The organism is Haliscomenobacter sp., from assembly GCF_965225875.1.
Lineage (GTDB): Bacteria > Bacteroidota > Bacteroidia > Chitinophagales > Saprospiraceae > Haliscomenobacter.
Genome location: NZ_CBDDBS010000002.1, coordinates 4,476,443 through 4,534,113, shown reverse-complemented (window position 1 = coordinate 4,534,113; position 57,671 = coordinate 4,476,443). Strand labels below are relative to the sequence as shown.

Annotated in this window: 57 protein-coding genes and 1 pseudogene (2 of these 58 running past the window's edge); 47 read left to right on the top strand and 11 right to left on the bottom strand. The window is 43.5% G+C overall.

What is annotated here, in order from left to right:
• From ACO08K_RS20470 to ACO08K_RS20425, 10 genes are all read left to right on the top strand, one after another.
• Positions 1-162, top strand: partial view of a glycoside hydrolase family 43 protein gene (locus ACO08K_RS20470; protein WP_421798276.1) — the final stretch only. It extends 1,506 nt beyond the left edge of the window; only the last 162 of its 1,668 coding nucleotides appear in the window; the start codon falls outside the window, past its left edge; its stop codon occupies positions 160-162.
• Between the two features lie 7 nt (positions 163-169).
• Entirely contained in the window at positions 170-2,551 is a 2,382-nt protein-coding gene (locus ACO08K_RS20465) for a beta-L-arabinofuranosidase domain-containing protein (RefSeq protein WP_421798275.1), read from the top strand.
• Positions 2,552-2,910: 359 nt separating this feature from the next.
• Positions 2,911-4,470 (top strand): glycoside hydrolase 43 family protein, encoded by a 1,560-nt coding sequence (locus ACO08K_RS20460; protein ID WP_421798274.1) that lies wholly within the window; start codon positions 2,911-2,913, stop codon positions 4,468-4,470.
• 57 nt (positions 4,471-4,527) lie between these two features.
• Positions 4,528-5,679: an alpha/beta hydrolase-fold protein gene (locus tag ACO08K_RS20455; protein WP_421798273.1), complete on the top strand. Its 1,152-nt coding sequence runs from the start codon at positions 4,528-4,530 to the stop codon at positions 5,677-5,679.
• A gap of 14 nt (positions 5,680-5,693) precedes the next feature.
• The gene (locus tag ACO08K_RS20450) at positions 5,694-6,773 is read left to right on the top strand and encodes an alpha/beta hydrolase (protein WP_421798272.1); all 1,080 of its coding nucleotides are present in this window, start codon (positions 5,694-5,696) and stop codon (positions 6,771-6,773) included.
• A gap of 634 nt (positions 6,774-7,407) precedes the next feature.
• Positions 7,408-9,333, top strand: coding sequence for an alpha/beta hydrolase-fold protein (locus ACO08K_RS20445; protein WP_421798271.1), 1,926 nt, complete (start codon positions 7,408-7,410; stop codon positions 9,331-9,333).
• 508 nt (positions 9,334-9,841) lie between these two features.
• The gene (locus ACO08K_RS20440; RefSeq protein WP_421798270.1) at positions 9,842-11,599 is read left to right on the top strand and encodes an AIPR family protein; all 1,758 of its coding nucleotides are present in this window, start codon (positions 9,842-9,844) and stop codon (positions 11,597-11,599) included.
• A gap of 180 nt (positions 11,600-11,779) precedes the next feature.
• Positions 11,780-12,049, top strand: a complete 270-nt coding sequence (locus tag ACO08K_RS20435; protein WP_421798269.1) for a hypothetical protein — start codon at positions 11,780-11,782, stop codon at positions 12,047-12,049.
• Positions 12,050-12,543: 494 nt separating this feature from the next.
• Positions 12,544-15,297 (top strand): TIR domain-containing protein, encoded by a 2,754-nt coding sequence (locus tag ACO08K_RS20430; protein WP_421798268.1) that lies wholly within the window; start codon positions 12,544-12,546, stop codon positions 15,295-15,297.
• Positions 15,298-16,020: 723 nt separating this feature from the next.
• Positions 16,021-17,175, top strand: a complete 1,155-nt coding sequence (locus ACO08K_RS20425; protein WP_421798267.1) for a toll/interleukin-1 receptor domain-containing protein — start codon at positions 16,021-16,023, stop codon at positions 17,173-17,175.
• A gap of 21 nt (positions 17,176-17,196) precedes the next feature.
• Here ACO08K_RS20425 and ACO08K_RS20420 read toward each other — a convergent pair whose 3' ends face one another.
• Positions 17,197-17,355: a hypothetical protein gene (locus ACO08K_RS20420; RefSeq protein ID WP_421798333.1), complete on the bottom strand. Its 159-nt coding sequence runs from the start codon at positions 17,353-17,355 to the stop codon at positions 17,197-17,199.
• 288 nt (positions 17,356-17,643) lie between these two features.
• Between ACO08K_RS20420 and ACO08K_RS20415 the strand changes: the two genes are divergently transcribed.
• The 8 genes from ACO08K_RS20415 (at position 17,644) to ACO08K_RS20380 (ending at position 22,905) form a co-directional block, all read left to right on the top strand.
• Positions 17,644-18,180 carry a hypothetical protein gene (locus tag ACO08K_RS20415; RefSeq protein WP_421798266.1) on the top strand — a complete coding sequence of 179 codons (537 nt, stop codon included), beginning with the start codon at positions 17,644-17,646 and terminating at the stop codon, positions 18,178-18,180.
• Position 18,181: 1 nt separating this feature from the next.
• Positions 18,182-18,409, top strand: a complete 228-nt coding sequence (locus ACO08K_RS20410; RefSeq protein ID WP_421798265.1) for a hypothetical protein — start codon at positions 18,182-18,184, stop codon at positions 18,407-18,409.
• A gap of 16 nt (positions 18,410-18,425) precedes the next feature.
• On the top strand, positions 18,426-18,752 hold the full coding sequence (locus ACO08K_RS20405; RefSeq protein ID WP_421798329.1) for a LytR/AlgR family response regulator transcription factor: 327 nt from the start codon (positions 18,426-18,428) through the stop codon (positions 18,750-18,752).
• A 126-nt stretch (positions 18,753-18,878) separates the two neighbouring features.
• On the top strand, positions 18,879-19,253 hold the full coding sequence (locus ACO08K_RS20400; protein ID WP_421798264.1) for a DUF2255 family protein: 375 nt from the start codon (positions 18,879-18,881) through the stop codon (positions 19,251-19,253).
• A gap of 32 nt (positions 19,254-19,285) precedes the next feature.
• Positions 19,286-20,197: a metallophosphoesterase gene (locus tag ACO08K_RS20395; protein ID WP_421798263.1), complete on the top strand. Its 912-nt coding sequence runs from the start codon at positions 19,286-19,288 to the stop codon at positions 20,195-20,197.
• A 279-nt stretch (positions 20,198-20,476) separates the two neighbouring features.
• Positions 20,477-21,559, top strand: coding sequence for a ligand-binding sensor domain-containing protein (locus ACO08K_RS20390; protein WP_421798261.1), 1,083 nt, complete (start codon positions 20,477-20,479; stop codon positions 21,557-21,559).
• A 56-nt stretch (positions 21,560-21,615) separates the two neighbouring features.
• Entirely contained in the window at positions 21,616-22,194 is a 579-nt protein-coding gene (locus tag ACO08K_RS20385) for a Crp/Fnr family transcriptional regulator (RefSeq protein WP_421798260.1), read from the top strand.
• An 84-nt stretch (positions 22,195-22,278) separates the two neighbouring features.
• Complete coding sequence (locus ACO08K_RS20380) at positions 22,279-22,905, top strand: hypothetical protein (RefSeq protein WP_421798259.1); 627 nt, start codon at positions 22,279-22,281, stop codon at positions 22,903-22,905.
• On the opposite strand, the gene ACO08K_RS20375 is transcribed toward ACO08K_RS20380, so the two are convergent.
• The gene (locus tag ACO08K_RS20375) at positions 22,902-23,792 is read right to left on the bottom strand and encodes a winged helix-turn-helix domain-containing protein (protein WP_421798328.1); all 891 of its coding nucleotides are present in this window, start codon (positions 23,790-23,792) and stop codon (positions 22,902-22,904) included. The two genes, ACO08K_RS20380 and ACO08K_RS20375, sit on opposite strands and share 4 nt — an antisense overlap.
• A 109-nt stretch (positions 23,793-23,901) precedes the next feature.
• Here ACO08K_RS20375 and ACO08K_RS20370 point away from each other — a divergent pair, with 109 nt between their 5' ends.
• The 3 genes from ACO08K_RS20370 (at position 23,902) to ACO08K_RS20360 (ending at position 27,457) form a co-directional block, all read left to right on the top strand.
• Complete coding sequence (locus ACO08K_RS20370) at positions 23,902-25,677, top strand: serine hydrolase (RefSeq protein WP_421798258.1); 1,776 nt, start codon at positions 23,902-23,904, stop codon at positions 25,675-25,677.
• Positions 25,601-26,788 carry a ligand-binding sensor domain-containing protein gene (locus tag ACO08K_RS20365; RefSeq protein ID WP_421798257.1) on the top strand — a complete coding sequence of 396 codons (1,188 nt, stop codon included), beginning with the start codon at positions 25,601-25,603 and terminating at the stop codon, positions 26,786-26,788. Before ACO08K_RS20370 ends, ACO08K_RS20365 begins: the two co-directional genes overlap by 77 nt.
• 204 nt (positions 26,789-26,992) lie before the next feature.
• Complete coding sequence (locus tag ACO08K_RS20360; RefSeq protein ID WP_421798256.1) at positions 26,993-27,457, top strand: helix-hairpin-helix domain-containing protein; 465 nt, start codon at positions 26,993-26,995, stop codon at positions 27,455-27,457.
• A 124-nt stretch (positions 27,458-27,581) separates the two neighbouring features.
• Here ACO08K_RS20360 and ACO08K_RS20355 read toward each other — a convergent pair whose 3' ends face one another.
• Positions 27,582-27,962 carry a winged helix-turn-helix transcriptional regulator gene (locus tag ACO08K_RS20355; protein ID WP_421798255.1) on the bottom strand — a complete coding sequence of 127 codons (381 nt, stop codon included), beginning with the start codon at positions 27,960-27,962 and terminating at the stop codon, positions 27,582-27,584.
• Between the two features lie 84 nt (positions 27,963-28,046).
• Here ACO08K_RS20355 and ACO08K_RS20350 point away from each other — a divergent pair.
• The 6 genes and pseudogenes from ACO08K_RS20350 to ACO08K_RS20325 form a co-directional block, all read left to right on the top strand.
• Positions 28,047-28,160 (top strand): annotated as a pseudogene (locus ACO08K_RS20350) (SDR family NAD(P)-dependent oxidoreductase); the annotation flags it as partial.
• Positions 28,161-28,197: 37 nt separating this feature from the next.
• Complete coding sequence (locus ACO08K_RS20345; protein ID WP_421798327.1) at positions 28,198-28,617, top strand: organic hydroperoxide resistance protein; 420 nt, start codon at positions 28,198-28,200, stop codon at positions 28,615-28,617.
• A 212-nt stretch (positions 28,618-28,829) separates the two neighbouring features.
• Positions 28,830-29,195: a VOC family protein gene (locus ACO08K_RS20340; RefSeq protein ID WP_421798254.1), complete on the top strand. Its 366-nt coding sequence runs from the start codon at positions 28,830-28,832 to the stop codon at positions 29,193-29,195.
• A gap of 719 nt (positions 29,196-29,914) precedes the next feature.
• A complete protein-coding gene (gene mmuM / locus ACO08K_RS20335) occupies positions 29,915-30,820 on the top strand; it encodes a homocysteine S-methyltransferase (protein WP_421798253.1) in 906 nt (301 codons plus the stop codon).
• Between the two features lie 233 nt (positions 30,821-31,053).
• Positions 31,054-33,861 carry a glycosyl hydrolase gene (locus tag ACO08K_RS20330; RefSeq protein WP_421798252.1) on the top strand — a complete coding sequence of 936 codons (2,808 nt, stop codon included), beginning with the start codon at positions 31,054-31,056 and terminating at the stop codon, positions 33,859-33,861.
• Between the two features lie 125 nt (positions 33,862-33,986).
• Positions 33,987-34,172 carry a hypothetical protein gene (locus tag ACO08K_RS20325; RefSeq protein ID WP_421798251.1) on the top strand — a complete coding sequence of 62 codons (186 nt, stop codon included), beginning with the start codon at positions 33,987-33,989 and terminating at the stop codon, positions 34,170-34,172.
• Positions 34,173-34,273: 101 nt separating this feature from the next.
• Here the strand turns inward: ACO08K_RS20325 and ACO08K_RS20320 are convergent, their stop codons facing one another.
• Both ACO08K_RS20320 and ACO08K_RS20315 read right to left on the bottom strand, forming a co-directional pair.
• Positions 34,274-35,194 (bottom strand): sugar phosphate isomerase/epimerase family protein, encoded by a 921-nt coding sequence (locus ACO08K_RS20320; protein WP_421798326.1) that lies wholly within the window; start codon positions 35,192-35,194, stop codon positions 34,274-34,276.
• A gap of 193 nt (positions 35,195-35,387) precedes the next feature.
• Positions 35,388-36,893, bottom strand: a complete 1,506-nt coding sequence (locus ACO08K_RS20315; RefSeq protein ID WP_421798250.1) for a reprolysin-like metallopeptidase — start codon at positions 36,891-36,893, stop codon at positions 35,388-35,390.
• A gap of 243 nt (positions 36,894-37,136) precedes the next feature.
• Here ACO08K_RS20315 and ACO08K_RS20310 point away from each other — a divergent pair, with 243 nt between their 5' ends.
• The 7 genes from ACO08K_RS20310 (at position 37,137) to ACO08K_RS20280 (ending at position 43,734) form a co-directional block, all read left to right on the top strand.
• The gene (locus ACO08K_RS20310; protein WP_421798249.1) at positions 37,137-39,551 is read left to right on the top strand and encodes a tetratricopeptide repeat-containing sensor histidine kinase; all 2,415 of its coding nucleotides are present in this window, start codon (positions 37,137-37,139) and stop codon (positions 39,549-39,551) included.
• The gene (locus ACO08K_RS20305) at positions 39,548-40,267 is read left to right on the top strand and encodes a LytR/AlgR family response regulator transcription factor (protein WP_421798248.1); all 720 of its coding nucleotides are present in this window, start codon (positions 39,548-39,550) and stop codon (positions 40,265-40,267) included. The genes ACO08K_RS20310 and ACO08K_RS20305 overlap by 4 nt, the downstream gene beginning before the upstream one ends.
• A 161-nt stretch (positions 40,268-40,428) precedes the next feature.
• Positions 40,429-40,749: an ArsR/SmtB family transcription factor gene (locus ACO08K_RS20300; RefSeq protein WP_421798247.1), complete on the top strand. Its 321-nt coding sequence runs from the start codon at positions 40,429-40,431 to the stop codon at positions 40,747-40,749.
• Positions 40,746-41,252 carry an SRPBCC family protein gene (locus tag ACO08K_RS20295; protein WP_421798246.1) on the top strand — a complete coding sequence of 169 codons (507 nt, stop codon included), beginning with the start codon at positions 40,746-40,748 and terminating at the stop codon, positions 41,250-41,252. The genes ACO08K_RS20300 and ACO08K_RS20295 overlap by 4 nt, the downstream gene beginning before the upstream one ends.
• Positions 41,239-41,802 (top strand): VOC family protein, encoded by a 564-nt coding sequence (locus ACO08K_RS20290; protein WP_421798245.1) that lies wholly within the window; start codon positions 41,239-41,241, stop codon positions 41,800-41,802. The genes ACO08K_RS20295 and ACO08K_RS20290 overlap by 14 nt, the downstream gene beginning before the upstream one ends.
• Positions 41,803-41,862: 60 nt before the next feature.
• Positions 41,863-42,492 (top strand): MSMEG_1061 family FMN-dependent PPOX-type flavoprotein, encoded by a 630-nt coding sequence (locus ACO08K_RS20285; RefSeq protein WP_421798244.1) that lies wholly within the window; start codon positions 41,863-41,865, stop codon positions 42,490-42,492.
• 144 nt (positions 42,493-42,636) lie between these two features.
• Positions 42,637-43,734 carry a ligand-binding sensor domain-containing protein gene (locus tag ACO08K_RS20280; RefSeq protein ID WP_421798243.1) on the top strand — a complete coding sequence of 366 codons (1,098 nt, stop codon included), beginning with the start codon at positions 42,637-42,639 and terminating at the stop codon, positions 43,732-43,734.
• A gap of 15 nt (positions 43,735-43,749) precedes the next feature.
• On the opposite strand, the gene ACO08K_RS20275 is transcribed toward ACO08K_RS20280, so the two are convergent.
• The gene (locus tag ACO08K_RS20275) at positions 43,750-44,658 is read right to left on the bottom strand and encodes a helix-turn-helix domain-containing protein (RefSeq protein ID WP_421798242.1); all 909 of its coding nucleotides are present in this window, start codon (positions 44,656-44,658) and stop codon (positions 43,750-43,752) included.
• A gap of 5 nt (positions 44,659-44,663) precedes the next feature.
• Positions 44,664-45,476 carry an oxidoreductase gene (locus ACO08K_RS20270; protein WP_421798241.1) on the bottom strand — a complete coding sequence of 271 codons (813 nt, stop codon included), beginning with the start codon at positions 45,474-45,476 and terminating at the stop codon, positions 44,664-44,666.
• A 198-nt stretch (positions 45,477-45,674) separates the two neighbouring features.
• Between ACO08K_RS20270 and ACO08K_RS20265 the strand changes: the two genes are divergently transcribed.
• From ACO08K_RS20265 to ACO08K_RS20240, 6 genes are all read left to right on the top strand, one after another.
• A complete protein-coding gene (locus tag ACO08K_RS20265; RefSeq protein WP_421798240.1) occupies positions 45,675-46,208 on the top strand; it encodes a hypothetical protein in 534 nt (177 codons plus the stop codon).
• A gap of 51 nt (positions 46,209-46,259) precedes the next feature.
• Complete coding sequence (locus ACO08K_RS20260) at positions 46,260-46,853, top strand: hypothetical protein (RefSeq protein WP_421798239.1); 594 nt, start codon at positions 46,260-46,262, stop codon at positions 46,851-46,853.
• A gap of 86 nt (positions 46,854-46,939) precedes the next feature.
• Positions 46,940-47,524, top strand: a complete 585-nt coding sequence (locus ACO08K_RS20255; protein WP_421798238.1) for a hypothetical protein — start codon at positions 46,940-46,942, stop codon at positions 47,522-47,524.
• Between the two features lie 355 nt (positions 47,525-47,879).
• Positions 47,880-48,059 (top strand): hypothetical protein, encoded by a 180-nt coding sequence (locus ACO08K_RS20250; protein ID WP_320031645.1) that lies wholly within the window; start codon positions 47,880-47,882, stop codon positions 48,057-48,059.
• A 51-nt stretch (positions 48,060-48,110) separates the two neighbouring features.
• Positions 48,111-48,896: a HipA family kinase gene (locus ACO08K_RS20245; RefSeq protein WP_421798237.1), complete on the top strand. Its 786-nt coding sequence runs from the start codon at positions 48,111-48,113 to the stop codon at positions 48,894-48,896.
• A complete protein-coding gene (locus ACO08K_RS20240; RefSeq protein ID WP_421798236.1) occupies positions 48,874-49,257 on the top strand; it encodes a DUF3037 domain-containing protein in 384 nt (127 codons plus the stop codon). The genes ACO08K_RS20245 and ACO08K_RS20240 overlap by 23 nt, the downstream gene beginning before the upstream one ends.
• A gap of 54 nt (positions 49,258-49,311) precedes the next feature.
• Here ACO08K_RS20240 and ACO08K_RS20235 read toward each other — a convergent pair whose 3' ends face one another.
• On the bottom strand, positions 49,312-49,623 hold the full coding sequence (locus ACO08K_RS20235) for a hypothetical protein (protein WP_421798235.1): 312 nt from the start codon (positions 49,621-49,623) through the stop codon (positions 49,312-49,314).
• 259 nt (positions 49,624-49,882) lie between these two features.
• Here ACO08K_RS20235 and ACO08K_RS20230 point away from each other — a divergent pair, with 259 nt between their 5' ends.
• Entirely contained in the window at positions 49,883-51,532 is a 1,650-nt protein-coding gene (locus ACO08K_RS20230) for a hypothetical protein (RefSeq protein ID WP_421798234.1), read from the top strand.
• Positions 51,533-51,537: 5 nt separating this feature from the next.
• On the opposite strand, the gene ACO08K_RS20225 is transcribed toward ACO08K_RS20230, so the two are convergent.
• A complete protein-coding gene (locus ACO08K_RS20225; protein ID WP_421798233.1) occupies positions 51,538-52,722 on the bottom strand; it encodes an MFS transporter in 1,185 nt (394 codons plus the stop codon).
• 242 nt (positions 52,723-52,964) lie between these two features.
• Here ACO08K_RS20225 and ACO08K_RS20220 point away from each other — a divergent pair, with 242 nt between their 5' ends.
• Positions 52,965-53,525: a helix-turn-helix domain-containing protein gene (locus tag ACO08K_RS20220; RefSeq protein ID WP_421798232.1), complete on the top strand. Its 561-nt coding sequence runs from the start codon at positions 52,965-52,967 to the stop codon at positions 53,523-53,525.
• 25 nt (positions 53,526-53,550) lie between these two features.
• On the opposite strand, the gene ACO08K_RS20215 is transcribed toward ACO08K_RS20220, so the two are convergent.
• Positions 53,551-53,886 (bottom strand): helix-turn-helix domain-containing protein, encoded by a 336-nt coding sequence (locus ACO08K_RS20215; RefSeq protein WP_421798231.1) that lies wholly within the window; start codon positions 53,884-53,886, stop codon positions 53,551-53,553.
• Positions 53,887-54,038: 152 nt separating this feature from the next.
• On the opposite strand from ACO08K_RS20215, the gene ACO08K_RS20210 reads away from it, so the two are divergent.
• From ACO08K_RS20210 to ACO08K_RS20200, 3 genes are all read left to right on the top strand, one after another.
• Positions 54,039-54,383: a hypothetical protein gene (locus ACO08K_RS20210; RefSeq protein WP_421798230.1), complete on the top strand. Its 345-nt coding sequence runs from the start codon at positions 54,039-54,041 to the stop codon at positions 54,381-54,383.
• A 4-nt stretch (positions 54,384-54,387) separates the two neighbouring features.
• Complete coding sequence (locus ACO08K_RS20205; RefSeq protein WP_421798229.1) at positions 54,388-54,828, top strand: hypothetical protein; 441 nt, start codon at positions 54,388-54,390, stop codon at positions 54,826-54,828.
• A 75-nt stretch (positions 54,829-54,903) separates the two neighbouring features.
• A complete protein-coding gene (locus ACO08K_RS20200) occupies positions 54,904-55,659 on the top strand; it encodes a DUF6348 family protein (protein WP_421798228.1) in 756 nt (251 codons plus the stop codon).
• A gap of 29 nt (positions 55,660-55,688) precedes the next feature.
• Here ACO08K_RS20200 and ACO08K_RS20195 read toward each other — a convergent pair whose 3' ends face one another.
• Entirely contained in the window at positions 55,689-55,964 is a 276-nt protein-coding gene (locus tag ACO08K_RS20195; protein ID WP_421798227.1) for an SWIM zinc finger family protein, read from the bottom strand.
• A gap of 62 nt (positions 55,965-56,026) precedes the next feature.
• On the opposite strand from ACO08K_RS20195, the gene ACO08K_RS20190 reads away from it, so the two are divergent.
• Both ACO08K_RS20190 and ACO08K_RS20185 read left to right on the top strand, forming a co-directional pair.
• Positions 56,027-56,920 (top strand): hypothetical protein, encoded by an 894-nt coding sequence (locus ACO08K_RS20190; RefSeq protein ID WP_421798226.1) that lies wholly within the window; start codon positions 56,027-56,029, stop codon positions 56,918-56,920.
• Between the two features lie 78 nt (positions 56,921-56,998).
• On the top strand, positions 56,999-57,671 hold the 5' portion of the coding sequence (locus ACO08K_RS20185) for a methionine synthase (protein WP_421798225.1). The gene runs 356 nt beyond the window's last position; only the first 673 of its 1,029 coding nucleotides appear in the window; it begins with the start codon at positions 56,999-57,001; the stop codon falls past the right edge of the window.

Genomic DNA, 57,671 nt, shown 5'->3' with positions numbered 1-57,671 from the left:
CTCAAAGAGAAAGTAGACGCCAAATTCCTCAGCACCAAAGCGGCAGGCAGTTTCATCGGCTGTTTGTACGGGATGTACGCCACTTCTTCCGGACAAAGCAGCACCAACTCGGCTTCTTTCAAGTACCTGAAATATGGCGGCAATGACCCCATGTTCAAATAATTGCAGCATGAGAAGATTCTTGCTCATAGCCAATATATGTAGCCTCCTGGGTATTTGCAGCACCAATGCCCAGGAGCGGCTTTATTCCAATTCATTTTCGCTGGCGGAGGTAAGTTTGTTGGAGGGGCCTTTCAAACATGCTCGGGATTTGAACATTCAAACCCTGTTGCAATACGATGTAGACCGGATGTTGAATCCCTACCGCAAGGAGGCCGGGCTCCCCGAAAAAGCGGCAAGTTATTCCAATTGGGATGGCCTTGATGGGCACGTCGGTGGGCACTACCTCTCTGCCATGGCTATAAATGCCGCGACCGGGAATGCCGAGTGCAAAAAGCGCATGGAGTACCTACTCAGTGAGCTCAAAGCTTGTCAGGAAGCTCAGGCCCTCAATCACCCGAGCTGGGGAATTGGCTACCTCGGAGGAGTGCCCAAAAGTGCCGAAATCTGGTCGACCTTCAAAAATGGTGATTTTAAAGCCTTACGTGCTGCCTGGGTGCCCTGGTACAATGTGCATAAAATGTATTCGGGTTTGCGCGACGCCTGGTTGTATACGGGTGATGCGACGGCCAAAACGCTGTTTTTAAACTTCTGCGATTGGGGCATCGCCATTACTGCCAATTTGAGTGAAGCGCAGATGCAATCCATGTTGGACATCGAACACGGCGGCATGAACGAGATTTTTGCGGATGCCTACCAAATGACCCGGGACGAAAAATACCTGAAGGCGGCAAAACGCTTTTCCCATCAGGCCTTACTCGATCCACTATCGATGGGCCAGGACAACCTGGACAACAAACACGCCAATACCCAAGTGCCCAAGGCGGTGGGTTTCCAACGCATTGCGGAACTGAGTAAGGAAGAAAAATACGCCAAAGCTGGTCGCTTTTTCTGGGAAACCGTTACCAGCAAGCGCAGCCTGGCCCTGGGCGGAAACAGCCGTCGGGAGTTTTTTCCCAGCGTAGCAGCTGGTCGGGACTTTGTGCACGATGTGGAAGGCCCCGAGTCTTGCAACTCCTACAATATGCTCAAACTGACCGAGGATTTGTTCCGTGCCAATCCATCCGCCCGCTACATGGATTATTACGAACGGACCTTGTACAACCACATCCTTTCTACCCAGCATCCCGAGCACGGCGGTTATGTGTACTTCACCCCGGCTCGGCCACGCCATTATCGGGTGTATTCAGCTCCCAATCAAGGCATGTGGTGTTGTGTTGGTAGTGGCATGGAAAACCACGGAAAATACAATCAGCTGATTTACACCCACCAAAAAGATTCCCTGTTCCTGAATTTATTTATTGCTTCGGCATTGAATTGGCGGGCGAAGGGAATCGTGCTCAAACAGGAGACCAGGTTCCCGGAGGAAGAACAAACGAAATTGAGCATCACCGAAGGCAATGCCCGATTTACACTGATGATCCGTTATCCTTCCTGGGTACAGCATGGGGTGCTACAAATCAAGGTCAACAACAAGCGCATCGCTTATACCACCTCAGCTTCTGGATATGTTGGAGTCAATCGGCTTTGGAAAAAAGGGGATGTGGTACAAATCATACTGCCGATGCGTAATACCGTTGAGCACCTGGCAAACGTGCCCGAGTACATCGCGTTGATGCATGGCCCCATTCTACTAGGCGCAAAAACCGGAACCGAAGGATTAAAAGGTTTGGTTGCCGACGATAGCCGCTGGGGGCATATTGCGAGTGGGGAAAGGTTGCCCATCGACAAAGCGCCCATTATCATTGAGGATGCAGTGGATGCAATTGGCAAAAAGCTCGTACCCATCAAAGGCAAACCGCTCAGTTTTACCGCTACAAATATAAAAATGGTCAACTCCAGCAATTTGGTACTGGAGCCATTTTACCGCATCCATGATGCCCGCTACATGATATACTGGATGGCCTTGACAGGTACAAAGTACCAATCCTACCTCGATTCGATTGCCGGGCTTGAAAAAGAAAAACTAGCCTTGCAAAAACGTACCCTTGATTTTGTAGCCCCCGGAGAACAACAACCGGAGGTAGATCACGACCTGCAAAGTGAACAATCGCGCAAGGGTTCCTTTATGGATGAATTTTGGCGCGACGCCAACAACGGCGGGTATTTCAGCTATCAAATGAGCACCAATGGCGAAACCAATTTGAGCCTGCGGGTACGCTACTGGGGTGCAGAATGGGGCAACCGAAAGTTTGACATCTACATCGATGAAGAGCAGTTGATCAGCGAAAACAATACCGGAAGGTGGCATCAATCCCAATTCCAGGACATTGACTATGCGATTCCAGCTTCCATGTTGCAAGGAAAAACCCAGATCAGGGTGAGATTTCAGGCATTGGCGCAAAATACGGCGGGGGCGGTTTATTACCTCCGCTTGCTGCGCAAAAACTAAAGGGGAATTGTACCCACTTAAACTATAAACGACACATAGGCCCCACATAAACTGTAAACAAACAAAAAACTGTACTGCTAAACCGGTTACGACCGCAGAGGGCAGTTGCCTATTGGGAGGAATTCGTTTCCTGTTACTTCTAAACGAAGAGGTAGATTCTAATTTTAACTTATTGAGCAGCTTCGCTGCTTGTTTTTTGTAACCGCGACGACGCGACGGCGCGACGATTCATTTGGCTGCGCCAAATGAGCGACGTGAAACGACGTGAAAGTGTGCGAAGCACATGTATCGTCGCGCCGTCGCGTCGTCGCGGTTACAAAACATTTGGCGTTAGCCAAATCAAAAAAATGTATCACAACATGAAGTCCTATATTTTCATCCTCTTTCTACTGGCCGCTCAGTGTTTACTGGCGCAGGTCAAACCAGCCCAAAACCCCGTCATCTTTGCCGATGTACCCGACCTGTCCATGATCCGGGTAGGCGACACCTACTACATGAGCAGCACGACCATGCACATGAGTCCAGGTCTGCCGATCATGAAATCCAAAGACCTGATCAATTGGCAAATGGTCGGTTACGCCTACGATACCTTGACCACCGTAGATGCCATGACCCTGAACAACGGCAAAAGCACCTACGGGCGGGGCTCCTGGGCCAGTAGTATTCGCTACCATGAGGGGACTTACTACGTAACGACCTTTGCGCAGACCAGCGGCAGAACCCACATCTACAGCACCAAAGACATCGAAAAAGGCCCCTGGAAAGTGCAGTCTTTTAAACCCTCATACCACGATCACACCCTCTTTTTTGACGACGACGGCCGGGTGTACATGATTTACGGAGCGGGTAAATTGAAAATGATTGAGCTCAATGCCGATTTGTCGGGGGTAAAACTAGGCACCCAGGAACAAGTGGTGATTGAAAACGCCAGCCTTCCTGCTGGCAACAACATCATGCTACAATCAGAAGGTTCTCAACTCTTCAAAGTCAATGGCAAATACTACCTCTTCAACATCGTTTGGCCCCGCGGTGGCATGCGAACCGTATTGATTCATAGAGCAGATAAAATTACTGGCCCCTGGGAAGGCAAACTGGCCTTGCAGGATTTGGGGGTAGCTCAAGGCGGCCTGATCGACACGCCGGATGGGCAATGGTATGCTTACTTGTTCCGCGATTTTGGCGCGGTGGGGCGCATTCCCTATCTCGTTCCAGTCAAATGGGAAGACGGCTGGCCAATCCTGGGTGTAGATGGCAAAGTGCCTGAAACTTTGAATCTTCCGGCCAGCACGGGGCTGATTCCGAGTTTGGTCCATTCCGATGAATTCAGCCGCAAAAAAGGAGAGCCTACCCTACCCTTGGTCTGGCAATGGAACCACAACCCGGACAATAAACTTTGGTCGCTCAGCGAGCGCAAGGGCTACCTTCGCCTCAAAACCGGCCGCCTTGACACCTCATTTTTCCTGGCCAGAAACACCTTGACGCAACGCACCATCGGCCCGGAATGCACGGGAACTACGGCACTGGATGTTTCCAAACTGAAAGAGGGGGATTTTGCGGGTTTGTGCCTTTTGCAAAAAAACTATGGCTTGGTAGGTGTAAAGGTCATCAATGGCCAAAAGAAAATTGTGATGATCAACGCCGGATCGGGCAAACCGGTAGAAGCGCCAGTGGTGCCCTTGAAAGGCAACAAGGTCTACTTTAAAGCAGCCTGCAATTTCCGAGATAAAGCGGATGTAGCCAACTTCTTCTACAGCCTGGATGGCAAGTCCTGGAATCCGATTGGTGAGCAATTGAAGATGTCGTACACACTTCCGCATTTTATGGGGTATCGTTTTGGCTTGTTCAACTACGCGACGCAGCAGATTGGGGGATATGCGGATTTTGATTATTTCCGCATTGAGGATCGGATGATGAAATAAGGCTAGCCAAGGCTTTTTTACCAGCTCAATGATTCATAAACTATAAACAAACAAAAGATGAAAATCAAGATTCATGTTCTCTTCATCGCCTTGGTCCTCTGGTCGGGGATGGCGATAAGCCAACCACCCCGGGGGCCGCTGGTGATTTCACCACAGGTGCAAGCCGACAAAACCGTTACCTTCCGGTACCTGGCTCCACTAGCCAAGGAAGTAAAATTGAGTGCTCAATTTGAAAAAGCGCCCCTGGTCATGAGCAAAGATGCCCAAGGCGTTTGGAGCATCACCGTAGGTCCAATCAAGCCCGACATCTACCCCTACAGCTTTCAGGTGGATGGAGTCACGGTGATGGACCCGGCCAATGTAGCCTTTTTCCCCAATGAACGATTTAAGGCCAGTTTGGTGGACGTCCCAGGCGATAGCCCTTTGATCCATGCCATGAGGGATGTACCCCATGGTGCCACCACTTATGAGTACTATCCTTCGCTGGAAGGTACGACGGGTTCTTTGGTGGTTTATACCCCTCCGGGTTATGACCAAAACCCCACGAAAAAATACCCCGTTTTTTACCTGATCAGTGGTACGACGGATACCGAAGAAACCTATTTCAAAGTGGGCCGCACCAATTTAATCCTGGACAACCTCATTGCCGAAGGTAAAGCCAAACCCATGATCATCGTCATGCCTTATGGCAATATCGCCGCCCGGATGGCGGAACAAAAGGGTGGCTCGAAACCAGCGGATCCATTGGTTCGGGACGGGGATGACGCGGTAAAACGGGCGAAAGATTTTGAAACTGATCTGTTGACCAAGGTTATTCCCTACGTGGAAAAAAACTACCGCACCCTCAACAACCGGGAAAATCGGGCCATCGGCGGATTTTCCCGTGGCGGCGGTCAAACTCTGCGGGCTGCTTTTGGCAACATGGACAAGTTTGCCTGGGTGTGTAGCTACAGCTCCTACCTCTCCCCTACTGAAATGGATCGCAACTTCAGCCAGATCGGCGCCAAGGCCGATGTGACCAACAAACAGCTGAAATTGCTTTGGGTTGGTGTAGGTGATGAAGACTTCCTGTATAAAGGTACGCTTGAGTTTATGGACTACCTGAAAGCCAAAAACATCCAGTTTAAAAGCCGAATCAGCGGCGGCGGGCACACCTGGATGAATGCCAAGCAATACCTCGCTGAAACTGCCCAATTGCTTTTCCAATAAAAAAGATTGAACAAATGAAACTTCGCATATACCTAACTCAGATTCTTGTTTTTTTGGCGGCATCCGCCGCCATGGCGCAAAGGCCACCCGCCATCAGCTCGCCAGAGGTGCATCCCGATCACAGCATCACCTTCCGGTATTTTTCCCGCAAAGCTCAAAAAGTAAGCGTGAGTGGGGAATTTTTAAAAGCCCCGGTGGCCATGACCAAGGATACCGGAGGCATTTGGAGCGTCACGGTGCCGCCAGTTGAACCAGACATTTACCCCTACAGTTTTTGGGTGGATACGGTACAAATTGCCGACCCAAACAATACCTACATTTTTGCCAACGAAAGATTCAAACGCAGCATTGTAGATATCCCCGGCGACAAGCCGCTGGTGCATTCCCTGCAAAATGTGCCGCACGGAAAAGTTAGCTACCGCTACTACAAATCGGCTACCCTGGGCACCACGCGCCCACTGCTGGTGTATACGCCCCCGGGTTATGACCCTACGGGCAAGACCAAATACCCGGTGCTTTACCTGATCCACGGCGGTTCGGATACCGAAGAAACCTGGACAAAAGTAGGACATGCCAACTTCATCGCCGACAACCTGATTGCCCAGGGCAAGGCCAAACCCATGATCATCGTGATGCCCTACGGCAATGTGCGGCCCAGCCCGATGCCAGATTTCACCAAGGATATCGTGAATGACATCATCCCATTTGTGGAAGCGAACTATTTGGTTCAAGCGGATAGCAAAAGTCGCGCAGTGGCCGGGTTTTCGGTCGGCGGCGGTCAAACCCTGAACATTGGATTGACGAATACCGACAAGTTTGCCTACGTGTGTTCTTACGCTCCTTTTACGGCTACGGATGAGTTCAAAAAGAATTTTACGGACTGGTCGCCGAATGTGGAACAAATGAACAAACAGTTGAAATTGTTCAGCATCAGCATCGCCACCGAGGACTTTTTGTATGAAAGTGTGAAGCAAAACATCGCGATGTTCAAGGACAAAAAATTGAACCTCGAAACCTTGGTGGTGCCCGGTGGCCATACCTGGATGAATTGCAAACTTTATCTGACAAGTACTTTACAGCAGCTTTTTAAATAAAGCCTTAGTAGTGGGGCAAAAATAAGCACTCATTTTTCCTGAGCCAAAGGATTAGATAAGGCACTTAAAATGAAACGTTTACTTATCTAATCCTCTGGCAAAATGAGTACTTATTTTTTATCGCCCCTCAAGCACCACATTTAACGACAAACAAACAAAAAACCACACTACTGGACATTTTGATCGGAGGGCATCAATAGCCCCAGGCTTCAGCCTGGGGTCAGCGTAATCCTTCAGATCTGGGCTTTAGCCCTCGTTTGAAATTAAGGCTTGGGCTAAAGCCCAAATCCGGGGTGCTCCGGTGAACCCCAGGGCCGATTAGTTCTAATTTTGAAACACTAAGCGCTTGATTTTGGCTGCGCCAAAATGATAATTCACCACGACGGACACGACGATCACGACGTTTTGCTCCGCACCACACGACGCAAGCGTCGTGTTCATATCGCGCGAAGCGCGAAAACGTCGTGATCGTCGTGTCCGTCGTGGTGAATAAATCAAGCAGCGAAGCTGCACTTTAGCAGTTCGTGATAGAACTGATCGGCCCTGCGGTGACCCCAGGCTGAAGCCTGGGGCTATTGATGTCCTCCGCTTCTGGAATACAAAATCGTCCAATAAAGTGCCGAAAAACTTAGACATGAAAAAACTATTGTTCACGATTGTTGGCGTCGCCTTATTCAATCTGTTTGCTTTTGCCCAAAAGATTGAAAAACAGGCCCCACAAGGTTTCGACCAAGCCCGCACGGGCATCAGCATGGGTAAATTGGATACCATCCGTTATGAATCCAAAACCGTAGGTGCTACCCGCAAAGCCCTGGTGTACACCCCACCGGGTTACAACAAAAAGACCAAATACCCCGTGTTCTACCTCCTGCACGGCATTGGTGGCGATGAAAAAGAATGGCTTAACGGCGGCAAGCCCCAGGTCATTTTGGACAACCTGTTCGCCGAAGGCAAAATCAAACCCATGATTGTGGTGATGCCCAATGGCCGGGCCATGAAGGACGACCGGGCAGTGGGCAACATTTTTGACCGGGACAAAGTAGAGGCATTCGCTACTTTTGAAAAGGATTTGCTGAACGACTTGATCCCGTACATCGAAAAAACCTATCCGGCACTCACGGATCGCGAAAACCGCGCCATCGCCGGGCTTTCGATGGGTGGTGGCCAGTCGCTGAATTTTGGTTTGGGCAACCTGGATAAATTCGCCTGGGTGGGCGGCTTCTCTTCGGCTCCTAATACCAAAAGGCCGGAAGAATTGGTGCCCAATCCCGCCGAAACCAAAAAACAACTCAAACTGCTCTGGATTTCCTGTGGCGACAATGACGGGCTCATCACCTTCAGCAAACGCACCCACGACTACCTCTACAAAAATGACGTGCCGCACGTTTATTACATCGAGCCGGGTGTGCACGATTTTAAGGTGTGGAAAAATGGCTTGTACATGTTTTCCCAGTTTTTATTCAAACCCGTCGATGTCGCTTCTCTTCCACAGTATACGGTGCTCGGTACACCTGCGACCAGCAATGTACGCAACGCCAAGTACCCGCAAATCCTGCCCGACAACCGCGTCGTTTTTCGCATGAAAGCACCTGATGCTCAAAAGGTACAAATTGATTTGGGGAAAAAATACGACATGGTCAGAGACACGGGCGGATTCTGGACCCTGACTACGGATACCATCAGCCGGGGTTTTCACTACTACTCCCTGTTGATCGATGGTGTTGCAGTAGCCGACCCGGCCAGCGAAACTTTTTATGGCATGGGGCGCATGGCCAGTGGCATTGAAATCCCCTACAAAGACGGCGATTTTTATGCCTTAAAAGACGTGCCCCACGGCGACATCCGCATCAAGCGCTACCTCTCCAAAGCGACCAATAGCTGGCGGGAGATGTACGTTTACACCCCGCCAGGATACGATCAGTCCAGCATCAAATATCCGGTGCTCTACCTCCTGCACGGTGGCGGCGAAGACCAAAGGGGTTGGGCGACCCAGGGCCGTACCGACCTGATCCTCGACAACCTGATTGCCGAAAGCAAAGCCAAACCCATGATCATCGTCATGCTCGATGGCAATATGGGCGGCGCTGGCGGCCTCGCTGGATTCAACGAAAATGTGCTGCGGGCTTTTGAAAATGAACTGAAACTCGGAGCAATCCCTTTCGTGGAAAGCAATTTCCGGGCCGAAACGGATGCCAAAAACCGGGCCCTGGCTGGTTTGTCGATGGGTGGCTTGCAAACTTTGTACGCGGGCATCAAAAACACCAACCTCTTCGCGCACCTGGGGGTATTCAGTTCGGGCTGGTTTGCCAACAATACCACCCTTTCTGGTCCTCAATACGAGTTCATGAAAAACAACGCGAGCACCATCAATACCAACCTCAAACACTTGTGGATTTCGATGGGTGGCCAGGCCGACATTGCCTACAACAATTGCAAAGTCATGATGGCCAAATTCGACGAATTGGGGGTCAAGTACCAGTACAGTGAATATGCGGGCGGGCATACCTGGCCGGTGTGGCGGCATGATTTGTTTATGTTCGCGCAGGTGTTGTTTAAGTGATTGGAGACTGCATGACAACATCGAGGCAACGCACCGTAGAGACGCACGACCATGCGTCTCTACTATCGGGAATCATCTGTCATTTTTTGCGTTGTCTCAATTTTGCCATGACCTCAAATTATTCTAACAATTCATTTCCGGAAAGCCAGTTTCCGAATATTCGCTGGCGCAAGTGTATCGCTGGAATAAGTCTCGTGACCATGCACCAGCATTGCTTCTTGGCCGTTAAAGAGGGAGACTTGGACTAGCGGTAATACGCATTTTGTATTGTCTGGAATAGAGCTTTTAAATATTGCGTACTTCGCAATTTGTATCGTTTCGAATGTCGTGAACCGGGGTATGTTAAATCAACCTATTCATTTTCAAGTTGATAAAATTAAAAACTGTGGGTACTTGGAGATTTGGCACTCCTGGTTTATCTTTATTATGTGGACGCGATAAGTACGCATATTTCGTGTTAGCAGCAATTTTGTAAACCATCCAGAAACCATATCTTTAAAGAAAAAACATGACCCACTTAAACACATTTAAAACTCAAACTGAATTAATATCTAAATACGGAGAAGAAAAAGCACATTTGATATGGTCAATGGGACTATATTTAGATTTTCCAGATTTAGACCAAATTGCTACAGAAAGCCTAACGGATGGTAGTGATGATAAGAAAATTGATTTTATTAGACTTGATTTAGAAAATAAGAGATTAATTGTAGCGCAAGGTACTTACTCTGGAAGCGGAGCTATCTATAAAGCAAAAGCAAATAAAGCATCTGACTTAAATACTGCATTTGCATGGATATTGTCTGGTGATTTAGAAACTTTAAGAACAGACGAGGGAGGAAAATATTTAAACAACTTAAAAGAAATTGCAACCGAAATAAGAAGCGCTATAGAAAACAATGAGATTGAGGATATTGACATTCTGTTTGTGCATAATTTAGCTGAATCTCAAAATGTATTAGATGAATTAACCACAGTCAAGCAACATTTAATAAAACTACTTAATAATCCAGAAATAATTGTTACTGCGAAAGAGCTTGGAATAGAGAATTTGGAAAAAATTTATAGATTAAAAGAAACTGCTATCGTTGTAAAAGATTCTATCACCTTACCAGAAGTTATGAAATATGAAGAAGTTCACACAAATTGGAAATCTTCTGTTTATACAGTTACTGGAACCTGGCTAAAATCGCTTTATGACCAATACGATAGTCATTTATTCTCTGCAAATTACAGGAACTTTCTAGGAATTAGTAGACGAGGAAGAAAAAAAATAAATCATGGGATAAAAAATACAGCCGAAACAAACGCACATAATTTTTGGGCTTATAATAATGGTATTACGATTTTAACTACAAAATATTCAATTAATCCTTCTAATCCCAGTGAAACAATTCTGGAAGGAATATCAATTATCAATGGAGCACAAACAACGGGTTCAATTGCACATTCAAATCCTGCGAATTTAAGCGACGTAAGAGTAATGTGTAGAATTATAGAATCAGCAGATGAACCCACAATAAATTCAATAATTGAATATAACAATACTCAAAACGAAATTACAACTTGGGATAAGTATAGCAAAAACCCTGAACAAGAAAGAATAGCGGCAGAATTCGCAAAATTAGGATACTCATATTCTTTTAAAAGAGGATTTGAAAACAATTCTGCCTTAAGCATTGAAGTAGTTGCTCAACCTGTTTCAGCATTTCATGGCAATTATTTAGAGGCAGGAAGTGGGAAAAACAACATCTTCGAAAAAACGACTCTATATGATGATGCATTTCACGGTACTAAATCAAAACATCTTTTATTGGCTTATTGTTTAATAAAAGCAATCGACCAAAGATTTTATGAATTGAAAATAAAAAATAATTCTGGCAATTGTACTGGAGACGAAAGCAAACAGCTTTCATTGTTAAAGCATCTTCGTTTTAAGTACTTTTTACTAGCAATTATTGGTGAAACATTTGAAAATATTGTTGGAGAAAGTGTTGATTCAAAAAATATCTCTTTTGCAAATGGAGTGGCAAGTAGCTCACATAATACGATTCCTCAACTAATCGAGAAATGCAAACCCGTGGTAAGTTTAATATTAGGATTCGTTTCTAAAACCTTAACTGGAAATTTCACTGAAGTCATGTATGACAAAAACGAATTCGTTAGAGTTAAGGATGCAGTTAGTAACACTATTGAAACAGTAAAAATGGCTAGTGAAACAAACCCATTTGTGAGTTTTGCGGAAAATATTGCTCCAAAAGGATAAAACTGCTGCCAACAATTAAGCCTTCGTTCGGCATTCAATGCCAAGAATGAAGGCAATGTTGAACTGAACCTTTGGTAGCGATTCCGGTAGAGGATTACTAATCTAATATGGGATTTTCGTGCGGATTGGGGAAGTCGAAAACCAAATAGAGTAGACAAGAACAACTTAAAACAAAACAAAATGAACGAAGAAGAACAACTGGATCTTTATGGTTTGCCTACAGGAAATAAGGCAGACGCAAGTTTGCTAACCAACATCCACTATGTACGGAGAGACCTATTAATTGTAGATAGAGATAACGATTTATTATATGGGAACTGGGCAGCCACCATTGACTATGCCTGTGAATTCATCTACCAAAATCGTGCAATAAACATAAGCAGAATAGTTAGCAGCAGAAGAGTCGCTAGTTGTGGCGGGAACGAGATTTGGATGTATGAACACAATTAACTCATTTCAAACCATACAAGTTAAATGTAACAAAAACAGGATTTTACATTAAGACTCTTCATATCTCAGACGAATTTTTAAAAAACTGACATTGGAAATTATAGATAGTATAGTGTAAGGAGCTTTTATAGGAGTCTCTATTAAATGAACGTACAAAGTAGTATACCGCTAACAGGCGTTTGGCAAAATGGCGGGTGACGTGCTTAAGTCAAGTGCTGTGTTTCTATAGAATATTTGTGCAGGCTGACAGTTCGGTGCTTATAAATCCGCCAGTGCGCCAAGCCCCAAAACGTTGTACAAAAGGCTCGCTTCGCTCGCCTTCTGTACAACGCGCTGCGGTTTTTCAAAATTCCGAAAAAAATCCTCGCTTCGCTCCATTCTTTTTCGGAACTTTGTAAAGCCGCAGCGCGTTGGAGGCAACTTCTTCAACAGTCTACTTTTACCATATACCCAAAAAATTAAAATAAAAATTAACTAACCCTAAATCAATTGTTATGTCACCATTGCGGAATATCAAAAAGACAATTTTTGGATATGACATTTTCGTTTCTTACTCCCGTAAAGACAGCCTTGATTACGCATATGCTATCGCCCAACATTTCATGAAGAAAGGCTTCGATTGTTATATTGACCAGTTGTCAAGTATAACCCCCGGTAGAGAACTACCTTCAAATATAAAAGATGCGGTTAAACAATCAACAGCATTTGTATTGATAGGAAGCGAAGGTGCCCAAACTTCTGAAGCAATAGAACAAGAAATAATATTATTCCTAGAGAACAATAAAAACAAGCCGTTAATTCCAATTACCATCGCTGGAGCTATAAATGAAATTACAGCCAAGTGGTATAAAAAAATTGGCGGTTTGGCATTAATAGATGATACTTTAGAAAATTTAAAGCAGGGTTTACCAGCTCAGGACATTCTCGACAGAATCGAAAATGCATTAAAATTTACAAAGAAGAGTGCACGACTTAAAACTATTTCATTGGCGGTATTATTTGGAGTTCTTACCATATTTGGCTTAGCAACCTTTTTCACCTACAATAAAGCAAAAGAAGCAAAAGTAGCGATTACAGAAAAAAATCGTGCGGATAGTTTAAAGAATGTCGCTTTTCAACAATTATCACAAGCGAATGAATTGAAAAATATTGCTTTAAGTGAAAAAAAGGATGCAATAAATCAAATGCAAAAGGCAATCAAGTTAAAAAATCACGCAGATTCTTTAAAAAGTCTTGCACTAAAAGATAAAACGAAAGCAGAAAGACTAAAAAGTATTGCTGACTCTCTGAAAATAGTCTCGGAAAGGAGGGTTGATCATTTGAACCAACAAGGTGAAATGTTAGAAAATAGAATTGCAGCAATGCGTTACCTTGAAAGCGACCCTGTAAAGGCATATAGATTTGCGGAAGAGGCATATAATTTTGAAAAAAGCCCCGAAAATAGGGAATTAGTCCTATCCGCAGTATCCTCTATTGACTTTTACTACAAATCAGTTTTCAATAACTATCAAATCATTGATTTAAAAGACCCTTATATTTTACTAATCGATAATTCGAAAGAAAATAGGTCGAATCTAGCTGTTTACAACACAAGGACTTCCTCTCTAAAAGTAACATCCTTAATTACTGATAGAATCGGATGGATAATATTGACCGATGATAACTCTTATAAAATTTTGACAAGAAATTGGAAAGGTGAAGGTTTAGATGCAATTCCAGAATACCAGCTTTGGAATGATTCTTCTATTGCAATAAGTGATAAAGTTTATGGAAGTGGTTTTACACTTCCGAATTTCATTAATCGACATACCGTTAGTATTAAACTTTCTCGACAACCTAAAACAATGGTATGGGATTTATTGTCTGGCAATACTCAATACTTGTTAGAAGATAGGGTAAATCAATTTGGAGGTTACTTTCGTCAAATATATGGTGCACTCGATATTCGGAGCGATGGTATTGCAGCCGCTCACCATGACAATGGATTAGTTCTAGTTGACCCTAGTGGTAAAATTGATTCCTCTACTTACACTCAGGTAGACTTTGATCCCTCTTCTTTTTTTAGCAGAGCTAAGTGGTCTTTTGATGACAGCTATCTCGCTTTGAATTATTTTGATAGGAAGCGATTGGGTATTTGGAATCCATTGAAGAATTATTTTGTTTGGCTTGATCCCGATGGGTGGGTAGTAAACTCTTTTGCTTGGAGCCAGAAAGGTCACTTACTTGCTTTCTCAGGTAGGACAGAAAATGATGTAGATGTCACTGTAGAAGTGGTTGATGCAAGCTCCCCTGAGAAAACTAGAAAAGTAGTTTATAGTGGAGAGGTTCCAATTCAGAGCATATCATTTTTGCCTGGAGATGAGAAAATTGTGATTTGCGATAAGGAAAGTAATATGTTTATCATTGAAATATCGTCAAAAAAAGTAGTTGGAAAAGGTCACCAAGCCGATGTAGTTAAAAGTTCTTCTTCAGGTTTTTATTCAAGTAGTGTCAAAGATTTTAAATCTTGGAATACAACTCCCTCACCCTCAAAAAGTTGGTTTTTTAAGTCCGATTCAACAAGAACCTATCACCCAGAGGGAGCCGTAGATCCTTTGGATAAATGGATGGCAGTCCCATATTTTCAAAAGAGTGACACCACATCAGGGGTAGAATTAAGAAGTATTCTCACTGGTGCAAAAAAATCATTAGAATTTTCAGGGGATTATGTTCATCGTATTGTATTTTCAACGAACGGAAATTGGCTGGTTTTAGAAACCTCAAAGGAAATTAATTTATGGAATTGTACTTCCTGGAGTCACTTCAAGTTTCCTTTAATTCAAGGCGATCGGCAGTTTATAAATTTAGAATTTAAATCCGATACATTATTTGCAAGATTGGCCGAAGACTCAGCAGGATATGAAATTGAATATTTGCTTGATCTGAAAAGCACTAAGCCTAAATTTATAAAGCGTATGGTTACAAACAGAAAATCTAAAGATAGATACACATACGAATCAAGAGAAGATAACATTGAAGGTTTTGTTAAGGGATGGAAAATGGATAAGCTCTATAAATATCGGGCAGCAGGTTGGGTGAAATCTGGAAATTGGGGGGTGAGATTGACATGCAGAGACAATGCACTTGGTGCCAGAGATTGTGATGTTCTGTTTGTTCCCACTGATCTTATATGGTTAATGAAAGTATATGATGGGTTGCTATGGAAGCCAACTAAGGAGGAGTTAAAAGGATTTATTCGTAACGATTAAAAATAACAAACACGGTATCTCTTAACCAAAAGAGCAGCCAATAAAAGTATTTGCAAAGCAGGGCTGGACCATTTAACTTCAGCTGTGTGCAAGTATCAGCATTGATTTAGGCTCAACGTTCAATGTTCAGGTTTAGCTCTAATTCAACAACATATTTTCAAATAACATTTGTTTCACGCTGCACAACCAATGAATTCCCTGCCTTCGCAAATACTCGAATGTTAGCAGTCATTGCAGAGCGACACCCAAACCAACAAATAGATAAAAAAACCTCAAAGACAATTTGAACAATGAAAAAAATTCTCACAAAGGCAAGTTTTTACTTTCCTGATAATCCTACTTTTGGGGACTGCCTGCAACGTACCAGTTAAAAAAAAATTATCAAAAAGGAACACCCAAAACTTATAAAAACCTAGGAAATGGAGCAGGTGTTGGAAGCGAAATTGGCCTTGTTGGGGTAATACGGGGCTCTCAAATATTACACTGCTCGTTTTGTATTACTACCGAAGTCCAGAAACAGGACATCTATAATCAATCTATTCATTATCAGGTTGATAAAATTAAAATCGTGAATGCTTTGAGATTTGCTGCTCCAGATTTATCTTTATGAAGAGGACACGACAAGTAAGCATATTTCAGCATTAGCAGCAAGCTACAGGCGATCCTTCAAGGGGTTTGAGGAAAAAACTCCTAAAAGAAAAATAACTTCAGAAATCGAAATACATGAATGAAGGAAAAAATATTTATGTATCAGACGGCATGGGTGGCAGTAGCCTAATCGAGGGTGTCAAAGTATTTTTATCACATAGATCATCTGATAAGGCTATTGTTCGTGCAATAGCGTCCATTTTATCGGCACTTGATGTTCATTATTGGCTTGATGAAGAGGATAGAGATTTACAAAATGCTGCAGCTCTTGGCATGCTTGGAGAAACTGGTCTGGTTTATGCTATTGAACGTGGTGTGCGACATTCTTCTGTTTTATTGGGTATAATTAGTAAAAATACTGGCGGTTCTTGGTGGGTACCATATGAGATAGGTTTCAGCCGCTCTGTCGATAAGCAAGTATGTTTCTTAATGGTTTCTGATAGCATTCAAACGCTGCAATTGCCAGAATACGCTAAGATAGCTTCAACTTATTGGTCAGTAGATGAAATTGTGCGATGGGCTGCTTCTCTTAGCAATCATCACTTGCATACAGACTTAACCTACTTGCCGCAGCAACTTTTTGCCGAATTAGCCAAATATGTGCCACTCGACCCAGCTAAGCCAGATATAATTGAACTTTGTAAACAGGCATGCAAAACAATTGAACTACTAAGAAGTACAGAAACACAATCTCTGCTTAAACTACCAAACAACAAATTTGACTGGCTGCCAACTACAGGAGGACCAATCCGTGATATCGCTTATGATCTTTTTGCACCATTGGCGTTTTATCAGCTGGCACCTCCTAGTAATGAATTCCATTTGAATATTCTAAAGGAAGTTTACTCTCTTCCCACTAAACATTATGAAATAGCATCAGAACATCCAAAGCTTATTTATCATCCTGAAGTGGACGGCTGGAGATACCAAAGATACATAACGCCCCAAGAAACTTGGTTACAGGGATTAAGACCAGAACAATTGAAAGAACGGATTGAAACTTTTCTAACAACAAAAAATCGAAATGGTGAAACTAGGCTAACAACAAAAGAAGAATTCAAAGCCGAATTTGACCGCGTTCTTAAATCAAGAGATTCAAGTTTGCGTCGTAGTCTTGGGGTTTTAATAAATCCATTATTTGGGTTTACGCCTGAAGCCCGCCCAGTATACTGGCGCATATTAAAAAAATATTATGAGCTTTACCAAAGGCTTATGGTGACTTCGGTTTAAGACATAAACGATAGCCATTGTTTAAATTTGAGCACCTGCTAGCGCAAGCGAATCGCTGGAATAAGTCTCCAGACTTGTTCCGATTGCTTCTTGGCCGTTAAAGAGGTCGACTTGGACCAGCGGGTCAAGTACCAGTACAGTGAATATGCGGGCGGGCATACCTGGCCGGTGTGGCGGCATGATTTGTTTATGTTTGCGCAGGTGTTGTTTAAGTAGTTTTTTCTGGAGAGTCAATAAGCGACATTATTTAGCACAAAGGACGCAAAGGAGAGCACAAGGGACACAAGGGGGAGACGTTGACGAGGCAATATGCCTGGATTGTTGAGCATAAAGTACCGTCAACATCTTGGCTTTGTGTTCTTTGTGCTTAAATAGGCGTTCCTGGTTTATCTTCACCAAACAGACGCGAAAAGTGCACATATTTCTGTGTTGTCTGCAAGCGTAAAACGACCACTAACATACTGACAAATGAAGCTCGACTTAATTTTTTTTGACGAGAAAATGTTGGTTTCAAAAGAAACCAGAGATTGGAGAGTTTGGCAGGAGAAATTACATTTTTATAAAGCAAGTTTGACATTTGGCGATAAAGTCGATTTTTTTGAATACATCAAACTCGACTACAATCTAACGGACAAGGACATAAAAATAATAGATGAGACGCTGCTTGATAAATCAAACAAATATTTTTTTATAGACTTTGTCAGCGACAAAGAAAATAAGGTTAAAGTAACAAAAAGTAGCCTCGACTTTTTAGGAAACAAAGGAGAGTTGGTTTATTGGGAAGATTGGTATTGGGTATTAACTAAACACAAAGACGAGTTTTATTTATGGGTTTATTTGGGGGGAATCGCTGAAATAGTGAGAGAAATACGACTAAGCGAAAATCAAAAAAATGATTTTTTAATTTTCGGCAAGCCTTTCATTGAAAAACTTGCCGAACAATTGCAGGCATTTAATTCGACACTTTACGCTGAGGCGATCACTGAAAATCGAAAAGTGGTGTGAATTGACAACCGCCAGCAGCACCCCGCTTGTGCAGGTGTATCGCCTGAATAATTCTCCAGACTTGTTCCGATTATCCCCACGCCTCCAGACCATGCTCCAGTCTTGCTTCCTGGCCGTTAAAGAGGGAGAAGACTTCAACCAGCAGAAAAAATCCTCGCTCCGCTTCATTCTTTTTCAGAACTTCGCAAAGCCGCAGCACCTTGGCTGTAATTTTAGCGAACCACCCTAAATTTTAAAGCGTGGAAATGGAACAAAGAGGATTTGCCTTTATAAAGTCCGACAAGAAATTCATTAAATTGTTTTTTGACAACATAACCATAATCAAAGGATCAGGAAACTACGTAGAAATTTACACTACTTTTAATAAAAGGTTTATTTACTACAAATCAATGAAAGACCTTATAAAAAGTTTGCCCAACGAATTCATGCGGGTTCACAACTCTTACATTGTTAACTTAATCAATGTAGAATATTATGAAGACAATCAAATAAGTATAAATGATTTAAAAATTACAGTTGCCAAAACTTACCGAGATTGCCTTATTAGAGCGCTCAATAAACGAATGCTTTAGCGCTTGTCTAAATCAATACACATCACAATATTGACGATTGGAATAAATCCTACAGCAAAGTAAATAATAACATTTTAAGGCTCTTTCTTTCACCGTAGGTTTGCATAAACTTAAAAAGCAAACAAAATGAACAAGGAAATTGCCATAGCATTCATAAATGACAATAACCGAATTGGAATTAAAGCAGGTTTTGACAGACCCAGCTTTTTAGACATTTGGATGGTTGTTGTTGAAAATAGAATCTTTGCCCGTTCCTGGGGCTTTGCAGAAAAAAGCTGGTACAACACTTTTTTGCAAAATCCAAAAGGGCAAATCAAGTGTGGAGATGATATTTTTCCAATCAAAGCTTTTGTTCCAGTAGACAATGACTTAATGACTGAAAAAATAAACTCAGCTTATCTAACAAAATACAATAGTGTACACAATATTCCATATGCTGAAGGAATTGTAAGAAAGGAACATGCTGACAAAACGATGGAATTTATCATTGATGGAGAATAAAACCTACAGCCAAAAAGACAAACAACTAGAATATGATTGACCTAATTGGTGACATTCATGGACATGCAGACAAACTCGAAGAATTACTTCTGAAATTGGGTTATGCAAAAATCAACGGAGCATACGCTCATCCCGACAGAAAAGTATTGTTTGTTGGCGACTACATTGACAGGGGGCCTAAAATTAGAGAAACGCTTCAAATAGTTAGGGCAATGGTTGACAATGAAAATGCCATTGCTTTAATGGGCAATCACGAATACAACGCATTGTGCTTTCATTTCCAAGAAAGCGAAGGCGGACACCTTAGAAAACATTTAATTAAGAACATCATTCAACACTATGAAACACTTAAACAATTTCAAAACCGACAGAATGAATATGAAGAATATTTAGAATGGTTTAAGGAATTGCCACTGTACTACGAAACCACCAAATTCAAAGCCGTTCACGCCTGTTGGGACAATAACATCATCGAATATTTAAGGAAAACATTAGTCAATGACCGGTTGACTGACGAACTTATTTATCAATCAGTAAAAAAAGGAACAAAATTGAATGAAGCCATAGACCAAACTTTGAAAGGAAAAGAAATGAAAATGCCGGAAGGACTTTTCTTTACCGACAAGGACGGAACAAGGAGAACTGAAATAAGAATAAAATGGTGGGAAGACCCATCTACGATGACTTACAACTCAATAAGTGTTGAACCGATTGACAATTTGCCTGAACAACCGATTGAATTGTCCGAATTAAAATCACTTGACTTTTATCGAGACAATGACAAAAAAGTATTTTTCGGACATTATTGGCTTAAAGGAGAACCATCACTATACAAGAAAAATATTTGTTGTTTAGACTATAGCATTGCAAAAGGGGGTAAACTCGTTGCATACCGACTGAACGGAGAAACCTTTTTAGACAATAAAAACCTAACCTATGTCTGATGAAATTACTTCCCCCGCTGGCGCAAGTGTATCGCTTGAACAATTCTCCAGCCTTGCTTCTTGGCCGTTAAACAGAGAGACTTGGACTAAAGGAGGTGAGTAAAATCCTTAAATATTGCCGTTAATTTTGGATGAGCAGCCTGGCTTTATTCACCAACAAATAGACTTGAATAGGAAGTTTGACAAAGCAATTCCTGTTGGACTTTAACTAAGACAACAGTTTTTCGGCATCGACAATCAAACTTACTTTTTTCCACAAACTTGCTCAATAATTAAAAAATGAAAAAACTCGTAAAATTATATGCTTTATTCTTAATGTTAATCTTTTGCACTTTCTGCAAAGGGCAAACGAATCCCATCCTACCAACAGACCCCAGCAAGTCCAAAGGCTTCATCAGCCCCTACGGACCTACATCATCGGTTCGCACCATCATCCAAGATAAGCAAGGCAACATTTGGCTTGCTTCAAACGAGGGCATTATTCGTTACGACGGAAAAACTTTTACCAACATCACAGGCAACTTAGGTCCAGACCGCTTCTTTTCTGTTTTACAAGATAGAAATGAAAATTTTTGGTTCGGTAATTATGGTGCTGGCGTTTATTATTACGATGGAAAATCCCTCCAGCATTTCACAACCAAGGAGGGGCTTGTTAGCAATAATATTTCCTCTATTCATGAGGATAAAGCTGGCAATATTTGGTTTGGGGCTAATGGAGGAGCAAGCCGTTACGGCCCTTCGGCTCACTTCGGCTCCGCTCAGCACAAGTCACTCAGGGCAGGAGGAAAATCGTTTCGAAATTATATAATGGAAGGAAATACGGTAATTGAAGCTAGTGCAGGAAAATCTTATCCGAATATTGCTTCCGGCTCTAATGGAGTCAACCCTATTTTTGAAGACAAAACGGGCAAATTATGGTTTGGTACAAATAGCAGCGCCTTCATTTATGATGGAAAAATATTTACCGTTGTTTCAGATAAAGAAGGAAGAGTTTTTACCAATGTATGGTCGATCATAGAAGATAAAAAAGGAAACATATGGCTAGGTGGCGATGGGCTTTGGTGTTATGACGGCAGTACATTTACAAATATCTCCGAAAACAATATCCGTTTTCTCTGCGAAGATAAAAGTGGTAACATTTGGGGAAGTGGAAGTGTTAATGGGAAATGGGCGCTTTACCGTTTTGATGAAAAGTCATTATCTGATAAAAGGCCAACGGTAATTGAAATACCAGAATCATTAAACCTTTTTGGGGTTTTTGAAGCCAATGATGGCACTATTTGGTTTGGCTCATTTGATGGCGTGTATCGTTATGATGGAAAGACCATCACGGGCTTTAAAAGTGCAACCGGGCAGAAATGATGGGTATAGCCGACATTTTTAAGCTGTAGTTATGCGACAGTAACAACAACCAACCAATGCAAGACATACTATTCGACTTTATCGCAAAATACGTTTCCCTGACCGAAGAGGAGAAGAACACAATACTTTCATTAGACCTATTTCGCTCGGTAAAGAAAGGGATGACTTTACTCAAAGAAGGACAAAAATCGAAAGAAAGCTACTTTGTACTTAAAGGTTGTATTCGGACTTATTACATCATCGACGGAGAAGAAAAAACGACTGCCTTCTACACAGAAATGGATGCTTTGACTCCCCCTTGTGTAATCAACAAAACTCCATCTGAATATTATGTAAGCTGTATAGAAGACTCTATCCTTTTGGTTTCCAATTCTGATATGGAAGTAGAAGTGAACAGTAAATTCCAAAAGTTTGAACTAATGTGTAGAATGTTGTCGGAAGAATTGTTAGCCAAACAACAAATCAATTTTGACGAGTTTAAAACTTCTTCACCTGAACAACGATACCTGAACTTGCTACAAAAAAGACCGGACCTGATTCAGCGTGTTCCACAACACCAATTAGCGAGCTATTTAGGCATCAAACCTCAATCATTAAGTAGACTACGAGCTAGGATTCTTGAAAAAAAGAGCTAAAACGCATTTCTTAACTTAAGTGAACGAGTTATTGGAGCTCACCAATACACTTTTGCAGCATCGTTTCACATCAAAAGAAAAGAAATGCAAAAGCACATTTTATTGATTGGTTTTGTTTTCATGATGGCAAGCACGCTACAAGTTAACGCACCAAAAGCACAAGATGCCAAACAAGACAGTACTTACAGAAAGTTTTTTGTTGGGAGCACATTATTGCTTTTAGGAAATTTTGATAAAACAAACAACCCTGGGTATGTGCAATTAAATGCTGGGTATAGAATAACCCCTAAAGATGTTGTTCAATTTAGATTTAAAAGGTCTATTTATGCCTGGCCATTAGGTATCCCCTTTGGACCTTCCTTTGATGCACCTGGACTAAACTATCCAGGACATGCACGCATCCTTGCTCCTCAAATAGGATACCAGAGGTTTTGGTGGAAAGGAGTTTATACCTCTATTTATGCATTGAATGCTTTTGAAAAATACCTGGATGAGAACAATAAAAAGATTGGAAATGGCTACACCTTATATCTGGACACCTATTTAGGTTACCAGTTTACGTTTTTTAAGAACCGCTTCTTTTTTGAACCAGCTATTGGAATCAGTTATTGGCCTGTAAGAACCAATGTTCCAGCATCTTTTAAAGCAGTAGAACAAAAATGGCCTAACTACTTTATTCAACCTGGGCTTGATTTTGGGTTTAAGTTTTAAGCGCCAATTTCAAGCTTATACCCTTTGCCGCGAATAACATCAATTTTGATATTCGGATCCAATTCCAGTTTTTTTCTCAATTTTGATATGAATACATCAAGGCTGCGGCCCACGATAACACCTTCATTTTCCCAGATCTCTTTTTGTAGCCGGCTTCGCTCGATCGTTTCGTTAGGAGACAAGGCGAAAATGCGTAGCACCCGGGTTTCAGTTTTGGTCAGGTCGATGGTCATTCCATTTATCATGAGCTTACGCTTCTCCGCATCAAATGACATGGATCCCAGAGTGAACAAATCAGTGTGCCGGCTGTCGGGTAAGGCCTTTCGCCGCTTGGCAGGTCTCAAAAAAACAAACCCAACAAGCCCTAAAAACAACAGCCCGCCTAGGAAATATCCATCCTTTGCTGCAATTATACCCCTTGGTTTAAATTTAATGTTGATCAGGTAACATCCGATGGGTTGCGTTCTTCCGATACAGGTTACAATATCATCTTTCTTGTTTTTTGATACCGCATATCCATAAGTTACACTGGCATTGGCACAGTTAACTACGTTAACAACATAATCATGTGCAAGCGGGTCTTTGGCTAACAAACGCTGGGTAGTATTCACCAGCAAGTCGGGTTGAAAAGTAAAAGCATTTTCAAAACTGAGCTGGTATTCATTTTCGGCCATTTTTTTTACCGGAAGCACACGTGATGTACTGTCGCCGGACTGTAATAATATCTCATGTCCGATTCGGCGGAGTAAAATTTCCCTCCTGGCGATATCAAAATCGTCGCTGCCTCCTATAATGAAAGCCACAGAGATTACAGCGATAAACATAAGTAGCAAGCATCCAAACAGGTACTTATCTTTCCCAGACAGGTGATTTCGAAGATCAAGCATCATGTCAAGACTTTATTTACAAAGGTTACATTTCTATTTACAATCCAAATTCCCTCACCGCAAGATATCAAAGTAATTTCGCTGGATCAACTTTGAACTTTGATGCGATATGAGAAAAATTAGTTTAGCAATCTTTTTGTGCCATTGCCTTATTACGGTCAGCGCACAACAGCCTTATTCTAAAACGGTAAACGAACAGATCACCCGGGTAGAAAACAGCCTATCGGGTGGCCTGGTCATCGACGGTAAAATGTATTCCCTTGCTGAAAGGATGAAGCATTACAACGTAGCGGGATTAAGTGTCGCCGTTATCGACAATTACCAAGTTGTATGGGCCAAAGGCTATGGTTACGCGGACAAAAAAGAAGGCCGGAAAGTAACTGCCAATACCCTATTTGAGCCCGGATCGATCAGCAAGTCATTGAACGCCGTTGGTATCCTAAGGCTGGCACAAGCGGGAAAGCTTGACCTCTACCAGGACATCAATCAGTACCTGGTCAACTGGAAATTCCCGTACGACACGGTATCCCATGACAAAAAAATCACCACCGCCCAGTTGCTCAGCCACACCGCAGGCTTGGGGGTTCATGGTTTCCCCGGTTACCACCGAGATAGTGCAATCGCGTCAGTTATAGATATTTTAGATGGTCGCGCTCCTTCCAATACAGAACCTGTACGCTCATATACAGAACCCGGAAAGGAAGTCCGCTATTCTGGCGGAGGCACCCTGATCACGCAGCAAATGGTCACCGACATTACGCAGCAACGCTATGAGCAATACATGTATGAGCAAGTGCTACGGCCCTTGGGAATGACCAACAGTTCTTACAATCAGCCTCCTTCCATTGCCCAAGGTAAAAATCTAGCAACAGGGTACAAAAGCAACGGCGATGAAGTACCGGGAAAGTATTTTGTCTATCCGGAAAAAGCTGCGGCCGGATTATGGACTACACCAAGCGACATCTGCAAATACCTGGTAGAAATACAGCAGGCTTACCAGGGAAAATCATCGAAGGTGCTGAACCAGGAAATGGTAAAATTGCATGTAATGCCCTATAAAGATGATGCTGCCATGGGCACCTTCCTACAAGACAGGAATGGCGAGCTATACTTCGTTCATTCGGCGAGTAACGAGGGATTCACGGGGTATTTCCTTGCCGGACTCAGCAATGGAAAAGGAGTGGCGTTGTTTGTGAATTCCGAAGATGGTTCCGTTTTACTGGAGTTGCTCAACAGCATAGCGCTGGTATACAATTGGGCTGGTTTCGAAAAACCTGAACAAATAACCACTGTACCTGTAAACGACACGATCACCTCGAAATACATCGGCGAATACATAGTAGACGGATGGTTGTCAGAAATAACCAAAGAAAAAGACGGGCTTTACTTCTGGACCGATGGCCTCAAGAGCAAAATGTATTTTACGTCGTCAAGCGATTTTCGCAACCTCGAATTAAGGGGCACCAAGACGTTTACTTTCGATAGCACCGGGACAGTAAGTGGTTATACGAATACGATTAATGGCCGGCTGCGTGCAACTGGACAAAGGATAAGCACTTTAGATGCACTGAACCCGAGACCCGGGCAATCGGGTTCACTCGGTCGTCATTTGCTCGAAACTAAAAATTACGACAAAGCGATTGGCTTTTTATCGAAGGGTTTGACCAACGAACCTTCAGACTCCTCGCTGGTAAAAAACCTGGCTCACTCCTATCTCTTTAAAGGCGATGTCACCAAAGCGATCGAGCTCTATCGACAATATTTAAAGTCGGGGCAAACTGGGAGCGAGTTAAGCAAAAGTTTGAAAGATGATTTTGATTATTTCCGCAATGCAGGGTTTGACCCTTCGGCCATCAAAAAGGCAAGCGGGATACTTTCACTATAAAATCAATAAAAAAATCATGAAATACGCACACGTATATGCTTTGTTTCTGGTGTTTGTTTTTCACACTTCCTGTGGCGGACAGAACAAACCAGGCTTCCCAAAAGAAAAGGGACATCCAAAACTTGGAAAAAACCTAGGAAATGGCAATGTCCAATGTGGCCTACAGGACAAAGCAGGTAACCTTTGGTTCGGAACCTCAGAGAATGGGCTTTATAAGTATGACGGGAAATCATTTCGTCAATTTGTAGTGGACGATGGGCTAAACAGCAATAATATTTCTTGTCTTTTGGAAGATAAGGATGGCAAAATTTGGATAGGTACTTATGCGGGGCTTTGCCTTTACGACCCTTCGATGCACATCAAGACAGGTGGTAAACCATTTACCGAAATCCAGATTCCTTTACCTAAGGACCTACCTCCCAACAAGAATCAATCCCACCGCAACTCGCATTGGGTATACAGTATGCTGCAAGCAAAAAGTGGAAAACTATGGTTCGTGACCATAGATGGTGTTTATACCTACGATGGCAAATTTTTTACGCTGTTTATCATTGATGAGGCCGCAAATTGCTTTTTAGGCAGTAACGATAAGGTGGAACGTATTTTAGAAGATAACGCCGGTAACATTTGGTTGGGTGGACGAACCAACGCTGGTGTTTTTCGTTACGATGGTAAAACCATAAGCAACTTTAAACTACCAGAACTAACGATTGTAAACGAGTCGGTTAGATTCGAAAAGGATAGAATCGTTAGTCACAATTGGGCTTGGCCTCAATTGCAAGACAAAAACGGAAATATTTGGTTCAGCAATTGGGCCGGAGCCTACCGTTATGATGGAAAAACCTTTACAAGTTTTACTAAAAGTGATGGTTTATCAGGTACCGGTTTAGTGGCTAAAATCATTGAGGATAAAAAAGGAATCATTTGGCTTGGCGGCGTTGGTGGCCTTTCCCGTTACGATGGAAAATCATTCACCAGTTTTCAAGATGGCCTAATCAATCCCTGGATTTGGGCAATTTTGGAAGATAAAACTGGAAACATTTGGGTGGGTACGAGACAAACGGGGCTCTACCTTTTCGATGGGAAAAAATTTATTAATTATTCGGACTAGAAACGATAGCCTAAAACAGCCTAACAAAATTTGCAACAACAGGCAATAGGGAACAAAAACAACAAGCTGTTAACAGTAGATTTGCAATAGGGGGCATGCTCCGCAGACAGTTTTGTGGTAATGGCATTTATCAATCAAACATTTTATGGCGCGACAGCGTTTCAATATAAAACAATAACGGTTATTTGCTGATTTTTGCCGAAGATGAAAAATAAAACCAACATAAAACTTCCACTAACGGATGTTGAAAAAGCAAACTTGAGAAAGAACAAAATCAAAATTGCTGACATTCTTGACTTCGCAATTGACGAATTGGAAGTCTTGTTAGACGCTACAACCGAACGAGCAAAAGAAATTCATGCGTTGGCAGAATTCCAAACCGTACCATCAATCGGAATTAAGTTTGCTGAAGACCTTGTGTTTTTAGGTTATTATTCACTCAACGAACTAAAACAAAAAGACGGTGCTAAACTGACAGACGAATACGAACAGAAAAAAGGTTATTGGATTGACCCTTGCGTAGAAGACCAATTTAGATTAATCGTGAATTTTGCAAACACAAATGACACAAAAAAAACGTGGTGGGACTTTACTGCAGAACGAAAAAAGTTTCGCACTGAAAACGGTTACCCAAAAAGCAGACCTCAAAAAGCGTGGTTTGAGATATAAGGATATGAACGAAAAGACAATAAAGGCAGCCGCTAACATCGTATTGACAATAGTGGGCCGAGCGTTGTAAACTCAGCATTTATAATTCTATTGGGCATTTGTGCAAATGTTGGGCTGACGTTTTTCACGCCTTTTGCTTATTTATTCTATATTCTTTTCCCCACTTTGCCATTGATAGCATTATTGGCGACAACGTAAGCCCAAACTCGGTTAATGTGTATTCCACTCTTGGCGGAATTTCAGCATAGATTTTCCTGCTAATAATCCCATCATCTTCTAATTCTCTCAACTGCTGAGTAAGCATCGATTGAGTGATTCCTTTTACACTTCGCTTCAATTCTCCAAACCTTGCAGGCGCGGTTAGATAAATGGCATTGATGAGAATGGGCTTCCACTTTCCACCCAAAACTTGCATCGTGGCAGTTACGGGACAAGATTCTTCATCAAAAACAAAACTTTTTTTGTTTTTAACTTCTTGATTATCAATTTTAGTATTGTTTTTCATACTTACACATTTTAAATGTCCTACTTGTTTTTTTTGTTTTAACTCCGAACATTTGTACTACAAGTTTAAAACAAAGTAATGAACATGTCAAGCAAAATCATTTTAATCACAGGAGCAAGTACTGGCTTTGGCAACCTCACCGCCAAACTACTTGCCAAAAATGGGCATACGGTTTATGCCACGATGAGAAACACAAAAAACATACAACTTAAAACCCTACAACACCATGACAACTATTGAAAAAATTTACACAGCATCGGCAACTGCCAGCGGAGGCAGAGAAGGACATGTAAGCTCATCTGACAATGTACTTGACCTCCAGGTGCGGATACCTAAAGAATTTGGAGGCCCGGGGGGCCCCTATACCAACCCGGAGCAACTATTTGCAGCCGGTTATGCGGCCTGTTTCGGTGGAGCCTTGAACGTGGTAATCGGAAATGCTAAAGTTAAAACTGGTACTACAAAAGTGCATTCACACGTGAGCATTGGTAAAACGCCAGAGGGCGGTTTTGGCCTTGCAGTGAGACTTGAAGTAGAGATACCAGGTGTAGAACATGCCCTGGCACAAGAGCTCGCAGAAAAGGCGCATCAGATATGCCCCTATTCTAATGCCACCCGCGGAAACATACTCGTAGAAGTGGTATTGGCGAAATAGCACATATAAACCCAGCCAGGTTGCTGAAGCCATTGTAAAGCTGGTAGCAACTCCGGCAGGAGAGGTACCGCTACGCACAGTAGTTGGCCAGATGATGGGCAGCACTATCAAGATGCTCAACGAAGCAGCGAAACAAATGGAAAATAGGCAAACTACAGGTAAAATTGTGCTAATTCCTTGACGACCAAAAAAACATATAAACTTTAATAATCATGGTAAATACGCTAAACTGGTTTGAAATCCCGGCAACAGATTTCCCTAGAGCAAAAGCATTTTATGCTACAGTGCTAGATGCTCAAATTCATGACGACCCTAATAGGCAATATGCATATTTACCGTCTGATCCAGAAAAAGGTGGGTTTGGCGGAGCAATTGCTAGCGGTGAAAACTTTGTTCCAGCAATGACTGGCACAACGGTTTACTTAGATGGCGGAAATGACCTTGCAGTTCCATTAGGCAGAGTAGAAAGTGCCGGTGGAACAGTTATTCTACCGAAAACTGCTATTGGTGACAACGGCTTTATTGCACTTTTTATCGACACAGAAGGCAACAAGGTAGGGCTCCACTCACCGGGTTAATACAGAGCACCTAACAGCAGTTTTGCGTCAGACGGGATTCAGTACTTCGTCTGACGCCTTTTGCTATATTTGAACTTCAGTTCTTCGTATCGAGTTTAGTGCTAAAAATCCCGCCCGAACGCAAAGCTGCAAAACTGTTGGTGGCAACCGCATCAACACGACACCACATCATTGCTATTCGAATTTTCAATGACACTTTTTTCATACCGACAATCCAACAAAAAGAAGAGTATTCTCCCTCAAAACAAATCATCCAGCGTCAAGATTTTTTCAATCAATCCAAGGCTATGCTTATTGTGCTCCATGCCAAAAGAGCTGAGTAGCACAATCATCAAATGCTTCCTTGCGACCGATGAGTATGTCTGGTATAGTGATGGTTTTTTGGGCGAAATGTGGGGTAAAAACAGAAGATTTCGCCCAACATTCAAAATTTATCGGGCGGAATCTAGGTAAATCTCCAAGCATTCCGCCCGATATAGACCATAGTTCAGCATACGACATTCCAATAGTTACAAAAATACACCTAATTTTTTAGCCAAAAATTTGGCAAGCTTCAATTTTATACCTTGCCAAATCGATGAAAATAACCCAGATTTGGCAGACTATAAAATTGAGACTTGCCAAATTCCACATTTTTTACCTCAATTTGGCAAAATAACCAGCAATGAACCAATCAAAACTGCTGAAAAAAGCCCGGTTTTCTTAACTTCGATTAAAAAATGACCCTCACTTACCCACTCCTCCTAGACGGCGGTCTCTCCAATGAACTGGAAAGGCAAGGCTGCGATCTCAATCAAAAATTGTGGAGTGCGAAATTGCTGGAATCCAATCCGGAAGCAATCATACTTGCGCATCTCGCTTATCTTGAAGCTGGAGCTGGATGCATCATTACTTCCAGTTATCAGGCTACCCTACCCGGGTTTATGGCGATTGGTTATGACGAAGATTCGGCCAAAGAATTGATACTTAAATCAGTTCAATTGGCAGAGGAAGCCAGAAGCCGTTTCCTGTCATTAAACCCACATGCTTCAAAACCTTTGATTGCGGCCAGCATTGGTCCTTACGGAGCCTATCTAGCCGATGGCTCTGAATATCGTGGCGATTACCTTATCTCTGATCAAGAGTTGTGGGACTTTCATCAACCACGAATCAATTTGCTCAATGATTCGACGGCAGATCTGCTTGCTTGTGAAACCATTCCTGGGTTTCACGAGGCTAAGGTGCTAGCAGAAATTTTAAAAAATGTAAAAAAGCCCGCCTGGGTATCCTTTTCCTGCAAGGATGGTCAACACATCAGTGATGGAACCCCCATTGAGCAATGTGCTGCTTATTTTGCCCATCACCCGACTGTATTTGCCATTGGGGTGAACTGTACTTCCCCGGAGTTTATTTCCCCATTAATTCAATCCATCAAAACGAAATCAGGGAATAAAAGGATAGTGGTATATCCCAATTCAGGCGCCGTCTACCATGTTGAAAGTAAAACCTGGTCGGGTCTTTCGGATCTGCCTTCCTGTGAACTCATGGTAAAAGAATGGATGGATTTGGGCGCGGATATTATTGGAGGTTGTTGTGGCATTGGCCCGGAACAAATTAAAGCAATGGGTCAATCATTGCCAAAATAGATCCTTAATGTGTAACTATTTAGCAGCCGCCTGCGGCGGAATTTTTTACCACAAAGGCACAAAGACACAAAGACATTAAGCTCTAAAATGTTGTGTCTTCGTGTCTTCGTGTCTTCGTGTCTTCGTGGTAAAAAAAATTGAATATAAAATCCACCGCAGGTGGATGGGTGCTAAATAGTTACCTTAATGTTAACTTAGAGCTTGATCCCTTAGGGGAAGCAAAAAATATACCTATGAAATACTTCATCATTTTAAGCATACTCACGATTGGCTACTCCATTTCCAGGTTGCCAGAAAATAGATCCTTCGAACCTGTAGAAATTTCGCAAAAACTATCCGATGAATTTGTAAATCCCCCCTCGTCCTATCGGCCAGGTGCTTTTTGGTGCTGGTTGAATGGCAACATGAGCACCACTTCGATTACCCGAGATTTGGAAGCCATGAAATCCAAAGGAATGAATCGGGCGGAAATCTGGGATGTGGCCGCCATCCGGAATCCTTCTTTTATTCCGGCCGGGGCAGAATTTCTGGGAGACGAATCGGTACGCCTGATAAAACATACGATAGCAGAAGGCAAAAGATTAAAAATGAGCATTGGCATTGTTGCCTCAAGCGGATGGAACGCTGGCGGATCATGGGTTACGCCCGATTGGGCATCCAAGAATCTCTATTGCTCCGCGGTGGATGTAGCGGGACCACAGGTACTGAGCCTTGACCTCCCCTTTCCAAAATTCCCGGAAGGCTGTCCAATGAAAGACCAACATACCCCGGTTTTTTACAAGGATGTTTCAGTACTTGCAGTTCCTTATGATGAAAAAAAGAAAATCAGTGACGTTGCTCAAGTAAAAAGTCTTACCCCCTTTTTTAAGAACGGAAAATTGGAATGGACTGTCCCGGAGGGGAAATGGACCATCCTTCGGTTTGTTTGTTCCAATAATGGCCAGCGCTTGATTGTCCCCTCCCCTAATTCGAATGGCCTTTTTATTGATTTTTTTGACCCCAATGCGACCATCAGGCATCTACAATATTTTATGGATCGCCTTGGGGTAACGCCCGGAAATTCTTCCGAAGCTGGACTGGGCTATTTTGAATTCGACAGCATGGAACTTGCTGAAGGCACGCCATGGACTGACTTATTTCCCTCCATTTTCCAGGAAAGACGGGGCTATGATTTGGAGCGGTATTTACCCGTACTGGCAGGATGGGACATCCGCAATTGTTCGGATCGCTTTCTTTACGATTTTAAAGAAACCGTTAGCGACCAGCTCATTTACAGCCATTATCAAACGGGCACTGCATTCCTGAAGAAATACCACGCCGAGCTGGTTTCTGAATCCGGCGGCCCCGGCCCACCCGTTTGGGAAACCTGTCCGGTTGACGCTTTAAAAGCCCTCGGTGCCGTCTCCGTTCCAAGAGGTGAATTCTGGATCCAGCACCGCAACATGTTTTTGATCAAGGAGGTATCAAGTGCCGCCCACATCTATGGAAAAAAAATTGTGGATGCCGAGTCTTTTACCACCTGGAGAAGATGGAAGGATTCGCCCTTTGCATTGAAAAAAGCAGTAGACCGGGCCTTTTGTGAAGGCCTCAACAACATCACCTTCCATACTTTTGCCAGTACCAATCCGGAAGACGGGTTCCCGGGCAGAACCTATCATGCTGGTTATGATATGAACCCGGGTACAACCTGGTGGTCCAAGTCTAAACCCTTTATGGATTACCTGTCGCGGTGCAGCTATTTGTTGCAACAAGGATTATTTGTGGCCGATGCCTGCTACTATTACGGTGACCAGACCCCAAATTTCTTCCCGTTTTTTCATGACGTTCCTGAAAAACCCCGCCTCAAAGGGCTAAGCAATGGTTATGATTTTGATGTGGTAAACAGCGATGTCATTCTCAATAGGATGTCGGTTAAGGATGGCCGATTGGTTTTGCCCGATGGCATGAGTTATTCCATCTTGATGTTACCCGATCAGGTGCAGATGACCATGGAAGTGCTGGAAAAAATAATGAAACTCGTAAAAGCAGGGGCTACTGTGGTTGGGCCGCGACCAGAAACAGTTCCTGGTTTGAAAGATTGGGAAAAGAAAAATAGTACCCTGAATCGACTCGCTGCGGAGTTATGGGGAGCCTCCGATGGCCAAAAAATTGTTGAACATACCTATGGGAAAGGCAAGATAATCTGGGGCCTTGCCGCGGATCAGGTTTTGAGTAAAAAATCCATTGAGCCCGATTTTAGTTTTACCGGAACCTCGCCAATCGATTACATCCATAGGACTACCGAAATGGGAGAAATTTATTTTTTGAGCAATGAAAGTGAAAAGACCGTAAACGCGATAGGCCAATTCAGGGTAAAAGGGAAATACCCGGAAATATGGGATCCATCAACAGGTGTCATTTCCCGGGTCGCAACTTATACCCAGGCGAAACGGACGACAAGTTTCGAAATCGAACTTCCTCCCCACGGTTCCACCTTTGTCGTTTTTAACAATACCAAACGAAGCAAATTGCCAGCCCTTAGCGACTTCAAAAAAGGGGCTGTGGAAACAAGCATTTCCGGGCCCTGGAAGGTCAATTTTCCACCCAATTGGGGTGCTCCAGCCTCGGTCGTTTTCGACCAATTGATTTCCTGGACAGCGTCCGAAAATACTGGGATAAAATACTTCTCCGGAACGGCGGTTTATCACAATTCTTTCAAGCTTGGCGCTGGAGCGGGCAAAAAAACAATCCTACTTAACCTGGGAGATCTCCAGGATGTGGCCGAGGTTTTTGTAAATGGGAAATCTGCAGGAATCTTATGGAAAAAACCCTACCTGGTAGACATCAGTCAATTGGTGCAGCCCGGTACAAATGACCTCAAAATAGAGATTGTGAATTTATGGATCAACCGACTTACGGGTGATATGCTACTGGACCCGAAAGATCGGTTCTGCAAAACGAATCAGTCTTACATGACTTCAGAAATTTGGCCCGGCGGAGATGAACCGTTCAGGATTCAGACTGCGGGCTTATTGGGGCCGGTTACTTTAATTGAAAAGTAGCATTGCTTAACTAAAATTGCAGCTAATTGGAGATTTAGTCTTATTTGGTCTACCTTTAACAGACGGGTGCGAAAAGTGCACATATTTCCGTATAAATCATTCAATTTTAATTAAATCGAATAACTATGGCAAAGAAAAAATTTATGCCCAGTGCACCCAACCAAACACTTTGGATCGTTGCCCTCATCATTGGCTTTTTAGGCATTTTGGGACATTACATCCGAATAGATGTATTGTCAAAGTATAACTATGAAATGCTGCTAATTGGCTTTATTTTACTTGTCATCGGTACAGCATACCGAAGAGTATAGTACTACAGTTACTCGACTGAGTCTGGTCGCAGCGTCGGCTACGACCAGACAGTCCGGGATTTGAATGAAACGTTTATGGGTAAGTGAATCAACCTAAAAACTTACTTCAAAACCTTCTCAATCAAGGCCTTGGTCGCTTTTATTCCTTCGTCTTCTGATATTTCCGTGCCTTCAAACTCAATGCCGATATTGCCTTTAAAGCCTGCGTCTTTTACAATTTTCAGGATTCGGGCATAATCCATTTCTGCTTCATTCCCATCCTTGTCGAAAACGTGGGTTTTGGCACTTACCCCTTTTGCGTAGGGCATCAGTTCCGCGATGCCTTTGTAGCGGTCGTATTCTTTCAGGCAACCGTCGGGGCCTCTTTCAATACAGAAATTGCCAAAATCGGGCAAGGTCCCTACGTTCTCCAGGTTTACGGTTTTCATGACGCCAGCCAACCATGAGCCGTCCGAGGAATAGCCACCATGGTTTTCAACCACTACATTTATGCCTTCTTTTGCGCCATACTCGCCCAGTTTTTTAAGCCCATCGGCAGCGTTTTTAGCCACCTCTTCTGGGGTGCCAGTTCCCGCTGCATTTACCCTGATGGTGGGGGCTCCTAAATACTTGGCTATTTTCACCCAATCGTAATGGTTTTCTACCGCTTTTTGCCTGGCTACGGAGTCCGCATTGCCCAGGTCGCCCAAGGCATCGCACATGATCAGCCCCACTTTCACACCGGCTTCATCACATCTCTTTTTGAAACCTTCCCAATAGGCCATGTCTTTGGCTTTTGAGAAGTAAAAGGTATTGACCAGCTCGATGGTGTTTACGCCGTAACCAGCCGCTATTTTGGGGAAATCGTCAGGATTGAGTTTTCCTTGCAGCAGGGAATCTGGATTTGACATTAAAAGCCTTCCAAAGGCTGCCCAGTCGCCATTGAGGGCGTCACCAAAGAAACTTTTGTGTAAGGACCACTGTGCCAAGGATATGTTCATATCCGGTTTTGGGTCGGTTTTGGGCGCGCAGCCAAGCAACATTGCTGTGCCTAAAATGATGCAGAGAATGATTTTTTTCATTGAATAAGGATTGAATGTTGATGATGATGTCAACAAATATAACTGATGCTTGGCATTTTTTGGAGTCACTGTGCTGCAAACCCTTAATCAATAGATGAGTGATTGGTTTCCCCTGGGCCAACTTTGATGGATAACCCAGGGGAGGTAACATTTTTTATTTTTCCCCTACAAACACATAAGGGCTATTACCCGGAGTGCCATGGCATAACGCATCTGCATCCCATTTCCCGGTTGTACGTTCCCATTGGCAGGTCTTGGTATTGCAAGTGAAGCTGAGGTTATCCCACCAAACGCGATTGCATTTAGGGAAAACATATTTGTTGTGTGCACCACCAGGGATACTGATCGTTTGATTGGCATTCCCTTGAGGAAGTCTAAATTCCACCCAGGTGTGGTCACTTACACTGCGAAAAGTTTGGGGTGCACAGCCACAATTTGCACTCGACCCAGAGGTCTCGCCAGGGAGGCGGGCAGTATTGTTTGCCTGCAATGTTGTGGAGCGAAGATAACGTACCGCCGCTGGTCGGTTCCCTCTGGGGATCAGGCAATTTTGGCAATAAGTAGAATCCAACAACATCTTGATTTCATCTTTATGGAAAGGATATTCGTACACAGTGGGGAAGGCTTTGAGTTGCCACATCAATAAAGATGTAAGGGAACCCATATCTACCTTGTAGTTTTTCAACATACAATCTTTGGTCGTTTCACCGGTGTGATTAAGCCCAAAAGCATGCCCCAATTCATGGGACCAGGCGGGGAGGGTACTGGCAAGTTTTGACTGGTCATTGATGAATGCATTGTACACATTGCCCCAGAATCCCTGTTGTATTCTGGTGGCTCCAGGTGTACCCAAAGCCGCAGCACCCGGGCATCCCTCAACTACTGTAAACATGAGATTTTTGTTTGATTCATACTCCGAACCAAGTGTTTTTTTACAGAGTTCCAATGCAATCTCCATTGTGGCAGTGGCTTTGGTATCATGGTTGGAGTAAATGACAGCCACTTCGGGTTCGTACTCAAACGTAACGCCAAGTTGTTTCAAATAATGGAGTTGCATGATACCCAGACACGCTGCGATAGCCTCTTTGGCTTTTGGCTTCTCCTGCTGGTCAGAAGGAACAATGTATACACCCCTTATTTTTAATCTTCCTGTAGGCGGGCGGGCACTAACCCTTCCATTGGCCACCATTGGTGATACATAAAGCCAATGAGAACTCCAAAAATTGGGTGAAACGTTTCCCATTTCAAGTACCGTATTCTCGGTATGCAAATAAGTATTCCGCCACTTGTTTTTAATACGGTAATATCCTTCGTCATCGACCTCTATGGTCCACATTGCGCTATACCAACCAGGCTGAATTGCACCGATGGCTGGAAACTTAGCATCTGTTTCTGCGTGGAGGTATCCCCCCGTAGGCACATGTTTGATTCGCACATCATTACTGTTGGCAATGTTTTCAATCATCCAAACATTGTTGTTTCCTTGGGCTTTAAAAACTAGTTTCCCGTTTTCAGGTTGTAGTGAGCCTTTTTGAAAACGATTGTACAACTCGATATTGCCTTGAGCAGCGAGCTGAAAATTCATGATAAATAACCCAATGATTAGTGTCCAATTGGTTTTGGGTAAAATCGGTTGATAAGTTTTAGTGATTACTAACATGGTTTTAGAGTTGTAATGAAGTTAAAGCAGGTTCTCGAAACCTAGGATAGAACAACACACCCGTGTTTCTGGAGATAAAATTGCAGTGTATTCCTTTTGCAGGGACGAAATTGTACTCGAATGGTGCACATCTTGGGTATGAACGGGAATATTTTGGTTGCAGAAATTTAGACAAGGCTTGAGGGTACATTAGGTTTTTGCATGACTTTTCGTAATTTTGAAAACACCTAAGCCGATGATTTTATGAAAAGGATTAGCATGCTTGCCTTTTTCTTCTTTTCTTCCTTATTGCATGGGTATACCCAACAACATTTGATCGATAGTCTTGCACCTATCCTTCCGGCCATCAAAAATCCCATTCAAAAAATTGATGTTTTATTAGGGCTGAGCCGTGCTTCAATGGTTGTGTCGGATCTAAAAAAAACCAAGCAATATGCCTTACAAACCTTAAACCTGTCCACAAAACATAAATACCGGGCTGGCCAAGCCATGGCTTTGTTGTTTTTGGAGCAAGTCCAAAATAATTCCGGCTCTAATTCAGATTCTAACTATGTCGAAGAGGCTTTGAAAATTGCCCGCTCGATTCGTTCAAAAAGTGTAGAGGCTTTTGCCATTTACCATTTGGCGGAGCAGCAGCTCTACCGGCACAATGATTACAGTAAAGCGATCAAGATTTTAGAAGAGGCTTTGCAAAAAGTAGACAAAACGGTACCCGATAAACACATCGGGAACATCCACAAAGTGCTGGGCATGGCTTATTCCATTGCTGGTGATTCAGCAAAAACCTTCCAGCATTTCAAAAAAGCGCTTTATCATTTTGCTCGGGTAAAAACCCATCCGTTTATCGTGCCAGAGCTGGGCCGTCCCAGTGCTATGGATGCCGATGGTGGGCTACTCAATAAGGTTCAAGTATTGCTTTACCTATCCAGGGAGTATTACAAGCAGGGCAAATTTCAACAGGCTTTAAAGTTGACGCAAGAACCCCTGGCTTTGGCTCAAAAGTATCAGTTGAGCAATATTGAGACTTGGGCCCATGAAGAAATGGCTACCAATTCCATTGCAATGGGTGACTTTGCACAGGCCATCGACCACTATAAAAAAGCCATTCTCTTTTATGAAAAAAAACAGTCCTTGCTTTTCTTGGCCAATACTGTGGTGGAATTGGGATCCACTTTTTATCGCCTGAAGGATTACCAGATGGCTGAACAATACTTGCAAAGAGCCCTGTCCATCAGAAAATCACTCGCAGATACGATAGGAATCTTGTATGTCTACCAACGACTTGGGCAAACTGCTACCGCCTTAAGCCATCACGATCAGGCACTGCAATATTACCAGAAAGCAGCTTCACTCAATGCCAAACTCAAGGATTCCTTCTCATTGTCCATCCTCCTTTTTGGGATGGGTAGTGTATTGATGAGACAAAAAAAATACCCACAGGCTCTAATCCATTACCGTAGAGCTTTGGCCCTTGATCAACATTTTAAGCAACAACAACTGCTCATTGGGGACCGGATGGGGATTAGCCGAGCTTTTCTGAGTATGAATCAATTGGATTCTGCCAAGCTGTATGCCGATGCAGCAATGGCTTCAGTAGAGAAAGGAAGCTTGGAGCAGCAACAACTCGTTGAGGAATTACAAAGCCAAATCAGCGAACAAAGGGGGGATTATGCAGCTGCACTCCAACAATTCAAAAAATTCCACCTCTTGCACGATAGCATTTACACGAACAATGCCCAGGCAATGCTGAAGCAAGAACAAGTTCGCCAAAACATAGTCGATTATCAAAAGCAAAAAGAGCAGGCCGAACGAGAAGCTACCTTACTCAATAGTCGAAATCAGCTGTACCTGGCACTGGCACTGGCCTTTTTGGGCATCATCCTGATTGGGGGATATTTGTTGCTTCAATTGCGCAAAGCTCAGCACCAACTCAAAGGCCAAAACTTTCAACTCCAACAGCTCAACAGCACCAAAGACAAATTTTTCGGCATCATCGCTCACGATATCCGAAGCCCCATGGTAGCCCTGGAAGCGGTAGGGGAACAAATGGCTTTTTATGTAAAACAACAACGAATCGATAAGTTGGAGCGCCTGGCCGATCGGGTGGATAAAACCACGCGCCAGCTCAATAACTTGCTCGACAACTTGCTCAGTTGGGCTTTGCTCCAACAAGGCATTGTTCCTTATCGCCCTCAATCCATCAGCATAGCGCGAATTGCGAACGAGGTGCTTGATCTATTTCAAGCCAATGCACAAGCAAAAAACGTGGCGCTCGAAAATCATATCGCGAAAGACCTAAACGTTTATGCAGATGCCAATACTTTACAGGCTATTTTGCGGAATTTGCTGAGCAATGCGATCAAGTTTACACCTGCGGGTGGAAAGGTTTCCGTCAGCACGGAGCTAGCTGGTGATAAGGTTTGTATCCACATCAATGACACCGGGACGGGCATTGCTGCCGAAAAACTCGAAAAGTTGTTCAGCATTGATAAATCCAGTGAAAAAGGAACAGCAGGGGAAAAGGGAACTGGCCTGGGCTTGATGCTGGTAAAAGAATTGGTCGCCTTGAACAAAGGGAAAGTACTGGTAGTAAGCAAACTCAATGAGGGATCGAGTTTTACCGTATCACTCCCGCTAGTCTTAATCCCAAAGCCATGAAGATACTCATCGTTGAAGATGAAGAACTGTATGCTGATCGGCTGGAAATGCTGGTCGAAAAACTGGAATACGAGTTGCTTGGCATCGTGGACAATAGCACCGATGCCCTTAAAATTATTGAAAAAACCCCTCCTGACTTCATTTTGATGGACATCCACATCCAGGGGCAATACGATGGGATAGAGCTCGCTGCACAAATCCAGCAGTGTTTTGACATCCCGATTATTTTTATCACCTCCTTACAAGATGACCTGACCTTCAAACGTGCAGCACGTACCAACCCCATTCATTTTCTCACCAAACCATTCAGCGATCTGCAACTCCAACGCACCATTGAACTGACCATCCGCAACCTGGCCCAACCCGGAGAGGAAGATTGGGACAATGACATGGTGTTTAAAAATCATCTCTTCATCAAAGTGCGCCAGAAACTGGAAAAAATTGCCGTTGAAGACATCCTTTTTATCGAAGCGGATGGGCGCTATTGTCAGATTTGCACGGAAGTTAAAAAATTTCTGGTCCGCTTGAGCTTACAGGATTTGAGTGGCCTGTTGCCTGCTTCTTCCTTCATCCAGATACATCGCAGTTATGTTGTCAACGCCAGCAAAATCGCCAATATTGATTTGCAAGACAGCTTTATTCAAATCAATCAGCATCAAGTTCCATTGAGCAAACGGCATCGGGAACTACTGCTGAAAAAGATTAATTGGATTTAGGGGAGCTTTAAAAACTTAAGAAAAATCTTAAAACCGAACCAAAAATTCTCCTCCAAACTTTCCACCACCATTCCACAAAAATAATTGCCCTCAAATTTGCGCAACTCAAAAGTTGCACATATATTTGCAACCTGAGAGTTGCGCCTTTAAAATGTACACCCATGAAGCAAGACATATTCCAGGCCATAGCAGACCCAACCCGCCGGGCCATTTTGACTTTAATTGCCATCCAGGCATTAACGCCAAATGTCCTAGCGGAAAAATTTGACATGACCCGGCAAGCCGTATCAAAACACATAAAGGTACTACATGAATGTGAATTGATTAAAGCGGAGCAGTCTGGCCGAGAAATTTACTACCACCTCAATCCCCAGAAAATGCAAGAAATTGACCATTGGTTGGCCCAATTCAGGAAGCTTTGGGAAGCTCAATTCAATCAACTCGACGAAGTATTGTTAAATCTAAAAAATCAGAAAAAATGACCAACGATTTGCTATTTGATTTTACCGTGGACAAAGCAGCAAAAACGGTATACATCACCAGAGAATTTGACGCCGAACTATCCCTGGTATGGGATGCATTTACCAAAGCCGAAATCCTTGACCAATGGGTGGCACCTAAACCTTGGACATCAAGAACAAAACATATGAATTTCGAAGTGGGCGGACGAAGGTTTTATGCGATGGTAAGTCCCGAAGGACAGGAACTTTGGGCCATTCAGAAATACACTTCCATCAGCCCAAAAACCAACTTCAAACTGTTCAATGCTTTTGCAGACCAAGATGAAAACCCTCAATTGCCGGGTTCTGATTGGGATTACACCTTTAGCGAACAGAACGGAAAGACCACACTACGTGTTACGATTTTCAATGAATCTCTTGAACGTATGGAGAAGATGATTGAAATGGGCTTCAAAGAAGGATTTACAGTGACGTTAAACCAATTGATAGACGTATTAACAACCTTAAAAAATGAAGAAGCTTAAAATTATCTTTTGGACTGTAACTATAGTTGTAGGATCAACCTTCGCGACATCTTGTTCAAATAACAAAAAAACCGAAACAATGCCTAGTCCAATTCAAAAAATCACCCCCTATTTGTGGGTGGAGAAAGATGCCAAAGCGGTGGCAGACTACTACTTATCCATTTTTAAAGATGGTAAGTTGAAAGATTTTCGCAAGTTCGATAGCGAGGAAAGTGGAAATGATGCAGGTTTCGAAACTGCCGTGATTGAAATAGCAGGAATGGAGTTTAGTATATTAGCAGCAGGCCCACTGTTCAAATTTAATGAAGCGGTTTCTTTTGTTATCAACACAAAAGACCAGGCTGAAACGGATTATTACTGGGAAGCGCTTACTGCCAATGGTGGTGAAGAAGGATCTTGTGGATGGTGTAAGGACAAATATGGATTGTCTTGGCAAGTTGTGCCAACGGAGTATTTTGAATTGATCCACAGCGATGACCCCAAAGTAAGGGAAAAAGCAATGAAGAATACCTTGACTCAGAAAAAACTGATCCTTTCAGAACTCAAATGAACTAGATTTGCCATGGCAAGACTCAGCTAACGGTATTGCTGTGGCTAAACCAATAAACTCATGGAACTGCTATTCGAACAAGTCATCACTTCCGAGGAAGAACTTCGTGAAATCATGGGGCATCCCAACGAAATAGTTACCCGGAAAACCATCAATTACATTGACCAGCATTGCAAAAGTTTTATTGACAAATCGCCATTTATCACCATAGCAACCTCGGATTTGCACGGGAATTTTGATGTTTCGCCCAAAGGGGATCCAGCTGGATTTGTAAAAATTTTGAGCGATAAATTGCTTGCTATCCCGGATAGGCCCGGAAACCGTAAAGCGGATACTTTACGGAACATCATTCAAAACCCAAACATCGGGCTGATCTTTTTAATCCCGGGAATCAAAGAAACTTTACGGGTCAACGGTGAGGCCAAAATAGTACGGGACGAAAAGGTCTTGGAACTATTGTCCTGCCAAGGAAAAACACCCTCCTTTGCCATCATTGTGCAGGTAAAAGAGGCTTTTATGCATTGTGCCAAATGTATGATCCGATCCAACTTATGGGGAACCCTTGATGATACCCAAGAACGTCCTGTTCCCTCATTGGGGAAAGTGCTGGTTGACCATGGAAAACTGGAAATCAGTTTCGAAGAATTGGATGACCGGATTAAAAATGATGAAAAGACAAATTTGTATTAGGCGCGCATCGTCCTGGTAATGCAGTCCTGATTGACCAAGCTTTCGGTGGTTTTGTAAACATTTACATCTCTGTTACTTCTTTTTACAATTGAAAAACTTCAGGATAGTTGAACGCCAATATCTTTGGAAGCGAAAAAAACAACTATGGCACTGAACAACCTATTGCTTTGTAGCTTTTTAACCATTTTTACTGCCTGTAAGGGCCAAGTAAAGACCAATACCGCTAGAGACCTTATTCTTTCCGCACCAGGCCCAACTGTGGTCAAAAACTTTAAGTCTGCCGCTTTGGCCCCCGATTTTGATACGACCTTGGTCAGTCAATACATCCGCAGTATTTTTCAGGATTCGAAAGGGAATTTATGGTTTGGTACCATAGCCGAAGGGGTAGTGAGGTATGATGTAAAAACCCTAACCTACTTTTCTAACCCTGATGGGTTTTACAGCAATTCTGTTTTTTCTATTAATGAAGATAAAAACGGTAATCTTTGGTTTGGGACTGACCAGGGCGTTTATAAATATGATGGCAAAACCTTTAGAAATTACAACCAAAAAGATGGTCTGAGCCACATAGATATAAGCCGCAAAAGCATCCTTGTAGACAGAATGGGTACCATTTGGGTCGGCACCCATGGTGGCGTTTTCAGGTATGACCCCATTGCGGATAGCAAAGGAGAGCCAAGTTTTTCCTTGTTTCCAGAACTTCCTCCGCTCAATGTTGCAGGCATCATGGAAGACCGGAGTGGAAACATTTGGTTTGCTTCTTCGAATAAAGGTGTTTTTCGCTACAACCCTTCGGCTTCGCTCACGGCAGGCGGCAAAACCATAACCAATATTGGAGAAAAAGAAGGCTGGGGAGATAACTATGCAGGAGGCATAGCACAGGATCAAGCTGGAAATATGTGGTTTATTACAAAAAACGGCATTTGCAAATACGACGGCAAAACTTTAACGGAATACACGCCCAAAGACGGATTAGGCGGAACTGAATTTTGGGGCATCTACATCGAGCAGTCGGGTATCATTTGGGTTACCGCCCGAGGCAGTACCACCAGGTTTGACCCATCTCTACCTGTTTCAGATTCAAGTGCATTTAAGGTGTTCACCCCCGCAGATGGACTCAATTGTTGTGTGCAAAGCATGTATCAAGACCGGCAAGGTAATATGTGGTGGGGTGCCGGGTCAGGGCTTTATCGATTTGATGGCCAACGTTTTTATCAGGTTAAAAAGCAAGGGCCTTGGTAGATATACCAACTACCTTCAATTGCTATTTCTAAACTCCAACGGCGTCATCCCCGTCTTCGCCTTAAACAACCTCGAAAAGTACTGCGGATACTCAAAGCCCAGCGCAAAAGCCAATTCTCCCACTGATTGATTGGAACTCAACAAAAGGTTTTTGGCTTCTTCAATCAAATGGTAATGAATATGATCCTGAGCGTTCATACCCGTTTCCCGTTTCATTAAGTCACTCAGGTAGTTTGGCGATAAAAAGACCTGATCGGCGAGGAATTTCACCGTTGGCAACCCTTTTTCAGACACATTGGGCGACTGGAAGTACTGGTTCAACACCTCTTCCACCTTGCTCAGGATGTCCTTATTGGCACTTTTCCGGGTAATGAATTGTCGGTCGTAGTAGCGTGTGCAGTAGTTCAGCAACAATTCCAGGTTGGAAACCAGCAAGGTTTGGCTGTGGCGGTCAATGTTTTCGGCTAGTTCAGCGTTGATCTTTTGCACACAATCGAACAGGTTGCCTTCTTCCTTTTCCGACAAATGCAAGGCCTCATTCGTTTCGTAGGAGAAAAAAGAGTAGTCCTTGATCCGCTGCCCCAAAGCCGTTCCCCGAATCAAATCGGGATGAAAAAAGAGCCCCCAGCCCATGGCATCGGCCCTTTTTTCTACCGCTTCATCCATCGTGATCACTTGTTGAGGCGCGATGCACATCAAACTGCCCTCCTGGAAATCATAATGGTGGCGTCCGTATTTGAGGGTATTGACGCAGTAGTTTTTGTACATGATGGTATAAAAACCCGAGCTTATTTTAAGCCCTGCGCCAAACTGCTCGTCAAATTGCGTAAAATCCACCACACTAAGCAAAGGGTGTTTCGCTTTGGGCTGCTGCAACAAGTGGTGCAAGTCAGCAATGTTTTCCAGGTGAATGACCTTGCTCATGCCGCTTAAATTTGACTCATAATGATACGATCAAAAAGTTTATCGCCCAAATAAACCCGCAACCAGACCATTGGTTTGGCCAGTTTTCCTACCCGGTAGCGGGTTTTGGGATTTGCGCTGTTTACAATCGCGGCTACGGTATCGGCGATTACGGCCTGTTTGGTGCCGCCACTTTCGTACATTTTATTGGTAGCTGTCACCAGTTTGTCCACCAGGGTAGCATAAGCGCCCTTACCCGAAAACGCGCGGATGTTGTCCAGCATTACCGAACCAAATTCCGTTTCAATGATCCCGGGCTCCAAAACCACTACCTTGATGTTGAAGGGCTGTAACTCTATGCGCAGGCAATCACTCCAACCTTCCAGGGCGTGTTTGCTGGCGTGGTACCAGGCACCCATGGGTGTATACATTTTGCCCCCCATCGAAGAGGTGTTGATGATCGTACCGGATCCGGCTGCGCGCATGTAGGGGGTTACTTTTTGGGTCAGGGAGGCCAGGCCAAACAAATTCACCTCAAACTGTTTGCGCGCTTCACTGACGGGGATATCCTCCACTGAACCGTACAAGCCATACCCGGCATTGTTCCACAATACATCAATTTTCCCTTCGGCCTGAATGATGGTGTCCAGCGTTTTTTGCACATCGGCTTCCTGGCTGATGTCCATTTGAATCGGGAAGCCACCCATCGCCTTCAGGTCCTGCATTTGATCGATGCGGCGAGCGGCGGTGTAGACTTTATGCCCTTGCTGAATGAGTTTTTTGGCGGCCTCTTTGCCCATACCTGAACTTGCTCCCGTGATCAATATTACTTTGCTCATGTTTGATTGCTTTTGATTGATGGTACAAAGGTGGGGGGAAATGCAGTGGTAGGGGTAATACAAATTCAGGGTGTTTGTATACTTTTTCTCGGTAATGGCTAATCCACAATTTTCTGGCCATGTACTCGGCTCCTTTTTCGGAACTTCGCAAAGCCGCTGCGTGTTCGTAGTAATGCAATAACGACAACAAAAAAAGAGATGCCACCATATTACGACATATACGGACTTTCAAAACAGCGGGACAAAAAAACCGTTGAAACGTTTTTGAACTATTTCGCAAACAGAAATAAAATCGAAGACAGAGCGGGTCAGGAAATTGCTGTTTACAAAAACGAAAAGTATAAAATAGAAGAAACTTGGACATCAATTAGAACTTTGACAGAAGTAATCGATTTCGGGCTTAAAAATCAAAATTTTGGATTTGCCTTTTACATTGGCGACAATCTAAAAAAAGGAATACATCATATAATACTAAAGTTCACGTTTGACGGTAAAATAATTTTTGGAATATCTGTTGAAGAAAACAGACTTACAGACGGTGGAAAATTAATTGACAATTATGACAAAACACTTGAAATTGAAAAGACAATAGCTGAGCTGACCAACTCATCGAAGACATCTATTCAATTTGAATACGCACCATCAGACGATGAAGAAGAATTTGACAGTGATATTGAAATGTGGCGAAAAATGAATGAAGAGAAACGAAAACAAATAAGCACATACCGCTAAAATCGGTATCAAGCATAAAGAAAAAACCCGTTTAACAAAAAATATTCAGACATGAACTTTGAATTCGCAAAACAAATCAATTCATACCTTGAACAACATAATTTTGACAAGGCGTTAAATATTGCTCAAACAGCGTTAAGAAAAATACCAACCACCACATTCCACACGGTGCTAGACAAATCACTTGTAGCACATGCAGATGACCTGGCTTCTTGGGTTGAAGACTTTTACAACCTTGCGACAAAGAAAAATAAAGTTGAAGCGCTTTACTTTGAAATGAATGAGTTTGACATCAACACTGACCTTTGGTATATAGACTGCTTCTCATATAGTAATGACGGTGGACTTAATCTTGACGATATGGAATGGCTTTGCGACTTCGACACAGACAGCCAAACTGAAACTGACACCGTTTTTGAACTTGGCGGTTACGAAGAACTTCAAGACGCATTTGAAAACGTAGAACTTGACACTGACGATTTACAAAATGCAAGAGATTGGTGCGAACAAATTATTATTGCGAGGTTTATGGAACTTATGACCACTACGCATAAAATTGCCAAGGCTAAAAAGTTTTGTTGGGGGATGGTTCCAATTTATTTTACAGAACACTCGTATGACTTTATGCTTAAATCGGATGCGTAGAAGAATGCCAGCCACCAACAACATACAGTCACCGATAAACCAACACCATCAAATGCCCTCAAAAAAAGAAATTAACAGACAGAACTATGAAAAAACTTTTGGCATTATTCACAATTGCAACTTTGATGACAACTGTTCATGGACAAGTTGATCAAACAATTTGGGACAGTTTGAAAACTGTTACCACCGACAACTACGAACTAAAAGTTCCTTACAAGTGGCGACAAATGCCAACAGGCGGACTAGGCCCAGAACAAATGTTTGAGGCAAGTGGGCTTGCTTTGCCTACAATGTTTAACGGTTCACCTGTTATGATGACAATTTTTGTTGTTAAACAGAGCGGAAAAACTTTGGACGACTGTAAAGACAAGTGTTTAGGTGGTTACAGAGAAAATCCTGACAGAGAGTTTCCAAAAAAATTCAAAGACGGACAAGAGAAGATTAAACTAACTGGCGGACAAGACGCTTACTTTCTAAATACTCGATTTTATCGCAGATCAAAGGGGCTTAATCAAAGTCGGTTTGACTTAGTAGTCTATTCTGACAAAGCACAAAGCGGTTACATTTATACTGTATCAATTCAGTATGTTGACAACCGCTATAAATTTGAAACAGACAACAAACTTGCTGACTTTGCTAAAAAACTTTATTCCTATTTGACACTAAAATGAGCGTTCTAAACGAAAGCGGACCAACTTCGATTAACAAATGCTTCGAAAACTACTAACTGCCACCTTCTTTTCAGCAATCGCTTTTTGCGTTGTATCCTATGCCTCGGCAATGGTTTCACTACTGAGTTCGGTGGGTAATCTTTCTCAAAAACCAGTTGCAAATTTGGGATTCCCGTACCGATATTATTACCAATTTTGGTTACGCGGTACTGATTCACCAAACTGTGGTTGGGATTTCAAAAACTTTATCCTTGACTGTTTTATTACCTGGATATTGACAACGACCATTTACCTGATTGTAAAAAGAAAATAGGTGTTACAAACTGAAATTCAAATAACATTCAACCGCAACAAAATGTCCAAAAGCATTCACACAACCTACAAAGACCTCAAACACCTAACTAAAAAAGAACTTGGCGAACAGTTTGATGACCCCAATTCAGACCTGGCCGCATTAGCAAAAAAATCAGCACTCAAGAAGAAAGTTTTGAAGGATAGAAAACAGAAAAAAACGAGTAACCATAAAGCGGAGTAGTCCCGACTTAATCCTTACTTTTACCCCAACTCACAATCCCTACTGCGTAAAATGGACACACTCCGCACCGTTACCGTCACGCGTTACATGCAACCCCTGCGGGAAGGCGGCTCCTTGCCTGCCCTGGCCGAAGCCGACGATGGCTTCAAATACGTCGTAAAATTCAAGGGCAGCGGCCAGGGGGTCAAAACCCTGATTGCCGAAATGATCGGTGGCGAGTTGGCGCGTTTGTTGGGTTTAAAGGTGCCAGAACTGGTGTTTGCTGGCCTGGACGAAGACTTTGGCCGTACCGAAGGCGACGAAGAAATCCAGGATTTGTTAAAAGCAAGTCAGGGTTTGAACCTGGGTTTGCATTTTTTGTCGGGCGCCTTCACTTACGATCCCGCGGTCACTCAACTGGACCCGCTGCAAGCCTCCAAAGTAGTTTGGTTGGATGCTTTGATTGCCAACGTGGATCGCTCTTTCCGCAATACCAATATGCTGCTGTGGAATCGGGAACTGTGGTTGATTGATCATGGTGCGGCCCTCTTTTTTCACCACAGTTGGGACACTTTTGAGCAGAAAGCAAATGCCGCTTTTCCCTACATCAAAACGCACGTTTTGCTGCCCCAAGCAACCCAACTGGAAGCCGCCAACCAGTTTGCCCGAACCGCGATCACCGCAGATAAAATTCAGGAAATTGTAAGCTGGATACCCGACGAATGGCTGCAATGGGACTCCGTAGATGACAGCCCCGAGCAAATGCGCAATACCTATTACAATTTCCTGAGCCAGAGACTCCTTCATTCCGAGCAGTTCATAAAAGAAGCCCAAGATGCAGCCAAAACACTTGTATGAATACGCCATCGTCCGGGTGGTGCCTGCAGTGGAACGGGAAGAGTTCGTGAATGTGGGGGTGATTTTGTTTTGCAAAAGGCAAAAACTCATTCGGATGCGCTATCAGCTCCCGGAAGAAAAAATCCTCGCCCTGCGGCCTGATGCCGATGTGGAGGAATTGCGCAAAAACCTGGAGGCCTTCAGCAAAATTGCCGCCGGAGAAAAGGTCAAAAGCCCCATCGCCCAACTCGACGCCGCTGAACGTTTTCGCTGGCTCACGGCGGTACGCAGTGGCTCCATTCAAACTTCGAGGCCGCATCCGGGGATTAGTCCGGATTTGGAGAAGGCGATGGAGAGCTTGTTTGTGGATATGGTGGAGTAACTGATTTTGTAGCTCACATTACGCAGCAAGCAGCTTTGTTGCTCGGTTTTTATTTTACCACGACGACTTTTTGTGCGCTTTGCGCTTTAATGCCTTCGGCGTAGAGCGGCAGGATTGGAAAACGGATGAAACGGATTGAACGGAATGGAACGGACTTTGACTCGCCTTCGGCTCGTCCTTATCCGCTGCGAGCAGTGAATAGTAATGCAAAGTTTTTTTCGCAGCTTCGCTGCTCTTTATGTAACCACGACGTCCACGACGAGCACGACGAATGGCTACCGCCACGACACGACGCAAAGCGTCGTTATCCAGCGCGAAGCGCATAAACGTCGTGATCGTCGTGGACGTCGTGGTGAAATCAACCATGAGCAGCGAAGCTGCGAAAAATGTCTATTACTTCTTATTACTCGCCGGTACAGGCGGAATAAAAAATCCGTTCCAATCCGTTCAATCCGTTTCATCCGTTTTCAATCCTGTCCCTTTTAGCAAAGAGAGGCGAAGCCTCAAGTGCTTAAATCGTCGTGGCGAATAGTAGGCAGCAAAGCTGCTCCACTGCGTAATGTGGGTTTGTAAGTAAGGGGATTACCCAACCATTGGCGTCCCTTATTTTATAAATCCGCTCGTAATGAAATATATCTTCCTCTTGTTCCTCTTCTCAATCCACGCAATGGTGACACAGGCACAAACCGATGCCTCACTTGAAAACATAGTAATCACCTCCACCAAGAAGAAAACCCAGGTGCTCACCCTTGAAAATTCAGTATTGCAAGTAAATGTTTCCCCCAAGGATGTCCGCAAATTCAAAGCCCGTGGATTCGTTCGCTACAGCGACTTCGGTGCCAAGGGCGACGGCAAAACCGATGACATCGACGCCATAGCAGTAACCCATGCCTTCGCCAATCAGCAAAACCTAATGGTAAAAGCCGACCAGGGAGCCACCTACTTCATTGGAGGAAAAGAGCGCACCGCAATCATCCAAACGGACACCGATTTCGGCACAGCGGCCTTCATCATTGACGATACCGCAGTAAAAAATTACAACGCTGCCGTTTTTGAAGTTGGTTCCAAACTACAGGCGTTTAAGCTGGAGGGAGTCTCTTCTCTCAAGCGGAATCAGGAGAAAATCGCAGTTTCTCTACCCGAAAATTGCCTGATCACGGTCACCAATTCCAACATAAGACGTTACATCCGCTTTGGCTTGAACCAAAACAATGGATCTGCCCAAACCGATATCTTTGTTGTAGATAAAACCGGCAAGGTGGACATGGCTGCACCAATCATCTGGGACTTTGACCAAATCACCGAAATCACTGCGCTTCCCATTGACGAAAAGAAGTTGAACATCAGCGGAGGCCGTTTCACCACCATTGCCAACCAGGCCGAATCGAAATACACTTATTACAGCCGAAACCTCACGATCAAACGTTCCAACGTTATTGTGGACGGGCTGGAACATCGCGTCAGCGGCGAAGGCGAGCACGGGGCGCCCTACAATGGCTTCATCAACGTCAATAACTGCGCCTACGTAACCGTTCAGAACTGCATCCTGACCGGGCACAAAACCTACAGCACGATTGGCGCCGCCGGGAAGCCCGTAACTATGGGTACTTACGACCTTATCGTCAACCGTGCCCTTAACGTCTCCTTCGTGAATTGCAGCCAGACCAATGACATCAAGGACAGCAAATACTGGGGAATCTTTGGTTCCAACTACAGCAAAAATTTGCTTTATGACAAATGTATCCTTTCCCGTTTCGATGCCCACATGGGGGTAGCCAATGCAACCATCCGCAACTCGACCCTCGGACACATGGGCATCAATGCCATCGGTAGCGGGGTTTTAACGGTGGAGAATTGCACCATCTACGGCCGGAACCTCGTCAACCTGCGCAGCGATTATGGCAGTACCTGGCAAGGGGAGTTTATCATCCGCAATTGTACGTTTGTACCTGCGAGTGGCAACCCGGTCAGTGCCAGCCTGATTGGTGGTTCCAATGCCAGTGACCATGATTTTGGCTATACCTGTTACATGCCGGAACGGATCAGCATTGAAAACCTCAAAATCGACGACTCCAATCATCCAGAGAATTACCAGGGGCCGGCAATTTTCTCCAATTTTAATCCCCAAATGACCGATGGTTCTTACGAGGAAAAGTTTCCTTTTGTCAGAACAAGGGAGGTTTTGCTCAAAAATGTGACTACTGCCAGTGGCAAGGCGCTAAGAATCAGCGACAATACTTTTATATTCAAGGACGTGAAAGTGGTGACTTATTAAAAGTTTCATTGAAATTCATTTCGTCCCCGCCTCAATAAAGCCAGACCCATTGCTACCACTCCAATTAAAAAATAAGCCAGAACCAGGGGCATTACGCCATGCACCAATTGTTTGCTGATCAAAGCCCCAAAAACAGACCCAAAAAAGAAAAAAAACGTACCATACAAGGAAGCAGCTGTACCCGCCGTGTCTCCCAATGGCTCCAGCGCTAGGGCACTGCTATTGGGTTCAATGGCCAGATTAATGCCCATAATCAAGGTAATGCCTATAAAAAATACCGGCATTGGAGGTAGTTGCTCAAAGTACCAGGTGATGGCAAACAGAACAAGGCCAACCGTCACATACAAAAGCAATAAGCCACGAATGCTTTTAATGGCACCAAGCCTGGCCACCAGCCGCGAATTCATGGACGTACAAAAGGCCATAAACAGCCCCATTCCGGCAAAAATCCAGGGGAAAAGTGTAGGGCGTTGGTAGATTTCCCCCACGATTCTTTCCGAACTGGCGATGTAGGAGCTGAAGGGAATAAAAAGCAAGGTGGTAACGCTGGTGTATTGCAAAAAGGTGCGGTTGCTCAGCACCGTGCCCATTTGTTGAAGGAGCGCCTTGACTTCAAACTTTGATCTTGAGGCTTTGGGGAGGGATTCCTCCAGCCGAAGCGACCATAAAAAGACCAGCACCGCAAAGGCTGGTGGAATAAAAAACAAGGTTCTCCAATCAAAAAGCCACAAAACAAAGGTTCCCAAAAAAGGTGCAAGAATGGGAGTAAGCAAAAAAATCGTGAGGATATGCGACATGATGCCCGCCATTTGGTCGCCCTCGTAACGGTCGCGCACCCCTGCGATAGTGGTGGTAAAAATGGCCGCTGCACCCACTCCCGCAAAAAATCGCCCAATCAACATCCATTGCAATCCCGGCGAAAATGCGGCTAGAAGTCCTCCCAGTATGTACAAAGGAAAACCTATCTTCAAAATGGCCAGCCGCCCCAAACGATCCGATAAAATGCCAAAAATTAACTGACCGATCTGCCCCATGAAGAAGTAGGTGATGATCAGCGAAGCGGTAGTGGACTCAGCCCCGAGCTTAAAATGGTCTCGAACCTCTCCAAGGGCGGGCAACATAACGTCAATACCCAGCGCAGTGAGTACCATGGCGCAGGCGGAAAATGCAATGAATTCGGGCTTTTTCATAAGGGCAGGTGTACAATTTAGGCTGCTATTTAAACATATTGTTCTTAAAAAAGAAGAATTTATTTAAAATATTTAAAAATTTAAATTACCAGTTTCAACAAGGTTTATTGAGCCAATGCAACAAGTGTACACCTTCCAGTGTTGTACAAACGGTTCGATGTGCCCGCCTTTCGTACAATGCTGACTATTGATCTGACGCTGGATTAGATTTTAACACCAGCAACAAGCAAAGTGAATCCTTTATGAAAATCTACGTAAAAAACATGGCTTGCGAAAGCTGTAAAATTGTTGTTAAAGATGCTTTGGATGAACTCGGCATTCCACTCATTAAAGTTGAACTTGGGGAAATAGAAACGAAGGAGGATATGACCGATGATGAAAAAAAGAAACTGAATACCAAAATCAATAAGGCAGGGTTAGAATTGTTAGAAAAAAGACAAGGTGTGTTGATTGAGAAGATCAGAAAAATAGCGATTGATTATGTTTACAATTCCGACGAAAGGCCAAATCTTAAGTTCTCCGTTCTGTTGGGCCAGGAGTTAAATCACAACTACACCTACCTGGCCAATTTCTTTTCAGAAGTTGAAGCCACGACCATTGAACAGTTTATGATTGCCTTAAAAATTGAGCGGATAAAGGAGTTGATCATTTTTGGAGAAGATACCATTGCCCAAATTGCCTATAAACTCAATTACAGCAGTGCTGCACACTTGTCCAACCAGTTCAAAAAAATAACCGGGCTGACGCCCTCGCATTTTAAAGCATTGAAAGAAAAAAGAAGAATAACGATTCAAAATATTTAGTGTGGGGTGTTTACAGAAAAGTTGACTACTCAAAGTCATCAAATTTCCCTTTCAAAAATGCTTCAACCCGATCGATTCTTTTGCGCAAATCAGGGGTAGACCATTTTCTCTCATCGGATTCCCTGACCTCAACGTCGTAGAGTAACATCTCGCCTTCACCCGTAAGCAACCAATTGGCGTTGACAATGGGGTATGCACTAAGAAAGCTTTGCAAAAATTCGTAGCTGGGGTTGTTGACAGAGTTAAACACGTTGCTGACCCGGGCGGAGCTGGTGCCCATGTCCTTGTAAATGTTGTGCTGTTTCAAACCCAGCTTTTTGGCCAATATTTTAAGGCGTTCCGCAAAACCTTCGTCAACCATGTTAAAAAATATTTGTAAAATAAATTTGCAAAATGTAATAAAAATTAGCAGATTTGTACTGCTTTTGATCTTGAACAAAACTAAGGAAAAGACTTGGGATAAGTTGCAATAGGATAGGACTTTGCAGATAAACAGCTAAAACAAATTAGGCAATGGCAAATAAGCATCGCGGTAGAATCCAAGCTCAGGGTGGGGATACTGAGAAATCCGTATCATGGTCTCAAGATACTCCTTTGAGTAAAAAAGATGGTTTGAAATTATTGGAAGACCTTGAAGGCCAACTAACGAAAAAAGAAAAGGAAGAAAGGAAAAAACAGTTGATGGATGCCCGAAGATTCATCGAAAATATCGAAGGAGGTATTGATGCACCCAAAAAAAGGTCATTTTATTCGCGAGACAAAGGGAACTTAAGAATAGATATTGAGGTTTTGGGAGGGATTGCCTTTATCTGTATGGTAGTTGTTTTTTTATTATTTTTGTTTTTCATCAAATCGTAAAAAGATGGCAAAGCTACTCTTTCCCGATTTCCTGGATCACCCGGAAATTTACGACGCCGCCGAGGCGCTTTGGAAGGCTCGTTTTGATGCTTTAGCTGAAAAGCACCAATTTGCCTATGCCCCATATATCAACGTCTTCGCCCGCAATGGAGATAAACACCGTGACGGCAATCCCATTTTTAGCGCTGAAGTAAAACCCCTCAATCGTGCGGTCCGCATCATCCAGGAAGCCATTGAAGAGCCAGATGATTTTTTCATTTCAGCCTGGTTAGACACTTTTCCTGTTGACGAGGATAATCCTTTGAATGAGTTGGTGATCCCCTTGGTCCTGTCTGAAGAGACTCTGGAAGTTGCTGAGCGTTTGATTGTACATTGGTTGGTAGAGGGACGCAGTAAGGAAGAGATGGAGCAGATATTGGAGGAGGAATTGGCGTTGTTGGGGTGATTGTTTATCTTGATCTAGACCTTTACATCATGGCCATCTTTTCGCTGCCTTTTTACATTGAAAAAATCTTCCAAAATGGGACTATTTGACTTTTTTAAAAAAAAATCATCAGACAGCAATCAGGGTAAAAAACAGGAGTTAACAACGCCTGTAGATCTCAATTCATACTTAATTGAAACGTTAAAGAATAGACTTATCCAGCTAGAATATAATGTTGAAAAGCATCCACAATACCTTGCGTTGCTTGTTGATCATGAAATTGAAATTGCGACGGCAATTATTGACAATCCCAATAATCATCCTAGTGTTTTACAATTAATGGTATTGACCATTCAATCCAAATATTTTCCGAATGGAATTGAAGAACAGATTGCAGGAATTGGGGCAACTATAAAAGACAAGGTAAATCATGTAATAGACAACTACATTTATACGACTTTTTTGACACTAATGGACAGTTTTTCGGAAACTCATAATCCTAACTTGGATTTTTATACGACGAATGGCAAAGAAATCCTCTGGCATCCCAAATTGGGTAATCTGGTCCTCCAAGGACAATGGGATGAGGAACCCCAAAACGAACCATTTTTTGAAATCGTCAAAGACAAAATAAAAAACAAGCTCACTTCGAATAAATTTAATTGGCTTAAACTTTATATCGCAAAACTTGCAGATGGAACAATCATTGGGGAATGTACTTTTAATAACGAGCCCTGGGAAGAAGGACTGAATGACATCACGGAATACGCAGAATCTTGGGAAGCGAAAAGCAGTTTTCAGGCACTTAAGCAATTAATTGTGTTCAGAAGATGTGATGCTTATGACGAATAGAACCCTACAACTACCTATGGTTAGCGGCACTACCCCTCCAAACTCTCCTCCACCCCCAAGGCCAGTGCCGCCACATGTGCACAAAGCCCTTTCACCGCGCAAGTACAACTCACGGCAATCACCTCTTTGCCCCGCACTTTGAGCGATACCTGCTCGATTTTTCCGGCATAAACCTTAGCGCTCCAGGTATTCCGGTACTCTTCCAGGCCAACGAGTGCGCCGTCCAGCCAAAGGTCTTCCCCTTCCATCAGCACTTTAGGAGGAAAAACCTGATCGATTTCGTGGAGGTGAAAAGGAATACCCATGTGAAATTCGGTTATTTTTGGAGCTCAGCATTTGTTGACTCAGCATTTTTTAAATTCAAATCATGCGCAACCATCTGATTCTCCTAGCATTAACCTTAATATTACCCTCCCTGGTTCCCGCTCAGAAGAAAAAATTCGTGCTTCCGCCCGATTTTGTGGAAGTTTCAGGGCTATACATCACGGCCCCCGACAGCATCTGGTGGCACAACGACGGTGGCGACCGGCCTCGCCTTCTGCTCACCGACGGGCGCGGCAGAGTGCGCCAGCGCGTAGCCATTCCCGGCATCCAAAACCGCGACTGGGAGGACATAACTGCCGATTCCAGAGGCTTTTTGTACCTGGGTGATTTTGGCAACAACCTCAATCGGCGGGAGGATTTGCGCATTTACCGCTATCATCCCCGTACTCGGCAACTGGATTCCATCCTGTTCAAGTACCCGGATCAGGTGGCTTTTCCACCTCCCCTACCCCAATGGAATTTTGATGCCGAAGGTTTTTTGTGGTTTCGCGACTCCCTGCATATTTTTTCCAAAAACCGCGTAGGCGCCGGGAATTACTACACCAAGCACTACGTATTGCCTACTCAGCCGGGGAAATATACGGCCATTTTGCGAGATAGTTTATTGTTACCCAAGCGGGTTGTGACCGGGGCGGCGCTGAGTCCCAATGGGCACCAGATTGCGCTCTTGTCCTACTTTTACCGCATGACCTTCCTGGGGCTTTTGCCCAAAACCCGCACTACCATCTGGACCTTGTCAGATTTTCCCGGCAACCAGTTTTTTAAGGGCACCCTCAGCAAAACCAAGGTCAAAAAACCACCCTTGGTGCCTACCCAGTACGAGTCGATTGGGTATGTGAATGACAAACGGGTACTGATCGCTTCCGAACGTACGGTGTTGTTTAAGCAAAAGGCGAAGCAAGTAAAATTGAAAAGAGTTGAAAAGTTGAAGAGCTGAAATGTTGAAATGTCGAAGGATTTCCATTCCTTTACTAATGACTTTTCAACCCTAAACTTTTCAACACTTCAACCCAAAATGCAACCTACACCCATTCGCACCAACGTTGTTGGAAGTTACCCCTTCCCGGGCTGGCTGGAATTCGCAACCCGCCATATGGGGCAATTTGGCCGGGCCGACATCGAAGAAATGATCGAAGACGCGGTGATCACCGCCATCCACGACCAGGTCAGTGCCGGGCTGGATGTCATCACCGATGGCGAACAAACCCGCCTGGATTTCAACCTTTCCTTTTACGGTTACATCAAGGGGATTCAAAACAATGAAACGGAGACCCGCAAGTTTGGCCCAGCCGCCCACGACCAAAGGGGCAAACACAGCATTGTTGAACCCTTGCGCGCACCCGAAGGGCTGGGTGCCGTCAAAGAGTACTTGCGCCTCAAAAAACTGGCCCCTGCTGGCCCTACCTTGAAAACCAGTGTACCCGGGCCCTATACCCTCAGTGGCCGCATGTTGCCCAATGAGCAGTACAAGGATCGTTACGAGATCACCGAGGCCCTAATGCCCATCGTCCGCAAAGAACTGGAAGATTTGGTAGCGGCGGGTTGCACCGAAATCACCGTAGATGAACCCTCGATGAGTTGTTACGCCTACAAGGAAGACACCAAACGTTTTGTCGACATCTTCAACCGCACCGTGGAATCCATCCAGGGCAAGTGTCGTTTGTCGACCCACATGTGTTTTGGCAACT

Excerpts from the sequence above, each read along its gene's own strand:
- ACO08K_RS20400 (WP_421798264.1), top strand. The coding sequence starts at position 18,879 with ATGAACAAGGAAATTGCCATAGCATTCATAAATGACAATAACCGAATT.
- ACO08K_RS20405 (WP_421798329.1), top strand. The coding sequence starts at position 18,426 with ATGGAACAAAGAGGATTTGCCTTTATAAAGTCCGACAAGAAATTCATT.
- ACO08K_RS20305 (WP_421798248.1), top strand. The coding sequence starts at position 39,548 with ATGAAGATACTCATCGTTGAAGATGAAGAACTGTATGCTGATCGGCTG.
- ACO08K_RS20395 (WP_421798263.1), top strand. The coding sequence starts at position 19,286 with ATGATTGACCTAATTGGTGACATTCATGGACATGCAGACAAACTCGAA.
- ACO08K_RS20245 (WP_421798237.1), top strand. The coding sequence starts at position 48,111 with ATGGACACACTCCGCACCGTTACCGTCACGCGTTACATGCAACCCCTG.
- ACO08K_RS20435 (WP_421798269.1), top strand. The coding sequence starts at position 11,780 with ATGAACGAAGAAGAACAACTGGATCTTTATGGTTTGCCTACAGGAAAT.
- ACO08K_RS20230 (WP_421798234.1), top strand. The coding sequence starts at position 49,883 with ATGAAATATATCTTCCTCTTGTTCCTCTTCTCAATCCACGCAATGGTG.
- ACO08K_RS20340 (WP_421798254.1), top strand. The coding sequence starts at position 28,830 with ATGGTAAATACGCTAAACTGGTTTGAAATCCCGGCAACAGATTTCCCT.
- ACO08K_RS20420 (WP_421798333.1), bottom strand. The coding sequence starts at position 17,355 with ATGCCGCCACACCGGCCAGGTATGCCCGCCCGCATATTCACTGTACTG.
- ACO08K_RS20210 (WP_421798230.1), top strand. The coding sequence starts at position 54,039 with ATGGCAAATAAGCATCGCGGTAGAATCCAAGCTCAGGGTGGGGATACT.
- ACO08K_RS20300 (WP_421798247.1), top strand. The coding sequence starts at position 40,429 with ATGAAGCAAGACATATTCCAGGCCATAGCAGACCCAACCCGCCGGGCC.
- ACO08K_RS20205 (WP_421798229.1), top strand. The coding sequence starts at position 54,388 with ATGGCAAAGCTACTCTTTCCCGATTTCCTGGATCACCCGGAAATTTAC.
- ACO08K_RS20215 (WP_421798231.1), bottom strand. The coding sequence starts at position 53,886 with ATGGTTGACGAAGGTTTTGCGGAACGCCTTAAAATATTGGCCAAAAAG.
- ACO08K_RS20465 (WP_421798275.1), top strand. The coding sequence starts at position 170 with ATGAGAAGATTCTTGCTCATAGCCAATATATGTAGCCTCCTGGGTATT.
- ACO08K_RS20330 (WP_421798252.1), top strand. The coding sequence starts at position 31,054 with ATGAAATACTTCATCATTTTAAGCATACTCACGATTGGCTACTCCATT.
- ACO08K_RS20365 (WP_421798257.1), top strand. The coding sequence starts at position 25,601 with ATGATTTTGATTATTTCCGCAATGCAGGGTTTGACCCTTCGGCCATCA.
- ACO08K_RS20375 (WP_421798328.1), bottom strand. The coding sequence starts at position 23,792 with ATGCTTGATCTTCGAAATCACCTGTCTGGGAAAGATAAGTACCTGTTT.
- ACO08K_RS20425 (WP_421798267.1), top strand. The coding sequence starts at position 16,021 with ATGAATGAAGGAAAAAATATTTATGTATCAGACGGCATGGGTGGCAGT.
- ACO08K_RS20265 (WP_421798240.1), top strand. The coding sequence starts at position 45,675 with ATGCCACCATATTACGACATATACGGACTTTCAAAACAGCGGGACAAA.
- ACO08K_RS20270 (WP_421798241.1), bottom strand. The coding sequence starts at position 45,476 with ATGAGCAAAGTAATATTGATCACGGGAGCAAGTTCAGGTATGGGCAAA.
- ACO08K_RS20460 (WP_421798274.1), top strand. The coding sequence starts at position 2,911 with ATGAAGTCCTATATTTTCATCCTCTTTCTACTGGCCGCTCAGTGTTTA.
- ACO08K_RS20355 (WP_421798255.1), bottom strand. The coding sequence starts at position 27,962 with ATGAAAAACAATACTAAAATTGATAATCAAGAAGTTAAAAACAAAAAA.
- ACO08K_RS20200 (WP_421798228.1), top strand. The coding sequence starts at position 54,904 with ATGGGACTATTTGACTTTTTTAAAAAAAAATCATCAGACAGCAATCAG.
- ACO08K_RS20385 (WP_421798260.1), top strand. The coding sequence starts at position 21,616 with ATGCAAGACATACTATTCGACTTTATCGCAAAATACGTTTCCCTGACC.
- ACO08K_RS20370 (WP_421798258.1), top strand. The coding sequence starts at position 23,902 with ATGAGAAAAATTAGTTTAGCAATCTTTTTGTGCCATTGCCTTATTACG.
- ACO08K_RS20445 (WP_421798271.1), top strand. The coding sequence starts at position 7,408 with ATGAAAAAACTATTGTTCACGATTGTTGGCGTCGCCTTATTCAATCTG.
- ACO08K_RS20280 (WP_421798243.1), top strand. The coding sequence starts at position 42,637 with ATGGCACTGAACAACCTATTGCTTTGTAGCTTTTTAACCATTTTTACT.
- ACO08K_RS20320 (WP_421798326.1), bottom strand. The coding sequence starts at position 35,194 with ATGTTGCTTGGCTGCGCGCCCAAAACCGACCCAAAACCGGATATGAAC.
- ACO08K_RS20360 (WP_421798256.1), top strand. The coding sequence starts at position 26,993 with ATGAAAAATAAAACCAACATAAAACTTCCACTAACGGATGTTGAAAAA.
- ACO08K_RS20295 (WP_421798246.1), top strand. The coding sequence starts at position 40,746 with ATGACCAACGATTTGCTATTTGATTTTACCGTGGACAAAGCAGCAAAA.
- ACO08K_RS20440 (WP_421798270.1), top strand. The coding sequence starts at position 9,842 with ATGACCCACTTAAACACATTTAAAACTCAAACTGAATTAATATCTAAA.
- ACO08K_RS20290 (WP_421798245.1), top strand. The coding sequence starts at position 41,239 with ATGAAGAAGCTTAAAATTATCTTTTGGACTGTAACTATAGTTGTAGGA.
- ACO08K_RS20455 (WP_421798273.1), top strand. The coding sequence starts at position 4,528 with ATGAAAATCAAGATTCATGTTCTCTTCATCGCCTTGGTCCTCTGGTCG.
- ACO08K_RS20240 (WP_421798236.1), top strand. The coding sequence starts at position 48,874 with ATGCAGCCAAAACACTTGTATGAATACGCCATCGTCCGGGTGGTGCCT.
- ACO08K_RS20190 (WP_421798226.1), top strand. The coding sequence starts at position 56,027 with ATGCGCAACCATCTGATTCTCCTAGCATTAACCTTAATATTACCCTCC.
- ACO08K_RS20285 (WP_421798244.1), top strand. The coding sequence starts at position 41,863 with ATGGAACTGCTATTCGAACAAGTCATCACTTCCGAGGAAGAACTTCGT.
- ACO08K_RS20250 (WP_320031645.1), top strand. The coding sequence starts at position 47,880 with ATGTCCAAAAGCATTCACACAACCTACAAAGACCTCAAACACCTAACT.
- ACO08K_RS20450 (WP_421798272.1), top strand. The coding sequence starts at position 5,694 with ATGAAACTTCGCATATACCTAACTCAGATTCTTGTTTTTTTGGCGGCA.
- ACO08K_RS20325 (WP_421798251.1), top strand. The coding sequence starts at position 33,987 with ATGGCAAAGAAAAAATTTATGCCCAGTGCACCCAACCAAACACTTTGG.
- ACO08K_RS20390 (WP_421798261.1), top strand. The coding sequence starts at position 20,477 with ATGAAAAAACTCGTAAAATTATATGCTTTATTCTTAATGTTAATCTTT.
- ACO08K_RS20260 (WP_421798239.1), top strand. The coding sequence starts at position 46,260 with ATGAACTTTGAATTCGCAAAACAAATCAATTCATACCTTGAACAACAT.
- ACO08K_RS20415 (WP_421798266.1), top strand. The coding sequence starts at position 17,644 with ATGAAGCTCGACTTAATTTTTTTTGACGAGAAAATGTTGGTTTCAAAA.
- ACO08K_RS20430 (WP_421798268.1), top strand. The coding sequence starts at position 12,544 with ATGTCACCATTGCGGAATATCAAAAAGACAATTTTTGGATATGACATT.
- ACO08K_RS20310 (WP_421798249.1), top strand. The coding sequence starts at position 37,137 with ATGAAAAGGATTAGCATGCTTGCCTTTTTCTTCTTTTCTTCCTTATTG.
- mmuM (WP_421798253.1), top strand. The coding sequence starts at position 29,915 with ATGACCCTCACTTACCCACTCCTCCTAGACGGCGGTCTCTCCAATGAA.
- ACO08K_RS20275 (WP_421798242.1), bottom strand. The coding sequence starts at position 44,658 with ATGAGCAAGGTCATTCACCTGGAAAACATTGCTGACTTGCACCACTTG.
- ACO08K_RS20195 (WP_421798227.1), bottom strand. The coding sequence starts at position 55,964 with ATGGGTATTCCTTTTCACCTCCACGAAATCGATCAGGTTTTTCCTCCT.
- ACO08K_RS20380 (WP_421798259.1), top strand. The coding sequence starts at position 22,279 with ATGCAAAAGCACATTTTATTGATTGGTTTTGTTTTCATGATGGCAAGC.
- ACO08K_RS20220 (WP_421798232.1), top strand. The coding sequence starts at position 52,965 with ATGAAAATCTACGTAAAAAACATGGCTTGCGAAAGCTGTAAAATTGTT.
- ACO08K_RS20235 (WP_421798235.1), bottom strand. The coding sequence starts at position 49,623 with ATGGTTGATTTCACCACGACGTCCACGACGATCACGACGTTTATGCGC.
- ACO08K_RS20255 (WP_421798238.1), top strand. The coding sequence starts at position 46,940 with ATGAAAAAACTTTTGGCATTATTCACAATTGCAACTTTGATGACAACT.
- ACO08K_RS20315 (WP_421798250.1), bottom strand. The coding sequence starts at position 36,893 with ATGTTAGTAATCACTAAAACTTATCAACCGATTTTACCCAAAACCAAT.
- ACO08K_RS20225 (WP_421798233.1), bottom strand. The coding sequence starts at position 52,722 with ATGAAAAAGCCCGAATTCATTGCATTTTCCGCCTGCGCCATGGTACTC.